Genomic DNA, 53931 nt, shown 5'->3' with positions numbered 1-53931 from the left:
GGCGCGAAGTTCGGGTGGAACCCCACCCCCTCGGTCCCGGCGACGCAGTGCGCGGGCCAGGAGTGCACGAAGTCGGGGTTGTCGGCGAAGTGGCCGCCGGGTGCGATGTGGTGGTCGCGGGTGGCCACCACATGCTGGTAGCCGGAGCCCGCCGCCTGCCCGATCAGCTCGGTGACGGCGGCGGCCACATCGGCACCGCCGGCCACCGCGAGACTGCCTCCCTCGCAGAAGTCGTTCTGCACGTCAACGACGATCAAGGCGCGGCGCATGTGGGTGTCCTTCGACTGTTGGGTGAACTTACGAGCCTAGAGACTTCGACGGCACCGCGGGAGGGCGCACCCGCATTAGCTACCCGAGCGCCCCTGGACATACTCCGTCGGAAGGACCGGTTCTCCCCGCGACAGCTGGGTCGCCGACAGCGGCAGGTTGGCCCGGGCGGCGGCATGCCGGTCCCGTACGACGTCCAGCGGCTCCCGCGCGACGACCTCGCCGCCCTTGACCAGCTCCACCAGCAGCTGCCGGTCCGCGAGGGCGGGCGGAACCGCCCCGGTGCCCACGACCTCGGCCTCCGCGACCCCCTCCGCGTCCAGCCGGCGCGCCGCCCACTTGCGCCCGCCGACCGAGCTCTTGCCCCCGGACGACTTCTTCGCGACCGGGATCAGCGGCGCCTTCGGATCGTCCGACTCGGCGCGCGCGACCAGCTTGTAGACCATCGAGGCGGTCGGATGCCCGGACCCGGTCACCAGCTGGGTGCCCACCCCGTACGCGTCCACCGGGGCCACGGCCAGCGAGGCGATGGCGTACTCGTCGAGGTCGGAGGTGACGATGATCCTGGTGCGGTTCGCGCCCAGCTCGTCCAGCTGCTGCCGCACCCGGTGCGCGACGAGGAGCAGGTCCCCGGAGTCGATGCGCACGGCCCCCAGCTCGGGCCCGGCGACCTCGACGGCCGTATGGACGGCCTCGGTGACGTCGTAGGTGTCGACGAGCAGAGTGGTGCCCCGACCCAGCGACTCCACCTGGGCCTGGAAGGCGTCCCGCTCGCGGTCGTGCAGCAGGGTGAAGGCGTGGGCGGAGGTGCCCACGGTGGGGATGCCGTAGCGGAAGCCGGCCGCGAGGTCGGAGGTGGTGGCGAAGCCGCCGACGTAGGCGGCCCGGGAGGCGGCCACGGCGGACAGCTCGTGGGTGCGGCGGGCACCCATCTCGATCAGCGGCCGGTCGCCGGCCGCCGAGGACATCCGGGAGGCGGCCGCGGCTATCGCGGAGTCGTGGTTGAGGATCGACAGGATGACGGTCTCCAGGAGCACGCACTCGGCGAAGGAGCCCTCCACCCGCATGATCGGCGAGCCGGGGAAGTACACCTCGCCCTCCGGGTAGCCCCAGATGTCGCCGCCGAAGCGATAGGAGGCGAGCCAGTCCAGGGTCTCCTCGTCCACGATGTTCCGCTCCCGGAGGAAGCCGAGGACGTCCGCGTCGAAGCGGAAGTTCTCCACCGCGTCCAGCACCCGGCCGGTGCCCGCGACGACGCCGTAGCGCCGCCCTTCCGGCAGCCGCCGGGTGAAGACCTCGAAGACGCTGCGCCGCCCGGCGGTACCCGCCTTCAGCGCGGCCTGCAGCATCGTCAGCTCGTACTGGTCCGTGAAGAGCGCCGTCGAGGGAACGTCCACCGGCAGCCCAAGGTCCGCTGTGTTCATGACGAGGATGGTACCCCCATTCGCGTCAGTGTGACGATTTGTGCGGTGCGTGGCAGCATGGGCCGTGTGACGTCACCCGCTCCCGTAGAGATCGAACGCACCGAGTCGGCGGAAGAGGTCTTCGCCGTCCCCGAGCCGGACGTCCCCTGGGTCACGATCGTCCACAACGACCCGGTCAACCTCATGAGCTACGTGACCTACGTCTTCCAGACGTACTTCGGCTACTCGAAGGACAAGGCCACGAAGCTCATGCTCGACGTCCACCACAAGGGCCGGGCGGTCGTCTCCAGCGGATCCCGCGAGGAGATGGAGCGCGATGTGCAGGCCATGCACGGCTACGGTCTGTGGGCCACGCTCCAGCAGGACCGCAAATGACCCGCCCCCGCCCGCAGGACCGGAAATAACCCGACCCGCCCGCAGGACCGGAAGTAGCGATAAGCCCTTGGGAGGTCTCCTCTGGATCAGCTCGGCGTCGCGGGGTCTGGCACGCACATCTGCCGCGTTGTCGTCCGTCGCCGACGCTCCGCGTCGACTCCCTCCTCCGCCTTGCAGCTGCACGCACCAGACCCCGCTCGGGTTGGCCAAGATGCACTCGGCGCTACTGCCAACCTGATCCAGAGGAAACCTCCCATGCCAGGAACCTTCGAACCGCTCCCCGGCGGCGGCGCGGCCGTCGCCCTCGACGACGTCGAGATCTCCATCATCCGCTCGCTGGCCGTCCAGCTCCTGGAACTCATCGGCCCGGGCCCCGCCGAGGACGCCCCCGACGACCCCCTCGCCGAGCTCTTCGCCGACGGTCCGAGCGAGCCGCCGTCCGACCCGGTGCTCAGGCGCCTGTTCCCGGACGCCTACAGCGACCCCGAGGGCACTCCCCAGGCCAAGGAGGCCGAGGAACAGCGGGCGTACTCCTCGGAGTTCCGCCGCTACACCGAGAACGACCTGCGGACCGGCAAGCGCGAGAACGCCCTCGCGGTGGTCCGCTCCCTGGACGCGCTGAACTCCGCGGGCGAGGGCGGGGCGGTCCTCAAGCTGTCGACCGGTGAGTCCCAGCAGTGGCTCGGCGCCCTCAACGACCTGCGGCTCGCGATCGGCTCCCGCCTCGACATCACCGACGAGGAGGACACCGACCTCCTCTACCGGCTCCCGGACGAGGACCCCCGTAAGCCGATGGTGATGGCGTACCTGTGGCTGGGCGGTCTCCAGGAGACCCTCGTGACCACCCTTATGCCATGAGATGTGACGGTTTCGTGCCCGCTTTTGAGGGTGATGTGTTCGCTCAGAGGACGCTCAAATCCGGATAACGATCACGTCACCGCGCTGACGGCTTTCGCGTACGCCGGGCGCCGTTTGTCCCCTTCTTCCTGTGACCTGCGCCATATGTCGCGCAGGTGATCAACGTTGCGGCCGTGATAAATCTTCACGACCGCCCGGCGAACACCACCCGTATGTTCCGCCGGGTGCGCCACCGAGTCGGCAACCGCCGGCCAGGCACCACTCCATCAATCCGGGGGGATCGAGATCCGGTCCGCGGCCGACGAAGGCCCGGGTCGGTATGGAGAAAGGCGCACCACAGACATGACCTCCGCTCAGGTCGACACAGGCACGGGCTCAGGCTCCAAGAAGACCTCCGAAGAGGGGTACGAGCGCGGACTCGGCAGCCGCCAGGTCCAGATGATCGCGATCGGCGGCGCCATCGGCGTCGGCCTCTTCCTCAACGCCGGGGCGAACATCGCCAAGGCCGGTCCGAGCCTCATCCTCATGTACGCCGTCGCCGGCGTGATCATCTTCTTCATCATGCGGGCACTCGGCGAGCTGCTGCTCTACCGCCCGGTCTCCGGTTCCTTCGCGGAGTACTCCCGCGAATTCCTCGGCCCGTTCTTCGGCTACTTCACCGGCTGGACGTACTGGCTGCTGTGGGTCGTCACCGGTATGGCCGAACTCACCGCCGCCGCGATCTACGTCAACTACTGGTTCCCGGCCGTCCCGCAGTGGACGACGGCCCTGGTCTTCCTGGTCGTCCTGTTCGTGGCGAACCTGATCTCGGTGAAGCTGTTCGGCGAGATCGAGTTCTGGTTCTCGATGATCAAGGTCACCGCCCTCATCGGCATGATCGTGATCGGTCTCGGTGTCCTCACCTTCGGCTTCAGCGCGGCCGGCGACACCGCCGCGGTCTCCAACCTCTGGGCCTTCGACGGCTTCTTCCCCAAGGGCATCGGCTCGTCCCTGATGACCCTGCAGGGCGTGATGTTCGCCTACCTCGCCGTCGAACTGGTCGGCGTGACCGCCGGTGAGTCCGAGAACCCCGAGAAGACCCTCCCCAAGGCGATCAACACCCTGCCCTGGCGCATCGGTCTCTTCTACGTCGGTGCCCTCACCGTCATCCTGTGCGTGGTGAAGTGGACCGAGTTCGCGGCCGGCGTCAGCCCCTTCGTGAAGGCCTTCGCCGTGATCGGCATCCCGGCGGGCGCGGGCATCGTGAACTTCGTCGTCCTCACCGCGGCGCTGTCCTCCTGCAACTCCGGCATGTACTCCACGGGCCGCATGCTGCGCACCCTGGCCGACAGCGGCGAGGCCCCGCAGGCCTTCAACAAGCTCTCCGTCACCCGCACCCCGGCGCTGGCCATCACGGTCTCCGTGCTCTTCATGGGCATCGGCGTGGTGCTGAACTACGTCGTACCGGAGAAGGCCTTCGGGTACGTCGTCTCCGTCGCGACCGCGGCCGGCATCTGGACCTGGCTGATGATCCTGGTCAGCCATGTGCGCTACCGCCGCGAGGTCGTGGCAGGCCGGCTGCCCGCCTCCTCCTTCCCGGCGCCGGGCGGCTCGGTCGGCAGCTGGATCGCCATCGTGTTCCTGCTCTTCGTGACCTGCCTGATCGCGTACGACGCCGACTCCCGCGTCTGCCTGTACGTGATGGCCGGATGGGCCGCCGCGCTGGGGATCGGCTGGGCCGTACTGAAGACCCGGAACCCGCAGATCACGGACCGGCGGGAGCCGGAGTTCGACAAGGTTTCCGGATAGAGAGTCCGGCATATGGGCTGCCCCGTACCACTCCTCGGTACCGGGCAGCCCTTCTGCTTATCCTGACCACCATGCTGACCATCACCCAGGCCCTCGTCGACCAGATCGTCGCGCACGCGCGCAAGGACCACCCCGACGAGGCGTGCGGAGTCGTCGCGGGACCGGCCGGGGCGGACCGCCCCGAGCGCTTCATCCCCATGCTCAACGCCGCCATGTCGCCCACGTTCTACGAGTTCGACTCCGGCGACCTGCTCAAGCTCTACCGCGAGATGGACGACCGCGACGAGGAGCCGGTGGTCATCTACCACTCCCACACCGCGACCGAGGCCTACCCGTCCCGCACGGACATCTCCTACGCCAACGAACCCGGCGCCCACTACGTCCTGGTCTCGACGGCGGACACCGACGGCCTCGGCGACTTCCAGTTCCGCTCCTACCGGATCGTCGAGGGGGAGGTAACCGAGGAGGAGGTCACGGTCGTCGAGGCCTACTGATCTCGCGATCCGGTCGGGAACCATCCAGTATGCGAGATCACACTCCGGGACCCGGACCGGGAATCGATACGATGAGCCCATGGTTCTGAACGACGTGAGCGAGAAGACGCCGGGCATCCTGCTCGTGGCGCGCCTGCACGTCGACCTGTGCAGGCTGAACAGCGCCATCTGTTGACCTTCCCTGCCGCCGTACGGCCGTGAGCCGCGGCGCGCGTTCGCCGTGCGCCCACCGACCAGACCACTTTCCGACAGGAGCCCGCACCATGGCCATCGAGGTCCGCATCCCGACCATCCTCCGCACCTACACCGACGGCCAGAAGGCGGTGCAGGGCAACGGGAACACCCTCGCCGAGCTCTTCTCCGACCTCGAGACCCGGCACGCGGGCGTCCAGGCCCGCATCGTGGACGGCGGCGAGCTGCGCCGCTTCGTCAACGTCTACCTGAACGACGAGGACGTCCGCTTCCTCGACGGCATCAACACCAAGCTCACCGACGGCGACAACGTCACGATCCTGCCGGCCGTGGCCGGCGGCATGGCCTGATCGTCGATGCGTTACGACTCCCCGCTGGCCGCGGTGGGCAACACCCCTCTGGTGCGCCTGCCGCGGCTCTCGCCGTCCGCCGACGTCCGCATCTGGGCCAAGCTCGAGGACCGCAACCCGACCGGCTCGGTCAAGGACCGCCCCGCCCTGCACATGATCGAGCAGGCGGAGAAGGACGGCCGCCTCACACCCGGCTGCACCATCCTGGAGCCCACCTCCGGCAACACCGGCATCTCCCTCGCGATGGCCGCCAAGCTCAAGGGCTACCGCATGGTGTGCGTGATGCCCGAGAACACCTCGCAGGAACGCCGCGAACTGCTCGCCATGTGGGGCGCCGAGATCATCCCGTCCCCGGCCGCGGGCGGCTCCAACACCGCCGTACGGGTCGCCAAGGAGCTGTCCGCCGAGCACCCCGACTGGGTGATGCTCTACCAGTACGGCAACCCCGACAACGCGGGCGCCCACTACGCGACCACCGGCCCGGAGATCCTCGCCGACCTCCCCTCGGTCACCCACTTCGTCGCGGGTCTCGGCACCACCGGCACCCTGATGGGCGTCGGCCGCTTCCTGCGCGAGCACCGGCCGGACGTGAAGATCGTCGCCGCCGAACCGCGCTACGACGACCTGGTGTACGGCCTGCGCAACCTCGACGAGGGCTTCGTACCCGAGCTGTACGACGCCTCCGTCCTCACCACCCGCTTCTCCGTCGGCTCGGCGGACGCGGTCACCCGCACCCGCGAGCTCCTCCAGCAGGAGGGCATCTTCGCGGGCGTCTCCACGGGCGCCGCCCTGCACGCGGCGATCGGCGTCGGCAACAAGGCCGTGAAGGCCGGCGAGAGCGCGGACATCGTCTTCGTCGTGGCCGACGGCGGCTGGAAGTACCTCTCGACGGGCGTCTACACGGCGGCCACGACGGAGGAAGCGATCGAGACACTGCAGGGGCAGCTCTGGGCGTGACGTTCTACGTCGCCAGGTGACGGACCTGGTCCCACAGGACCGGGTCCACCACCCCCACCTTCCGCCTGAAGTCCCCCACCGGCACCGCCCGCAGCTCGTCGGTCTCCAGGAAACTCGCCCGCCCCTGCGCGTCCCCGACGGCACCCGGCGGCAGCGGGATCACCCCGGACCGCTCGTCGTGGTACTTGCTGGTGATCTTCGCGACGGTCGCCCGCCTCCCGTGCACCGCGAGCACCAGACAGGGCCGGTCCTTGCCCCCGGGCCCGTCCTCGTACGGCACGCTCGCCCACCAGATCTCCGCGGGCCGCGGCCGCACCACGGTCCGCCCGGACGGACGGCCGACCCGGTCCGCGCGCCCCTTCGGCCGGCGCCCCCGGCCCCAGCCGTCCACGAGCGTGGCGACCAGCGCCAGCAGTACCACCGCCGCGAGCGCGAGCCACCAGGACGTGTCCATGAGGACGACGTTACCGGCGCGCGATCAGGCCCGCGCGCCCTCTGCGCAAGCCGTAAGCGCGGTCACACTCCCCACGCGCCGCGGGTCCAGCCGAACCGGTGACACCACAGGTGAGTTCGCCCACAACAGCCCTTGGCGGAGGAGCGACCGGAGGTTTTGCGCCTTACGCTCGACGGACCGCACGACCCCCGTCTCCATCCCGGAAAAGTTCCCGCCAGCGGAGGTTTCTGTTTTATGAAGCTCACCGTCGTCGGCTGCTCGGGGTCGTTCCCGTCCGCGGAATCGGCCTGCTCGAGCTACCTCGTCGAGGCCGACGGCTTCCGGCTGCTTCTCGACATGGGCAACGGTGCCCTTGGCGAGCTGCAGCGCCACTGCGGTCTCTACGACCTCGACGCGATCTTCCTCAGTCATCTGCACGCCGACCACTGCATCGACATGTGCGCGTACTTCGTCGCGCGCTACTACCGCCACGACGGCGGCCGCTGCGACCCCATCCCTGTCTACGGCCCCGAAGGCACCGAACACCGCCTCACCACGGCCTACGCCGACACCCCCACCGCCTCCTCCATGAGCGAGGTCTTCGACTTCCACACGGTCAAGCCGTCCACCTTCGACATCGGCCCGTTCACGGTCCACACGGAGCGAGTGGCGCACCCGGTGGAGGCGTACGGCATCCGCGTCGAACACGGCGGGAAGTCCCTGACGTACTCCGGCGACACGGGCCTCAGCCCCGCCCTGACCGAACTCGCCCGCGACACCGACCTGTTCCTGTGCGAGGCGGCCTTCACGCACGGCAAGGAGAACATTCCCGACCTGCACCTCAACGGCCGCGAGGCGGGTGAGACGGCGGCCCGCGCAGGCGCCCGCCGCCTGGTCCTCACCCACATCCCCCCGTGGACCGACCCCCAGGTCAACCTCGCCGACGCACGCACGGCCTTCGACGGCCCGGTGGAACTGGCGGCGCCGAGACTGTCGTACGAGATCTAGCGCCCTGTACGTGCCCGAAGGCCCCGGAACCTCGCAGGTTCCGGGGCCTTCATGCTGCGGGAGAGCCTTACTTCGCCTCCGCCTTCTGGAGTTCCGCGAGTTCCTCGTCGGACTCGCGGCCCGGCGTCGGGAGATTGAACTTGATGATCGCGAAGCGGAAGACGACGTAGTAGACCACCCCGAAGCACAGGCCCACCAGGACCAGGCCCCACGGATTGGTCGCGATACCGAGGTTCAGACCGAAGTCGATCGCGCCGGCAGAGAAACCGAAACCGTCCTTCATGCCGAGCGACCAGGTCAACGCCATGGAGACACCCGTGAGGACCGCGTGGATCGCGTACAGGACCGGCGCGATGAACATGAACGTGAACTCGATCGGCTCGGTCACACCCGTGAAGAACGAGGTCAGCGCGATCGAGAACATCATGCCGCCGATGACCTTGCGGCGCTCGGGGCGGGCGCAATGCACGATCGCCAGGCACGCGGCCGGCAGACCGAACATCATGATCGGGAAGAAGCCGGTCATGAACTGGCCGGCGGTCGGGTCACCGGCCAGGAAGCGCCCGATGTCACCGCTCTTGCCGTGGTAGTCGCCCGCCTGGAACCACGGGAACGAGTTCAGCAGGTGGTGCATACCGATCGGGATCAGCGCGCGGTTCGCGACACCGAAGATGCCGGCGCCGACGGCGCCCGAACCGACCAGCCACTCACCGAAGTTGTGCAGACCCGTGCCGAGGACCGGCCAGATGTAGCCGAAGACGATGCCGATGAGCAGGCCCGCGAAGGCCGACAGGATCGGCACCAGGCGGCGGCCGCCGAAGAAGCCCGCCCAGTCCGGCAGCTTGGTGCGGTAGAAGCGCTGGTAGAGCAGTGCGACCACGAGGCCCATCACCACACCGCCGAGGACCTTGGCGTCCACCGGCGCGTCGACCATGACGACCTTGCCGTCGACGGCCGTGGCCACCTTCGGCAGGTTCTTGTCCGTGAACGTGGCCAGCACGTTCTTGAACACCAGGTAGCCGACGACCGCGGCGAGCGCCGTCGAGCCGTCCGACTTCTTGGCGAAACCGATCGCGATGCCCACGGCGAACAGCAGCGCCATGTTGTCGAGAATCGCGTTGCCGCCCGCCGCCATGAACCCCGCTATCTTCGTGAAGAAGGTCGGGAAGGACGGGCGTCCGAGCATGTCGTCGTTGCCCAGGCGCACCAGGAGGGCGGCGGCGGGCAGGACGGCCACCGGCAGCATCAGGCTGCGGCCGATGCGCTGCAGCACCGCCATCACACCGGCGCCCTTCTTCTTCTCGGCCGCGGGAGCGGCGCTGGCCGTGGTCATGACTTCCTCCTGGGGATCCTCCCGGACGAGGGCCGGGGGAGGGCGGGGCGCCGCCCGGGGACAAGGGAGAGGGACGGCAGCGTCTATGGTCTACACCACTCAGTGGTGTAGACCTGTTCTAGCATGATGAAGGCCAGATAAGGAACCCGTTGTTCCCGTGACGGAACCATCACGCACCGTGCTCGACCGCGGGCATCGCGAATGGCCCCCGGGCGGCTGTCCGAGGGCCCACCCCTCACGGGTTGGCGGCCCCCTGTCGGGTGGTGTAGACCAGTTACGCTCACTAAGTTGGGCCAACTGTGCATGAGGAGACCGACATGGCCACCAAGGCTGAGAAGATCGTCGCCGGGCTCGGCGGTATCGACAACATCGAAGAGATCGAAGGCTGCATCACCCGCCTCCGCACCGAGGTCATCGACCCCGGCAAGGTCGACGAAGCCGCCCTCAAGGCCGCCGGCGCCCACGGCGTCGTCAAGATGGGCACCGCCATCCAGGTCGTCATCGGCACCGACGCCGACCCCATCGCCGCGGACATCGAGGACATGATGTGAGCGAAGGACATGCTGTGAGCGACTGAAACTCACTCGTGAGGGGCTCTTCCCGCCGGGGGAGGAGCCCCTTCCGCAGGTACGGCTAGGCTCAACGCCATGTCTCGAATCGACGGCCGCACCCCCGAACAACTCCGCCCGATCACCATCGAACGCGGCTGGAGCAAGCACGCCGAGGGCTCCGTCCTCGTCTCCTTCGGCGACACGAAGGTCTTCTGCACCGCCACCGTCAGCGAAGGCGTCCCCCGCTGGCGCAAGGGCAGCGGCGAAGGCTGGGTCACCGCCGAGTACTCCATGCTGCCCCGCGCCACCAACACCCGCGGCGACCGCGAGTCCGTCCGCGGCAGGATCGGCGGCCGTACGCACGAGATCAGCCGCCTCATCGGCCGCTCCCTGCGCGCGGTCATCGACTACAAGGCACTCGGCGAGAACACCATCGTCCTCGACTGCGACGTCCTCCAGGCCGACGGCGGCACCCGCACCGCCGCCATCACCGGCGCCTACGTCGCCCTGGCCGACGCCGTCGCCTGGGCCCAGGGCAAGAAGCTCGTCAAGGCCGGCCGCCAGCCGCTCACCGGAACCGTGAGCGCGGTCTCCGTCGGAATCGTCGGCGGAGTACCCCTCCTCGACCTCTGCTACGAGGAGGACGTCCGCGCCGACACCGACATGAACGTCGTCTGCACCGGCGACGGCCGCTTCGTCGAGGTCCAGGGCACCGCCGAGGCCGAACCCTTCGCCCGCGACGAGCTCAACTCCCTCCTCGACCTCGCCGTGTCGGGCTGCTCGGAACTCGCTGTCCTGCAGAGCAAGGCGCTTGATACGGTCCTCGAAAGGTAAAGGGACCGCCAAGAACGGTGGCCGACGCACGCAACCCGACCGGCCGCCCCGGCGTCTTCGGGAGTACGGGCGCCCGCTGTGCACAACGGGCGCCCGGCCAGTCAACGGGGGCCTCCTGAGGCCTGCCACAGGGAGGTAACAGATCCATGGCCGCGAGCCGACGCCGCCGTAGTCGCCGTATCACCATCGCCGCCGCGGTGGCCGCCGTAGGACTCACGGTCGGCCTCACCACCGGCTGCGACGCCGTCAGCAAGGCACTGGACTGCGTCCAGACCGCCGAGGCGGTCGCCGACAGCGTCACCGACCTCCAGCAGGCCGTGGAGAACGCGTCGAACGACCCCACCCGGATCGACGATGCGCTCACCTCCATCGACCAGAACCTCGACGAGATCGGCGACAAGACCGACAACGCCGACGTCAACCAGGCGGTCGACAACCTCAACGAGGCCGTCACCAACGTCCGTACGGCGGTCAAGAACGGCGACGAGACGCCGGACCTGAGCCCGATCACCGACGCGGCAGGCGAGTTGACGAAGGTCTGCACCCCCTGACACCGGCTGGATACTGGTGGGCATGACCCGCCTGATCCTCGCCACCCGCAACGCCGGGAAAATCACCGAACTCCACGCGATCCTCGCCGACGCAGGCCTGCCCTTCGACCTCGTCGGCGCGGACGCGTACCCCGAGATCCCCGACGTCAAGGAAACCGGCGTGACGTTCGCCGAGAACGCCTTGCTGAAGGCCCACGCCTTGGCCCAGGCAACGGGCCTGCCCGCGATCGCCGACGACTCGGGCCTCTGCGTAGACGTCCTCAACGGCGCCCCGGGAATCTTCTCGGCCCGCTGGTCGGGAACCCACGGCGACGACAAGGCCAACCTGACACTGCTGTTGGCCCAACTGTCGGACATCGCCGACGAACACCGCGGCGCCCACTTCGCCTGCGCGGCGGCCCTGGCACTGCCGGACGGCACGGAGAGGGTGGTCGAGGGCCAACTGGGCGGCATCCTCCGCCACACCCCTGTCGGCACGAACGGCTTCGGTTACGACCCGATCCTCCAGCCGGAGGGGGAGACGCGGACGTGCGCCGAGATGAGTGCGGACGAGAAGAACGCGATCAGCCATCGGGGGAAGGCGTTTCGGGCGCTGGTGCCGGTGGTGCGGGAGTTGTTGGGCTGACCAGTACGAACGGAGGGGCCATCCTGGACGGACGGCCCCTCACAGTGTGCGGCCGATGGGATTCGAACCCACATGGGCAAACGCCCCGAGGCACCTAAAACCTCTGCTTATACCATTCAGCAACGGCCGCCTGCCCGCCCATGCTACCGGGGACGAGCTGCCCGTCTATTCCCACCTCGGCACCAGGTACTGGTGATCGCGTGACAGTTGGGGCACAGTAACCGCAGGTTCTCGCGGCGGTCATCGCGCCAGTCCCCGTTGACGTGGTCAACTTCAAGCGTCATCGGCTTTCCGAGCCACTCGGGGCCGATTCCGCACTCCCAGCATTCTTCGGGGACGCCAACTTCGTGAAGTGCGCGCCGCAGCAGGTGAGTTCGGGTCCGGCGCTGGCCGTTGTGCTGGACGAGGATGTCCTCGGCGGGTTTGGGTGGGGTCGGCCCCGACCCTCCGCGCTGATGTGCCTGTCCCAGGAAGTGGGATGTGTCGAGGTCGTCTTCGGCGACCCACTGGCGCAGCAGCATGCGTGTCAGGCTGCTGTACGGGGCCATGCTCAGTGAGCGCAGAGCGCCAGCGATGGATGTCGCCCCCTCGACCGCCTGCCGCAATTCGTGGGTTGTCGGCCTCGTCGGCTCCTTGCCCCGGGTCCTGCGCGCCATGTGGGTGACGTCGATCCCGAAGTGGTCGAAGCGCCGGAAAAGATGGCGGCGGAGATTGGCGTACGGCCGTGTTCCAAAGTAGGCGATGACCTCGTCGATGTCGGAGCATTGTGCGGCTGCTTCTGCCAGTCGCTCGCGTGTGTATTGCACACCGCCGCTCATCGGGCATCCCCCCTGACGCGCCCCTTTCCGCGGCCTCGATAGCTGTCCGTGGTGGAGTGGCAGTTGGGACAGAGGAAGCGCAGGTTCTCGATCCGGTTATCGCGCCAGTTGCCGTCGATGTGGTCGACCTCCAGCGGGAGCGGACGACCCCGCCACATCGCTTCCGTACCGCAGAGCGCGCACCGCTCCTGCACCCCTACGGTCGTCATCGCCCATCGGAGTCGGTCACTCGGGATGCGCCGGGCTTCTGCCAGCGGCTGTTCGACGAGTACTCCCTCCGAAGTCCGTGGGCGCCGCGGTTTGCCTCGCTGCGTCGGCAACCGGAAGTGCGACGTGTCGATCCCGTACGCCTTGATCCGTCGACTGATGTGCGTATGGTGCCCGCCGACCACCTCCAGCCCGAGCTGACGCAGCACGTCGCACATGTTCGTGGAGGAAGCTACCGCCTGCTCCAGCACCTCCCGCGTCCACTTCACCCCCTCCCGCTCGAAGTGGGAGGCATCCACCCCCAGTTTCTTCATCCGGTCGAGGATGTAGCGGCGAGTCGAACTCCGCGGATCCACCCCCAACCTCCCAAGCGCCTCCGACAACGTCCGAGCCCCCCGAGCCGCCTCCTCCAGCCGCTCCTTGGTGTACGCACTGGCACCCACTGAACCCCTCCGTTCCCGACCGCATGTTCGCGGCCTCGTACGGAGTAACGAACCGCTTATCCGACAGTCACGCCCGAAACGTAAAGCGGCTCGCACCCGGCATTCCGGTGCGAGCCGCTTCGGCGAGGGAAATGCGGAGGCTCAGATACCCAGGTCCTTGATGATCTTCGCCACGTGGCCCGTCGCGCGGACGTTGTACAGGGCCCGTTCGACCTTGCCCTGCTCGTCCACGATGATCGTGGAGCGGATGACGCCCATGTAGGTCTTGCCGTAGTTCTTCTTCTCGCCGTAGGCGCCGTAGGCCTCGGTCACGGTCTTCTCCGGGTCGGCCAGGAGCGTGACCTTCAGGGATTCCTTGTCGCGGAACTTCGCCAGTTTCTCCGGGGCGTCCGGGGAGATGCCGAGGACGTCGTACCCCGCGCCGGCCAGCACCTCCAGGTTGTCGGTGAAGTCGCAGGCCTGCTTCGTGCAGCCCGGGGTCAGGGCCGCCGGGTAGAAGTAGACGATGACCTTGCGGCCCTTGTGGGCGGAGAGGGACACGTCGTTGCCGTCGGCGTCGGGCAGGGTGAAGGCGGGGGCCACGTCCCCGGGCTGGAGTCGCTCGCTCATTGGGTCAGCGTAACCGGGGGTCCTGACAGTGCGGTCGCGGTCGGAACTGACAGACTGTCCAGGACACGTAGCAGCGACCCCGGAGGCCCCACCGTGGCGGACACGTCGGACATCAGAACCCCGGCGCAGATCGAGGCGGACATCAAGCGCCGCCGCGAGTTGCTGGCCGATACCCTCGACGAGATCGGGGTGCGGGTGCACCCGAAGACGATCGTCGGCGACGCCAAGGCCAAAGTCGTCTCCAACATCGACCACACGCTCGGGCGGGCGTACGTCTCCGTCAACAAGGCCGTCACGGACGTGAAAGCCCAGTTCGTGGACGAGAAGGGCGCGCCCCGGCTGGAGCGCGTCGTGCCCGTCGCCCTCGTCGCTGTGGGACTCGTGGGGCTGCTCGCCCTGGGAACCCGGCGTCGCAAGGGCTGACCCGGCCGCGTACACGGGCGCCGAGGACAGGTAGGTTCAGTGGCGTGAGCGCGAAGAGAAACGACACCCCGCACGACAAGCTGCCCATCCGGATGCTGCACGACCGTGTACTGGTGCGGCAGGAGAACGGTGAGGGCGAGCGGCGGTCGGGCGGCGGCATCCTCATTCCCGCCACCGCGGCCGTCGGACGCCGGCTGGCCTGGGCCGAGGTGGTCGCCGTGGGGCAGAACGTACGGACCGTGGAGCCCGGTGACCGGGTGCTGTACGACCCCGAGGACCGGGCCGAGGTCGAGGTGCGCGGGACCGGTTACGTCCTGATGCGTGAGCGTGATCTGCACGCCGTGGCGGCCGACCGGTTCGAGGGTTCCGAGGACTCGACGGGCCTGTACCTGTAGACAGCAGTCCGAGAGGGGCCGGTGACCTTCGTCACCGGCCCCTTTCGCCCTGTCGCGGGGCGGTCAGTCCCGTCTGGACGTGGTCACCAGGCCCGCGCCCTCCGTCGTCGCCCCGCCGCTCGGTGTGTCTCCGGTGGTTCCCCCGGTCGTGTCACCGGTCGTGCCGCCGCCGTTAGTGCCGCCGCCGTTCGTGGTGCCCCCCGTGGTCCCGCCGGTCGTCGTGCCCCCGTCGGTCGTACCGCCGCCGGTGGTCGTGCCGCCGTCGGTCGTGCCGCCCGTCGTGGTGTCGCCGCCGGTCGTGGTCGCGCCGCCGTTGTCCTGGCCCTGGGTCTGGCCCTCGGTCTGGCCCGGGGTCTCCTCGCCGCCGGTGGTGTCGCCGGTGGCGCCGCCGTCGTCCTGGCCGCCCGTGGTCGGGTCGACCGGGGCCTGGCTGCTCGGGGCCTGGACCTCGGCGCCCGGCTGGAGCTCGAGGTCGAAGTCGGTGACCGGCTTCCCCTTGAGGGCGGCCTTGGTGTACTGCGCCCAGATCTCGGCGGGCGGCCCGCCGCCGTTGACGCGCTCCAGGCCCATCGTGTTGTAGAGCGACTTGTGGGCGGCGGTCACCGGGTCCTGGCCCATGACGGAGACGACCGTGGCGAGTTCGGGGGTGTAGCCGGCGAACCAGGCCGCGGTGTCCTCCTCGGCGGTGCCGGTCTTGCCGGCGGCGGGGCGGCCGGCGGCCTGGGCGGCGGTGGCGGTGCCGTTCTCGACGACGCTCTGCAGGATCGAGGTGGTGGTGTCGGCGGCCTCGCGGCTGACGGCCTGCTCGGTCTTCTTCTGGGGCAGCTCGACGGTCTCCGCGCCGTCCTTGGTGATCTTTTCGATCATCGTGTACGTGCCGTGCCGGCCGTGGTTGGCGAGGGTGGCGTAGGCCTCCGCCATGTCGAGGACGCTCGCGGTGTTCACGCCGAGAGCGATCGAGGGTGTCCCCGTCAGGTCCGGGGTGTCGGAGGGGATGCCCAGGTCGATCGCGGTCTGCTTGACCTTGTCGGCGCCGACGTCGACGGCCATCTGTGCGTACACCGAGTTGACGGACTTGTCGGTGGCCTCGCGGACGGTGATCTCGCCGTAGGAGCCCTGGTCCTCGTTCTCGGGGGCGTAGGTGCCGCCGTTCCAGCCGACGACCGGGCGTTTGTTGGTGCCGTCGTAGTAGGTGTTGGGGGTGATGGTCTGGCCGTCCTGCGTCTCGGAGTCGTTCTGGACGGCCGAGGCGAACACGATGGGCTTGAAGATGGAGCCGACCTGGAAGTCGCCGCGGGTCGCGCCGTTCGTGTACTGCTTGACGTAGTCGATGCCGCCGTACATCGCGACGACCTTGCCGGTCTTCGGGTCGACGGAGGCGCCGCCCGCGCGGACGTAGTTGTCGGCCTTGTTGTTCTTCTTGTCGAGCTTCTTCATCACCTGGTCGTTGACGGCCTTGACGAAGGCGTCCTGCTTGGGCTTTTGCAGGGTGGTGGTGATGCGGTAGCCGCCGGCCTCCAGCTGCTCCGCGGTGACGATCTTGTTGGTGGTGAGGTAGTCCTTGATCGCCTGCACGATGTATCCGCGCTGCCCGGACAGGCCGGTGGAGACGGTCTGCTCCTTCGGCATCGGGAACTTCAGACCGGTGCGGTCGGACTGGGCCAGCCAGCCCTTCTTGACCATGCCGTCCAGGACGTAGTTCCAGCGGGCCTCGGCCGCCGCCTTGTTCTCGGGGTGCGCGACGACGTCGTACTCGCTCGGCGCGTTGACCAGCGCGGCGAGGTAGGCAGCGTGGGCCGGGTCGAGGTCGTCGGCGTCGACGCCGTAGTAGGCCTGGGCGGCGGACTGGATGCCGTACGCGTTGCGGCCGAAGTAGCTGGTGTTGAGGTAGCCCTCGAGGATCTGGTCCTTGGACTGCGTGCGGTCCAGCTTGATCGAGATGAAGAACTCCCTGGCCTTGCGGGTGACCGTCTGTTCCTGGGCCAGGTAGTAGTTCTTCACGTACTGCTGGGTGATCGTCGAGCCGGACTGCTTGCCCTTGCCGGTGGCGGTGTTCCAGCCGGCGCGGAGCATGGCCTTGGGGTCGATCGCGGACTCGCTGTAGAAGTCGCGGTCCTCGGCGGCCAGTACGGCGTGCTGGGCGTCCTTGGAGATCTGTGCGAGGGAGACGTTCTCGCGGTTGACCTCGCCGTCGCGGGCGAGCTGGCTGCCGTCGGCGTAGAGGTAGACGTTGGACTGCTTGGTGGCGAGCGCGTTGGCCGGCGGGATCTTGACCATGGAGTAGCCGAGGAAGAACAGGCCGGCCAGGACGATCAGCCCGAGGACGAAGGTGCCCAGCACCATGCGCCAGGTCGGGATCACCCGTCGCCATCCGGTGCGCTTGGGCCGCTTGGCCTTCTTCTTCCCGCCGGGCTCTTCAGCCGCTTGTGGGTTGCTCGGTGCCCAGCCCTCGGTGGGCTGCTGCGGCTGGTCGCTCATGTCGTGCACGGACTCCTGTTTCGCCTCGTACGTTCCCGTACGCCCTCGTACGCCTTCTGCGTCCCCTCTTGAAGACTCTCGCACCGTGCGTTCCGTTCCCGGATATGGCGCGCGTCTCCCCGGGAAAAATGGGTGGCCCGCCTCGTCACCTGCGCACTAGGCTCCTGCGCTTTGGTGCCGGCGGGCCGAGGAGGGCTGTGGATGTGGGTTCCTGGCGGTTGTACGCGGCCGTCGCGGCGGGGGGATTCAGACGGTATGCGACATATCGCGCGGCCACGCTCGCAGGGGTGTTCACCAACACCGTCTTCGGTGTGATCCTCGTCTACACCTATCTCGCGCTGTGGGACGAGAAGCCCCATCTCGGGGGCTACGACCAGGCGCAGGCGGTCACCTACGTATGGCTGGGGCAGTGCCTGTACTCGACGCTGGCCATCCAGGGCGGCGGTGCCGAGAAGGACGTGATCGAGCGGATCCGCACGGGTGAGATCGCGGTCGATCTGTACCGGCCGGCCGATCTCCAACTGTGGTGGCTGGCGAGCGACTTGGGCCGGTCCCTGTTCCAGCTGGTGGGCCGCGGCGTGATCCCCTTCACCTTCGGCGCGCTGTTCTTCCCGATGGCGCTGCCCACCGACGTCATGTCCTGGGCGGCCCTGTTCGTGGCGCTGCTGCTCGCGATGGTCGTCAGCTTCGGGATCCGCTATCTGGCCGCCCTGAGCGTGTTCTGGCTCATGGACGGCATGGGCATCATGCAGGCGGTGATGATCACGGGCGTCTTCTGCTCGGGCATCGTGTTCCCCCTCAACGCCTTCCCCGGGGTGCTGGGCGACATCGTGCAGGCGCTGCCGTGGGCGGCGCAGCTCCAGGTGCCGGCGGACGTGCTGATGGGGGAGACGGATCCGCTCGGGGCGTACGCCTTCCAGGCGACGTGGGCGGTGGTGCTGCTGGCGGCCGGGCGGCTGCTGCAGTCGGCGGCGACGCGGCGGGTGGTGGTGCAGGGTGGCTGAGACGTCCCGTCTGGGTGAGGGTGTGCGGGCCTACTGGCTGATCGCGGGCATGTGGGTGCGGTCCGCCATGACCTACCGCACCTCCTTCGTCGTCACCATGTTCGGCAACCTGCTGATGACCTGCCTGGACTTCGTCGGGATCCTGCTGATGTTCTCGCAGGTCGACTCGCTGGGCGGCTGGGGCCTGCCCGAGATCGCCTTCCTCTACGGCCTCTCGGTGACCGCCTTCGGCATCGCCGACCTGGTGCTCGGCTCGATGGACGTGCTGGGCGGCCGGATCCGTGACGGCTCCTTCGACATCCTGCTGGTGCGGCCGGCACCGGTGCTCGCACAGATCGGGGCGGACCATTTCGCGGTGCGCCGCCTGGGCCGGATCATCCAGGGCACGGTGGTGCTGGTGTGGGCGCTGGCTTCGGTCGACGTCGACTGGAGCGTGGCGAAGGTGCTGCTGGTGCCGGTGATGCTGGTCAGCGGCGCGGTGATCTTCAGCGCGGTGTTCGTGGCGGGCGCGGCCTTCCAGATCTTCGCGCAGGACGCCTCCGAGGTGCAGAACGCGTTCACGTACGGCGGTACGACCCTGCTGCAGTACCCGCCGACGGTGTTCGGGAAGGACTTCGTGCGTGGGGTGACGTTCATGCTGCCCCTCGCCTTCGTCAACTGGGTGCCGGTCTCTTATGTGTTGGACCGTCCGTACCCGCTGGATCTGCCGCAGTGGGCGGTCTTCGCGTCGCCGCTGGTGGCGGTGGCGTGCTGTGCGCTGGCCGGGCTCGCGTGGCGGGCGGGGCTCGGGTCGTATCGGAGTACCGGGAGTTAGCGATGGACGCCTTCATTGAACTGGACCGCGTCGAGAAGGTCTTCGACGTGCGCAAGAAGACCGGCTTCCTGAAACGGGAGCGGCGCCAGGTGCGGGCGGTCGACTCGATCTCCTTCAGCGTGGCGCGCGGCGAGATGGTCGGGTACATCGGCCCGAACGGCGCCGGCAAGTCGACGACGATCAAGATGCTGACGGGCATCCTGACCCCGAGCGGTGGTCGGCTGCGGGTGGCGGGGATCGACCCGTCCCGGGAGAGGACGAAGCTCGCCCACCGCATCGGCGTGGTCTTCGGCCAGCGCACGACCCTGTGGTGGGATCTCCCGCTGATCGACTCCTACAAGCTGATGCACCGCATGTACCGCATCCCGGACGCCCGTTACCGCGAGAACCTCGACCGCTGTGTCGAACTCCTCGAACTGGCCGACCTGTTGGACGTCCCGGTACGACAGCTGTCGCTGGGCCAGCGGATGCGGGGTGACATCGCGGCGGCCCTGTTGCACGACCCCGAGGTGCTGTACCTGGACGAGCCGACCATCGGACTCGACGTCATCTCCAAGGCCAAGGTGCGCGGATTCCTGCGGGAGTTGAACACCGAGCGCGGCACGACGGTCCTGCTGACCACGCACGACCTCCAGGACATCGAGCAGCTCTGCTCGCGCGTGATGGTCATCGACCACGGGCGCCTGATGTACGACGGTCCCCTCGCCGGTCTCCACGAGGTGGGCGAGAGCGAGCGCACCCTAGTGGTGGACCTGGAGCGGGAGTTGCCGCCGATCGAGGCGCCGGGCGCGCGCGTGGTGAAGGTGGAGGGGCCGCGGCAGTGGCTGGCGTTCCCGGCGTCCGAGTCGGCGGCGCCGCTGGTGGCGCGGGTCGCGGCGGAGTATCCGCTGGTGGATCTGTCGGTGCGGGAGCCGGACATCGAGGCGGTGATCGCGAAAATGTATGCCGGAGAAGCGGAGAAAGCGGTGTCGTAGCCGTGGGGTGAGGTAACTCGTAGGCTGCTGTACATGACCGACGCTGTGTCTTCTGGGGGGACACCCCCCAGGCCCCCCGGCCCAGAGCTGCGTGCCTCCGACGCCGATCGTGAGCGAGTCGCCGAGGTCCTGCGGGACGCCCTCGCGGAGGGGCGGCTCGACATGGAGGAGTTCGAGGAACGGCTGGACGCGACGTACAAGGCGCGGACGTACGGCGAACTCGCGCCGATCACCCGGGATCTTCCGGTCGGCCAGGTGGCCGTTCCCAAGGTCGACATGCTGAAGCGGCCTGAGCCGGACGGGAGTTGGGCGTCCCGGATCGTCGGCGGTGAGGGCTCGTCCACGTGGGCCGTCGCCGTGATGTCCGGGTTCCAGCGCAGGGGGCGGTGGACCGTGCCCCGGCGGTTCAACTGCTTCGCCTTCTGGGGCGGTGGTGAGCTCGATCTGCGGGAGGCGAACTTCGCCGACGGCGAGGTCGAGATCAACTGTGTCGCGATCATGGGCGGGGTACAGGTGATCGTGCCGCCCGGGGTCGAGGTCGTGGTGCGGGGGATCGGGATCATGGGCGGGTTCGACCACCGCGAGCAGGGTGTCCCGGGGGAGCCGGGGGCGCCTCGGGTGGTCGTGACCGGGTTCGCGTTCTGGGGCGGGGTCGGGGTCGAACGGAAGCCGACGAGGGCCGAGCGGCAGCGGCTCCGTGAGGAGCGGCGGCAGCAGCGGCTGGATCGCCGGGAGGCTGCTCGGGAGCTGAGGGAGTCGGTCCGGGATGTCCGCGACGCGCATCGGCGGATGATCGGGGGACACCACGACATGATGCGGGGCCGGCGCCGACGGGGTGAGGACTGAGCTGTCGGTGGGCGGGTGCGGGTGAGTTGTGGCTGGTCGCGCCCCGCGGCGGAGCCGCTGATGTCACAGCCCCGCGCCCCTGAGTGGGTGCAGTCGAAGCATGCCTGGCTGCACCCAGCCGTTTGGGGGCGCGGGGAACTGCGCGACCAGCCCCCACCGGCCCGCAGTCACAAACGTGCCGCCGTCGATCCCTTCAGGTACTCCAGGTCGAAGGCATCCGCCATCCGCTCGTACCCCTTGTCGTTCGGGTGGAGCCGGTCCCCCGAGTCGTACATCGCGCGGAGCCTGCGGGGGTCGTAGGGATCCCTCAGTGCCTTGTCGAAGTCGACCACCGCGTCGTAGACCCTGCCCGAACGGATCTCCGCGTTGATGGTCTGGCGGACGCCCTCGCGGGCCTCCGTCCAGGTCGTGCGCCTGCCGACGGGCATGAGGGTCGCGCCGACGACCTTGATGCCGCGGGCGTGGGCCTGGCGGACCAGGTCGCGCAGGCCGGTGAGGACCTTCTGGGGGTCGGCGGTGCCGGGGGTGCGGAGGAGGTCGTTGATGCCGAGGTCGATGACCACGATCTTGACGTTGGGGCGGTCCAGCACGTCCCGCCGGAAGCGGCGGATGCCCGCCTGGTTCTCCAGGGGACGGCCACGGGCGTCCGAGAGGACCCGGTTGCCGCCGATCCCCGCGTTGACGACGCTGTAGCGGGGCAGGTCCCGGCCGGCGGCGAGCGCGGTGCGCAGGCGCCGGTTCAGGTAGTCGGGCCAGCGGGCGTTCGCGTCGGCGGTGGAGTTCTTGCCGTCGGTCAGCGAGTCGCCGAAGGCGACCACCGTGCCGTCGGCCTCGCCGCTGAGCACGTCCAGCGCGGTGAGATACCGCCAGCGGTCGACCTGTTCGGTGTACGCCGTCCCGGTCTCGTCCTCGGTGAGGTCGCCCTCGCCGGCGTACGACGTCTGCCGTGCCGTCGGGTGGTAGGTGACCGGCCCGGACAGGCTGGGGGAGTAGGTGGTGACGAGGACGTCGCTGTCCGCCGGGACGGCCAGGGCGGCGGCGTCGCTGAGTACTTGCCGGCCTGCCGCGATGACGACGGTGGTGTTGCCGGCGAACGTGAGCGGCCGCATGGTTCCGGCGCGCGCGGCGGCGGTCTTCGTGCCGGCGGCGAGGGCGATCGAGGCGTGTGTGATGGTCAGCGTGGTCCGGCCGTAGAGATTGGACAGCGTGACGCGGGCACTCGTACCGCCGACGGCGGCGTGGACGACGTTGCGGACGGAGCGGCCGGTCATGCCTTCGGCCTGGGTGCCGGGCTCGGCGCCGACCGGGGAGGCGGACCAGGTGCCGACCCAGACTCCGGCGGAGGCGGGTGCGGCGGAGGGGCGTGCGGGTCGGGAGCCGGACAGTGAGGTGCGGTCCCTGGTGCCGGTGTCGGCCGCCACTCCGACGTAGATGGCGGTGGACATGGCCACGATCACGGCGATGATCGCGGCAAGCAGGGCGTAACCATGACGCCGAGTCATGTGGTGCTGTTCTCCTAGGGCGATGGGAGCCCGGGGCTCCGATCTGATCACCTCATGATGAGGCATGAACCCGGGGGCGAGTGACGAGACCCCCTCCGGTTCGCTCGTCCGGAATGACGCTGGGAACTCTTGTTCCGTTCCGGGAGTAGCTCAGGAAGGGACAATGTGTGAGGGATCACCGAACGGGTGGAGCGGATGGAACGCACGAAACCGCAGGAAACGGGACCTTCTGACGTGGAGCAGCATGCCCGGCCGGACGGGGCCGTGAACCGTGCCGTCCCCGCTTCGGCCGTACGTGCGATGAACACCTTCAGCGAGGCGGACCTGGAGAAACAGCGCGGGGTGCGGCGGATGAAGCTCACCGCGGCCGGGCTGCTGCTGTTCGTGGCGGTGGTGTACGTCCTCGCCACGTGGGCGCACAACTCCGGGGCCGGTCCCTGGGCCGGCTACGTCGCCGCGGCCGCCGAGGCCGGCATGGTGGGCGCGCTCGCCGACTGGTTCGCGGTCACCGCCCTCTTCCGCCACCCGCTCGGCCTGCCCATCCCGCACACGGCGATCATCCCCACCAAGAAGGACCAGTTGGGGGTGTCGCTGGGAGAGTTCGTCGGCGAGAACTTCCTCTCGGAGGATGTCGTACGACAGCGGCTGCGTGCCGTGGGGATCGGCAGCCGGCTGGGGGCATGGCTGGCCGAGCCCGAGCACGCCGACCGGGTCACCGCGGAGCTGTCGGCCGCGCTCAGGGGCGCCCTGACCGTCCTGCGGGACTCCGACGTCCAGGCCGTGGTCGGGGAGGCGATCACCCGGCGGGCCGACGCCCAGGAGATCGCGCCCGGCATCGGGAAGATGCTGGACAAGGTCGTCGCCGACGGGGGGCACCGGCGGGTCGTCGACCTGGTGGTGGCCCGGGCCCACGACTGGCTCGTGCTCCATGACGAGCAGGTCATGGACGCGGTGCAGGGGGGCGCGCCCGGCTGGACCCCGCGTTTCGTCGACAAGAAGGTCGGCGAGCGGGTCTACAAGGAGCTGCTGCGCTTCGTCACCGAGATGCGGGACATGCCGTCCCATCCGGCGCGGGGCGCGCTGGACCGGTTCCTGACGGACTTCGCCTCCGACCTCCAGTCCGACACGGACACACGCGCGCGTGTCGAGCGGCTCAAGGGCGAGGTGCTGGGGCGCGGTGAGGTCCAGGACCTCATCGCGTCCGCCTGGACCGCCGTACGGTCGATGATCGTCGCCGCCGCCGAGGACGAGCGCAGTGAGCTGCGGCTGCGGGTGCGGGCGTCGCTGCTGTCGCTGGGGCAGCGGATGGCCGTCGACCCGAAGGTGCAGTCGAAGGTCGACGGGTGGGTGGAGGGGGCCGCGGTGTACGTGGTCACCACCTACCGGCGGGAGATCACCTCCCTGATCACGGACACGGTGGCCGGGTGGGACGCCGAGCACACGACGCGGAAGATCGAGGCGCATATCGGCCGTGACCTGCAGTTCATTCGGATCAACGGCACGGTGGTGGGGTCGCTCGCGGGGTTGTTGATCTATACGGTGTCGCGGGCGCTGGGGGCGTAGGCGGGGTGGTGGGGGGCACCCGGGTGGGGTTCGCCCGAGGATTGCCCGACGATCGCCCGAGGGGCGCCCGGGGGTCGCTCGAGGATCGCTCGATGGGGAGGGAGCCTTTCCGTGACCACAGTCCAAGCCGATACCGGCCGTACCGTGACGACGAACATCCCCGCCCGGCTCGACCGGCTTCCCTGGTCGCGCTGGCACTGGACGATCGTCATCGGACTCGGCACCGTGTGGATCCTCGACGGCCTGGAGGTCACGGTCGTCGGCAACATCGCGAGCCGGCTCTCGGAGCCCGGGAGCGGCCTGTCCATCTCCTCCGGGCAGGTCACCGGGATCGCGGCGGCGCTGTATGTGGCCGGGGCGTGCTTGGGGGCGCTGTTCTGGGGGCGGTTGACGGACAAATGGGGCCGCAAGAAGCTCTTCATGATCACGCTGGCCGTGTATCTCGCCGCTACGGCGCTCACGTCGGTCGCCTTCGAGTCGTGGTGGTTCTTCCTGTTCCGCTTTCTGACCGGGTTCGGGATCGGCGGGGAGTACGCGGCGATCAACTCCGCGATCGACGAGCTGATTCCGGCGCAGTACCGGGGCCGGGTCGACCTGATGATCAACGGGAGTTTCTGGCTGGGAGCGGTGGGTGGTTCGCTGCTGTCGATCGTCGCGCTGAACACGGACATCTTCGCGAAGGACGTGGGGTGGCGGCTGACGTTCGCGTTGGGGGCGGTGCTGGCGTTCGTGATCCTTCTCGTACGGCGGCATGTGCCGGAGAGTCCGCGGTGGTTGCTGATCCATGGGCGGGACGAGGAGGCCGAGCGGATCGTCACGTCGATCGAGGAGCGGGTGGCGGCGGAGAGGGGCGGCGAGTCGCTGCCGCGGGCCGAGGGTGAGATCACGATCCACCAGCGGCGGAGTGTGACGTTCGTCGAGATCGCGCGGACGGTGTTCTCGGACTACCGGCGTCGGTCCGTGCTGGGGTTCTCGCTGTTCATCGGCCAGGCGTTCTTGTACAACGCGATCACGTTCGGGTTCGGGGCGATCCTCACGACGTTCTTCGACGTGCCGACGGGGGACACCGGGTACTACTTCGCGGTCATCGCGATCGGTAACTTCTGTGGGCCGCTGTTGCTGGGGAAGCTGTTCGACACGGTGGGGCGGCGGGTGATGATCTCGTCGACGTATCTGCTGTCGGGGCTGCTGCTGTTCGGGACTGCGTGGTTGTTCGACCAGGGGTCGTTGAGCGCGGGCACGTTGACGGCGTGCTGGTGTGCGGTGCTGTTCTTCGCGTCGGCGGGGGCGTCGAGCGCGTACCTCACGGTGTCCGAGGTGTTCCCGATGGAGACGCGGGCGATGTCGATCGCGTTCTTCTACGCGCTGGGCACGGCGGCGGGTGGCATCAGCGGACCGCTGCTGTTCGCCGACCTCACGAACACGGGCAAGGTCGGCGACACGGTGCTGGCCTTCCAGATCGGGGCGGGTCTGATGTGCGCGGCGGGTCTGGTGGCGGCGTTCCTGGCGGTGCGGGCGGAGCGGCGGTCGCTGGAGGACATCGCGAAGCCGTTGACTGCGTCGGCGTGAGCGGGTGCGGCTGGGTGGGGGCGGGCGTTTTTGCGCAGTTCCCCGCGCCCCTTTTGTGCCTGCGGCGGCCTGTTTCTGTTCGGTGGGGGCTTGTGTAGCGCGTGGGGTCTGGTGGGTGGGTCGGGGCCGGGGGGGGGGGTATCCGTCCTCGGTCCGGCGGTTGCTGTTGCCTCAGCTGTACTGGATAACGGACGCCGGCCGCTGCGGGCGGACACCCCCCACCCCGGCCCCTTGCCGCCGTACGCGGCTTGCGGCCCGTCGTGGCGCGCGGTGCGGCAAACGGTCCGTTGTGGCGGGGGTGACTGCAACTCCCTAGGGGCGCGGGGAACTGCGCGACCAGCCCCCACCGGCCCGCACCCGCCCGACCACCGCACCCGGCACCCCCGTGGGCGCCCAGCTCAAGCCCAGCGCTAGCTGCCCGCGGGGAACTGCGCGACAAGCCCCCACCGGCCCGCACCCGCCCGACCACCGCACCCGGCACCCCCGTAGGCGCCCAGCTCAAGCCCAGCGCTAGCTGCCCGCGGGGAACTGCGCGACCAGCCCCCACCGGCCAGCACCCGCCCGACCACCGACCCGGCACCCCCTACTCCGCACCCCCACGCCGCACCCGATCCCGCCGCCGCAGCAAAAGCAGTCCCCCCGCCACCGCAGTGATCCCCGCGGCCGCGGACCACCCCGCGATGTCACTGGAACCGGTGGCCGCAAGGTCATCGCCCGCGGCCGGGGACGCCGTACCCCCCGTCTGGGGCCGTGTGCCGGAGTCAGGAGAAGCGCTCGCACTGGTCGCCGGAACAGGAGAAGCCCCCGTATCCGAAACCCGGTCCCGCGTGAACGCCAGTGTGCCGAAGCCAAGTTGGTCGTAGCCCCCGCTGTTGGGGCCGTAGTCCCCGCCCCCACCCTCCGGCGCGGACCTCGCCGCGATGCGGGTGACGTACGACGCCGAAAACCCCCGCCGCTTCGTGTAGTGGTTCGCGATCATCGCCCAGATGGGGCGGGTCATCGCGGGGTCGACGTCGGCCGCCGCCGACGCCGTCTCCCGACCGGACCACCCCCCGATCGCCCCCTTCGCCCGGGTGTTCGCCGTGTAGGAGACGTCCCCTCCCATGCCCCACTTCGCCACATACTGGGCGCCCTTGAGGAACCGGCTGTCGTCGTAGCCGTACAGGTCGTACCCCTGGTTCCACGCCATCTCGCAGAACGTGCCCATCAGGCCGACCCCGAGAAGCGCGTGCCCCTGGTCCCGGCCCGCCTCCAACCACTCGGCGAGGCCGTCGTCGTACACGACGGGGATGGCGTGCTTGACGGAACCGAGGCCCTCGCCGTTCTTGAAGTAGTCGATCGCGCGGGCGACTTGGGATCTGTCGTCGCAGAAGATGCCCGTGGCCAGGACGCAGGCCATGGCGCACAGGTCCCAGTTGGTCCAGTAGTTGGTGATGACGGCACCGTTGTGCCGGACCAGGAAGTCGTCGCTGAGCGGGGCGAAGACCTTGCTGAGCATCTCCTGGAACCGGGAGAGGTCGAAGTCCGGGTGGTCCCGGACGAGTTCGGCGGCGTTGGCGAACTGGTAGCCGTAGAGCCCGGCGGCGAGGAATCGGTCCGCGCTGCCTTCGAGCGACGTCAGCTTCGCCGACCAGGCGTTGAGGATCGCCACGGCCGTGTCGGCGTACGTGCTGTCGCCGCTGACGTGGTGGCGGAGGCCGTTCTGGTAGGCGGCGTGGATGTCGTTGTAGAGCGTCGCGTAGTTCTGGGGGCTGCCCGCGCCCCGGTACACCGTCGCCTGCGGGTTGGGGGTCCAGCCGCTCTGCGCATGGCGGTTGGCGGTCAGCTTGGCGAAACCGGCCGTGTAGGGCGCGGCGCCCGCCTTCACCTTCGCGGCCATGCGGGCGAGGTCGGCCTGCGTGTGCAGCAGACCCGGGTGCGCGAAGGCGGAGTCGGCGGCGGTGGCGGGCACGGCTGTCGCGGCGGTCACCGCGACCCCCGCGGCTCCCGCCGCCTTGAGCATGCTGCGACGGCTGATCTGTGAAGTCACGAACGTCATTCCTCGCGTGCCGGTGGCTGGGGACGCTCAGGAGACGCGAGGGTGGAAGGGCGATAACAGAAAGAGGCCCGCAGGCCGCCGATTACAGCGAAGGAGCCGTTCCCATGACCATCCGCAGGATCATGCCCGACATCCATGTCGAGTCCGGTGAGGCCCTGAGGGCCAACCGCACCTTCTACGGCCTGCTCGGCTTCGAGGAGGTCATGGACATGGGGTGGGTCGTGACGCTGGCGTCGCCCGCCAACCCGACCGCCCAGATCAGCTTCCTCACCGAGGAGCGCACCGCCCCCGTCGTCCCCGACCTGAGCGTGGAGGTCGAGGACGTCGACGCCGTGTACGCGCAGGTCGTGGCGTCGGGCGCCGAGGTCGTACGGGAACTGCGGGACGAGGAGTGGGGCGTACGGCGCTTCTTCGTCCGGGATCCGAACGGCCAGGTGGTCAATGTGCTGACCCATCGGGAGGGAGGAGGTCGGTGACCTCTCAGGCGTTGCGGTCCGCCACCGCCCACGACGCCAGGGCCACCGCTCCCGCCACGCCGAACACCGCCGGCCACGCGCCCACCTTCTTGGCCAGCGGGTGGGACCCGGCGAAGGCTGCGACATACGCGGCCGTCAGCGCTCCGGCGGCCTTCCCGCCGGCCCGCTCCCGCCACTGCCGGGCCGCCGCGGCCCCGGCGACGGCCAGCACCGCCCCGCCCAGCTGCCGCTTCTTCGTCCAGCGGGCCACGCCGTACCCGCCGACGATCCCGCCCGCCGCGACCACCGCACTCGGAACCTTCGGAATCTTCGCCATGTCTGCCTCCTGAACGATCACGATCGACACCGCCGATGAGGCCGAGGCTAACTCCGGGCCGCGCCCGGAATTCGGACCTGAGTCGGGGCTTGTCAAGTTTCCTGGCTCCGAGCTATATAAGAAGGCGTAGGGCATCGCACCGCAGAGTCTGTGGAAAGGAGATGGACTGTGATGCTCATGCGTACCGACCCCTTCCGTGAGTTCGACCGGCTCGCGCAGCAGGTTTTCGGTTCCACCGCCCGTCCCGCCGCGATGGCGATGGACGCGTACCGGTCCGGGGACGAATTCGTCGTCCACTTCGACCTTCCCGGTGTCGACCCCGAGACGATCGAACTGGATGTCGAACGCAACGTCCTGAACGTCCGCGCCGAGCGCCGCGTCCCCGCCCCCGAGGGCGCGGAGATGATCGTCGCCGAGCGCCCCACGGGCTCCTTCACCCGTCAGCTCTTCCTCGGCGACACCCTCGACACGGAACGCATCGACGCCTCGTACGACACCGGCGTCCTCACCCTGCGCATCCCGGTGGCCGAGCAGGCCAAGCCGCGCCGTATCCAGATCACGGGCGGCGACAGCGACCGCAAGCAGATCAGCGGCTGATCCCCGCCCTCGCAACAGAGAGCGGCTGACCCCCCCAGCCCTCGCAACAGACAGCGGCGCCCCGCGGGCCGGTGTGTCCGTCCGCGGGGCGCCCGGCGCGACAACCCCCAGGAGACCCGTACATGAGCGCGAACCGACCCAGCTGGACCGACCTCGCCGAGGCGGTGCAGGACGCCGGACAGTACGTGAGCACAGCGGAGGCGGAACACGTCCTGCGCGTCGTCCTGTCCGCCCTCGGCGACCACGTCACCGGCGAGGAACGCGTCGACCTCGCCCGGGCCCTGCCCGAGGAGGCGGCCAGGATCATCGCCTCCCGCATCCCGCTCAACAGACCTTTGTCGGCACCGCAGTTCGTGGACACGGTGGCCGCCCGTATCGAGGGCGCGACCCCGGCGACGGCCCGCTGGCACGTCAGCTCGGTCCTGAGCGTGCTGCCGGAACTGGTGGGCGATGAGCTCGTGGACCGTGTCCTGGCCCAACTGCCCTCCGGCTACGCCCTGTTGTTCGGCAAGGCGGAACTGGCCCCCGCAGCGGCCTGACGTCCTGCCCGCCGTGCCTAGAGGGCTTCGCCCTTCCGTGTCTCGGCCCGCAGCCGCAGCTCCGTCACATACGCGGCGGAGACGGCACAGCCGATGGCGGCGAGGGCGAGGCCCACGGCGGCGGGGGTGACGTAAGCGGGGATCACGTCGGCGGTGTAGCTGCCGCCGCCCGTCATCTCGCAGTCGAAGGAGAGGGGGAGGTAGCTCACCGAGTAGTCGATGACATGGACGGCCCGGTCGTCCGTACGGCACGGCATGATCGGTGACGAGTTCGCTCCGCCGTCCTCCGCCTCCAGGACCGCGCCGACGACGTACAGCAGACCCCACGCGTAGACGGCGGCCCCCATGGCTCCCGCCAGAGCGGCGAGCCCGCGGAGCGCGGTGGGGAGTTGCGCACGACGGGCGAGACAGTCGGCGATCCGGCCGCCGCCGTAGCCGAGGAGCCCGAAGGCGGTGACCACGAGCACCAGGATGAGCAGCGGAACCAGCAAGAACACTCTGGACTCCTGACGACTCGTTTCCGGCTGACCACTCGTTCTTGGGTCCGCAGAGTCCAGCAGTACAGAAGGGGAACGGCTGTGGTGGAGCCCACAGTTCCGGCAACAGGGCTGTCACAGCCGGGACGTGGAAAACGGCTGGCGCACGGCGCGTGGGCGGGCGAGTCTTCCCTCACGAACGCAACCCAGGTGAGGCGGAGGGAAGTTGCAGCACCGGACCACGTACCTCACCGTCGGCGACGGCACCCGCATCTTCTACCGTGACCGTCCCAGCCCCAGTACCAGTCCCCGTCCCGGCCCGCCCGTGCTGCTCCTGCACGGACTCGCGGGTCATCTGGGCGAATGGGACGACCTGGCGGGGCGGCTGGAGGCGTCCGGGCACCGCGTGGTGTCGTACGACGCCCGTGGCCACGGTGAGAGCACCCGTCGCCCGGCGTCGGTGAGCCGGGCCGCCCATGTCGAGGACGCCGTGACCCTGCTGCGGGAACTGGATCTCGCCCCAGCGATCATCGTCGGCCAGTCCCTGGGCGGCCTTACGGCGATGCTGCTCGCGGCGGACCATCCCGGACTGGTCCACTCCCTGGTCCTGGTCGAGGCGGGTCCGGCGGGCCGGAGCCCGGAGCTGCCCGGTGAGATCGCGGGCTGGCTGGACAGCTGGCCCCTTCCCTTCGCGTCCCTGGCGGAGGCGACGGCCTTCCTCGGCCACGAGGCATGGGCCCGCGGGCTCGAGGAGCGGGCGGACGGCCTTCGTCCACGCTTCGACCGTGACACGCTGGTCCGGACGATGACGGAACTGTCCGCCGAGGGCTACTGGCCGCAGTGGTCGCGGATCCGCTGCCCCACACTCCTCGTGCGCGGCGCGTCCGGCACCATGAAGCCCGCGGAGGCGGCCGAGATGCTGGCCCGTCGCCCGGACACCCGTACGGCCGTCGTCCCGGGCGCCGCCCACGACGTACACCTGGACCGGCCGGAACCGCTCCACCGGGAGATCGAGAAGTTCCTGGCCGAACGAGCCGACGAGCCGAACGAGCCGACGAGCCGGCGAGCCGGCGAGTCGCTGAGTCGCTGAGGAGAAGCCCGTGAGGTACGTCTTCCTGGAGACCCAGAGGCTTCGGCTGCGGGCGTTCACCGAGGCCGACGTCGGGCATCTCGTCGCCCTGGACGGCGACCCGGAGGTGATGCGCTTCCTTACGGGCGGCGCGCCCACGCCCCCCGAGACGATCCGCACCCGCACCCTGCCCCGCCTCCTCCGCGACCACCCCGGCCTCGGCACCCGCGGCTACTGGGCGGCCGAGGAGAAGTCCACCGGCACCTTCCTCGGCTGGTTCGAGTTCCGCCCCCTCGACGACGACAGCCCGGCCGTCGTAGAACTCGGCTACCGCCTCAACAAGGCGGCGTGGGGCCGCGGTTACGCCACCGAGGGCTCCCGCGCCCTCATCGACAAGGGCTTCACCGACCTCGGCGTCGAACGCGTCACCGCCAACACCATGACCGTCAACAAGGGCTCGCGCCGCGTGATGGAGAAGTCCGGCCTGACCTTCCTGCGCACCTTCTTCGGAGACTGGCCGGAGGCGATCGAGGGCTCCGAGCAGGGAGAGGTGGAGTACGAACTCCTGCGCACCGACTGGGAACAACGCCGACGCGAGCACTGGCACTCATGAACACCGGCCGCCCGCTCCTCTACGTCGACGTCGACGGCCCCCTCAACCCGTACGCCGCCAAGCCCGAACGCCGCCCCGAGGGCTACACCACCCACCGCATGAAGCCCGAGGGCTGGCTGGCCCAGCACCCCGGCCTCCCCCCGTCCCGCGTCAGGCCCCTTCGGGTCTGGCTCAACCCCGCCCACGGCCAAGCACTGTTGAACCTGGCGGACCGCTACGACCTGGTCTGGGCGACCACTTGGCGCAACGAGGCGAACACCTTCATCGCCCCCGTCCTCGGCCTCCCACCCCTCCCCGTCGTCGACTGGCCCACGACATTTGCCCCCGGCCCGAACGGCACCTTCTGGAAGACCCGCCACCTCGTCACCCACGCCGAGGGCCGCCCCTTCGCCTGGCTGGACGACGAACTCGATGACAGGGACCGCGAGTTCGTGGCGGCCCATCACGACGGCCCGGCTCTGCTGCGGTGGGTGGACCCCCGGGTGGGTCTGCGGGACACGGACTTCGAGGCGGTGGCGGACTTCGCGCGAACTCTCTGATGGATCGACCCTGACGCCTTCAGCGAACCCCGTTCTGGCGCCCGGACACACCCCCGCCGCCCCGCTCGCACGAGATCGGCTTCTACGGCGGGGTGGCCCGCAAGCTCACGTGAACCGTTACAGCCTTACTGGTGGTACGGCTGCTGCGGGGCCTGTCCGCCCCGCATCTGGCCCCCGGTCCCGCCACCGGCGGCGGCCTGCGTCTGCAGCTGCTCCGCCTCCGCCGCGCTCAGCTTGCTCTCCGCACCGCAGAACGTGCACTGCGTCGCGTACTTCGTGGAGATCGGGAACAGCGGCACGAAGAACAGCGTGAACTTCGTGACGCGCTTGCGCAGGGTGTGCGCGGCCGGGTTCCCGCAGCGCCCGCACACCAGGGTGAGTATCGCGAGCTGGTACAGGTATCCCTTGGTGCCAAAGAGGATGAGCATGATGTCGTCGCCTTCCAGGATCGGTGCTTGAGAGGCAGTATCCCCGTGACCGGTGTCGGACCGGGTGCCCGCCGGTGCCGCTCGGTATGAGCGTGCCCTCGGTCCGGCCCCACGGCCCCACAGCCGCACGGCCGCACGGCCGCAACCGTCCGTCGGTGACCGGTCACCAGGGCCCCCGGCCGGTGCCGCCACCGCTGCCGACGCGGCCGGCCGCGCGGGCCGAGGCCCACCAGCCGGCCACGACCAGCGGGAGCACGGCCAGCAGAGGCAGCAGCGGGAAGTGGCCATCGGTGCCGTCGGAGGAGAAGGCGTCACGGACGGCCGCGTTCGCCGGCGAGGCGGAGACCACCAGCAGCAGCACCGAACCGATGACCAGCGTTCCGGTCGCGGCCGCCGTCGTGCGCACCAGCGGCGGACTACCGGCCGCTCCGAGCGCACTGCCCGTCAACGCGCAGACCAGGCCGGTGGTCAGACCGTTGCCGAGCACCAGGGGCAGGTTCTGTGGCACCGGGCAGATCAGCAGGGAGACCGCTGCCGCGAGTGTCATGAGCAACAGACCTACGACCAGGGGGATGACGAGCGCGGCGTATTGGGGCCGGCGGGTGCCGGTTGCGGCGGCGAGGCAGGCACGGGCCGCCGGTGGTTCCGCGGCCAGCTGGGTGCGGGTGAGCCAGGCCAGGGCGGGCACCAGCACGGCGGCGTTCCAGCCGAGCTGACTGCCGAGCCGGGACTGACCGTCCAGTGAGATCGCCACCAGTCCGACGTAGCACAGCACGGGCGGGAGCCAGCGCTGCGAGCGGAGGAGGAGGGCGCCGTAGTAGCGGAGCAGCGCGGTCACGGTCGGCCTCCGCTCGGGTGGATGGTGTGGGCCCGGGTCGCCGGGATGCCGTAGGACTGAAGCGGTGCTCTCACCGTGGTTCCCCGCTCGGGTGGGGGGTGTGGGCCCAAGCCGCCGAGGCGCCGTCGCGCTGAAGCAGCGCCCTCACCGCTGTCCCCCGCTCACGCCACGCACATGGGCCCCCGGCTCGGCGAGCAGCGCGCGCAGCACCGCGTCCGAGTGGGCCTCGTCCGTCTCCAGCCGAACGCTCCCGTCCCCGAGCGTGCTGACCGCCCGTACGCCGGGCAGCGCGGACAGCTCCGCCACCCCGCCCGTCAGGCCCGCGCAGTCGATCCGTACCGGTGCGGCGGCGACCTGCCGCGTCACGGCCACCGTGCCCCCACCGACGACCCACCGCAGATCGGTGCGCTCCGCGAGCCGTTCCGGATCATGATCGACGAAGACGACGGTCGTGCCCTCGGCCACCCGCCGCTCCACCTCCTCGTCCAGGGCGACCCGCGAATCGGCGTCCAGTCCCGTCCACGCCTCGTCCAGCACCAGCAGCTCGGGCTCGGCGAGGAGCGCCTGTACGACCGCCACCTTCTGGGACGTCCCCTTCGACAGCTTGGCCAACGGCCGCCCCGCGTACTCCTCGGCCCCGAACCGGGCCAGCAGCCGCGCCCCGCGCCGCTCCGCCTCCGCGCCCGGCAGACCGTGTACCCGCCCCACGAGCCGCAGATACTCCGACGCGCTGAAGGGCAGCGCGGGCGGGAACCGCTCCGGCACATACGCGGTACGCACCGGACGCCCGAGCACCCGCCCCCGGCCCGGCCGAGCCGACCCGGCGACCACCCGCAACAACGTCGACTTCCCGCACCCGTTGGCACCCTGGACCCGGATCAGCCGACCGGCCGGCAGGTCCAGATCCACCGCACGCACCACCCACGGCCCCCGCCACCCGTAGCGCAGCCCGACCCCCTCAAGTCTCACCCGGCCAGGATAGGAGGCAGCGGCGGGCGGGAGGCAGGGAAGCGCGACGACGGTCCGTTCGGCCGCTGATTCTCTGCTACGGCATGTCGAATGCGCCGTTCCTCGATCGACGTGAGAGTGAAGAAGGCACATCCAGGACCACATCCAGGACTACAGGAGCCCTCCGTCATGACCGTAACCGCGGATCTGGCCATCTCCCTCGACGGCTGCATCGCCGGCACCGACGTCACCCTCGACAACCCCGGCGGCACCGGCGCCGAACCCCTCTTCGAGTGGATCCACAACCTGGCGAGCTGGCGCGAACGCCAGGGCATGACCGGCGGCGAGGACAACCGCGACTCCGAGCTGATGCGCGAGTGGTTCGACGCGACCGGAGCGGTGGTGATGGGCCGCATGATGTACGACACGGGCGCGGACTTCTGGGGCGACAACCCGCCGTTCCGAACCCCGGTCTTCGTCCTGACCCACCGCCCGCACCCGCCCCTGGTCAAGCAGGGCGGCACCACCTTCACCTTCGTCACGGACGGCATCCACAGCGCCCTCGCCCAGGCGCGGGCGGCGGCCGGTCGACGGAACGTCGACATCGCGGGCGGCGCGAGGACGGTACGCCAGTACCTGAGGGAGGGCCTCATCGACGAGCTCCAACTGCATGTGGTGCCTGCGTTGTTGGGGGACGGGTTGCGGTTGTTCGAGGGAGTGGGGGCGGGGCGCCTCGAGCAGGTCAGAGTGGTGGACACTCCGCTGGCCACGCACCTGAAGTACCGCGTCGGGAAATGACCTTGTTTGGCCCGGGTCTCGATTCAGGGCTCCAGACGGCTCAGCGCCTCCATGGCCTCGCGTTCGATGCGTGAGAGCTCGTGGAGGGCGGTGCCCGCCCGTACGAGGTACTGCTCATCGCCCGACTCACCGGCTCGGGTGATCAGAGCGGCGACCTCCGTCCACAGCGCGGCGGCCTCGCTGTACAGCCGGTGACCGGTCCGCAACTGTGGACTGGGCTCCAGCACTTGGGAGCACTCGGCGAGGAAGTCCCGGTAGAGATTGCGGAACAGGGCACCGCCGGTACCGCCCTTTTCCATCAGAAGGGCGGCCTGCGGCAGGTCCCGCCGCGGGTCGTCGGTCCGCCGCAGCCAGGTGGGTACGAGCTTGCCGCTCTTCTCGATGCCACGGTGACCCAGGTTGGCGATGGGCGGGTTGAGAAAGGCGTCGGCGCAGGCGGTGATGGCGGGAACGATCCTCGTGTGAGCAGCGGGCAGGTCCTGGGGAACGGTGAGGGTGAAGGACCGGTGCCTGGCGGTCATGGGCCCACGCGCGGCCCGAGCCTGAGCAAGACCGCCCAGGCTGGTGGACACCGCTCCGCCCTGCTGCTCGGTGTCCACCAGGTAGGCGACCTGGTCGTCGTAGCCGTACATCGCGACGACATGACCACCGAAGTGCACCTTCGACCCGAAGTAGTCCAGGTGATAACTGTCGAGCTGCAGCCCCACGGGCCGGCCGCCATCGATGACCTCCACGACGTTCGCCCACGCCTTCCGGGGCGAGGCGGTCTCCTGCACCACGAGATCCATCTCGAGCGTCTCGGCCAGATTCCTGGTGAGCTCGAACGGCTTGACCCGCCCCCCGAGAAAGGGGAACCCCATGCTCTTGCTGTCCCAGTAAACGAAGGAGAGCCCGCGGCCCAGGCCGAAGAGCATGGGTTCGGAGAGGTCGAGTCCTTGGTGGCGCAGGAGTACGCCGAGGGTTGTGGTCTCGCAGTGCTGTGTGGCGCGGACGTCGATGCCGTTCACGGTGGTCACGCGATGCTCTCCTGGTCGGGGTGATCGGCCCGGTCATCATCGCTGCGATGACGCCGTCTGCCGCTCACCGCTCATCGGTCTCCCGCTTCAGCCGTTCCGTGAGAGCGATGCCTTCCCGCACAGCCGTGTCGAAGTCAGGCTCCTGGCGGAGACGGATCCTGCCTCGGTAGTCGACGATCACCATCGCGACCGCGCTCAGATCCGTCTCCGACGACGCCTCCAGCGCACGTTGGAGGTCCGCCTCGAAGGACACCGCGTCGTCGGGGAAATCCCGGCCAGACCGGAGGGCGGCACGGACATCACCGATGGTCCGCAACGGCGGCGACGCGGGCACGGGTTTCCTCGTGTGCGGTCCGCTCATGGTCGCCTGCTCCTAGAAGTCCTCGGGACGACGTACTCCAGACAGGAAGCTGCCCCACGCCCCCACTGACAGGATGAGGTACGGGCGTTCAGGCGCTTTGGAATCCCGTACGAGAACCCCGGGCTGTACGAAGGCGGCCTCCACGCACTCGGTTCCGCTGCCTCCGCTGTAGGAGGACTTGAACCACTCGTGCGTCGGTGCCTTCGTCATCAAAGCTCCTTGCTTATACGGCGAATGACCGCCGCAGAGGACTCAAGGTCGAGCGCCTGGGCGCTGAGGTACTCGAACGCCAACCTATAACGCTCCAGTTCGGGCCGCTTCTCCATGAAGAGACCGCCGCCGAGCAAGTCCACGTACACCACGTCCAGTTCGGAAGACGGACCTCGCAGGACCGCGAAACTGCCTACGGTGGCCGCGTGTGCGCCAGATGAAAAGGGGAGCACCTGGATGGTGACGTGCGGTCGTTGAGACATGGCGAGTAGATGCTGGAGCTGGTCCTGCATGACCTCGCGGCCGCCCACCCTGCGCCGCAGCGCCGCCTCGTCGATCACGCACCAGAGCAGCGGGGGCTCATCGCGTTCGAGAAGCTCTTGCCTCTTCATCCGGATGTCGACCATGTGCTGAACTTCGCGCTCGGGGCACTGCACCTCTGAGGCTCGGTGGACGGCTTCCGCGTAGGCGCGGGTCTGAAGAAGACCGGGGACATACATACAGGCGTAGTGGTCTTCGCGTACGACTTCGTCCTCAAGCGTGAGCATGAGGTTCATCGACTCGGGGATGGGGTCGGCGAGCGACCTCCACCAGCCCTGGATCTTGGCGCCTTTCGCGAGCTCTACGAGGGCGAGGCGCTCCTCGTCCGAGGCACCGTACTCACGGCAGAGAGCATCAACGGCCGGCCACTTGACCGTGCCTTCCTTCGTTTCGTATCGGCTCAGGGTCGCCTTCGAGATGCCGACGCGGGTGCCTGCCTCTTCGAGGGTCAACCCCTTTCGCTCGCGGAGACGACGGAGGTCGGCGCCGAGTTGGCGCCTTCGTGTCGTGGGTCCAACTGCCATTCCTACGGCCCTTCGTGTCGATCTAGCAGATCGTCCTGGTTGTCCCAACTGGACGGCAAGGTGGCGCGCGCCGGGGGCGCTCGCTGGGCACCCACACCACCAGAGGCAGGAAATGAGAGTTCCATTTTGAGAGTTCCAATGCAACTCTCTCTATGTGGGTGGATGCACCCGGCAACTCGGCTCGAAGGTAGAGGTGTTGATGGATGGACTGCATCGCTGGTGTCTCTAGGAAGCCCTGGAGCCTTCCCTTCACGGCGGAACCGCAGGAGGTCCCGGCGCTCCGGCGGATGATGCGGCTTCACTTGGGGCTGTGGGGGCTTCACGGTGTCATCGATGCCGCTCAGCTCTGCGTCAGCGAGCTCGTGTCGAACGTCATCAATCACGTGGGCACCGGTACGCCCGCCACCCTCGTCGTGTCCATGATTGGAACCCGCGTACGGATCGAGGTCCACGATTCCGATACCCGCGCTCTGCCGGTGTTCCTCGATGCCGGACTGGACGCCGAGTCCGGCAGAGGAATGGCGCTGGTCACTGCTGTCACCGACCGTTGGGGCGTTCAGCTTCAGGCCGACCGGAAGGTGACGTGGTGTGAACTGCCGACGGGGTTGCCTTCAGCCGAAGGGCACTCTGGGGGCGCTCGGGTGAATCGAGTGGAGGCCCTGTTCAGAGGCTACGGCTGCGAGCCGGAGCGCTTGCGGCCCGCGGGAGCTGGGGCGGTGGCGGTGGTCGAGGAAGTGGCGATCGACGTCATTGTCGACGTTCTGCACTGGCTGAGGGTGCACGGACGCGACTCCGATGAGGCACTCGATCGCGCGCAGATCCTCTTCGAGGCGGAGGCCGAGTAGCTGACCGTGCTGCCCGTGGATTGCCGTCGCCTGCGTAATGCGATGGCAATCCACCGACAGGAGCGCTCGCGAGCGAGGGGGTGTGGGCTGAAGCTCAGGAGATAAGCGCAGGGCAATCCATGCAGCGCAAGCCTTGTGGAGTGCCGCTCAAGGCCGTGGTGCTCGCCTCGAACTCAGAGAATCCGCCGCTGTCATTTCGGTACACGATGCCAATGCCATGCTCAGCAAGTAGGTCACGGAGATCTTCGCGGGGGAGCGTCGGCGTGAGCACCATCAGGTGGAGGGGCTGCTGGTGAGCCAGGCGTCTCAAATAGCGGCGCGCCTGGAGGAGTTGAGCGAGAGCCTGCTTGATCGACTCGTTTGCTGCGCTGCCCGTAGCCTCGTACAGCGTGTTGTTCGTCTGGTTGTAAAGGTCGAATACAAGTTGAGATGTCGAGTTCCGCATCGACAGCTCTAATTGAACGATAGTATCTCCAGCCGCGGTTTGACGATCCTCGAAAGCGTCTGCCAGATCGTCACGGACCGCCAGGCCTACCTGGTTGGCGTCCGTTGGTTGCGGTGCGCGCCTCTGGCGTCGGTACGCCCTGGCTATGCGGCCTGCGGTCCGATGGAATCGAAATCTGGAAACGGGTGCTGGTTGGAGGGTGTCGGAAGCCTCCCGGATGCAGGGGCCAATTGGACGCAGCCGGAAGACTATGACGTTGCGGTCCATTCCCAGTTCGTCTTTGGCTTCCCGTATCTCGAACGGATTGCGTTCGTCAACCTTGAACTTACCTATATACTTATGTGTTCGAGTGTCGCTCCCTGGCACCTTTCCCACGGCAATGAATAAATGCAGGGTCCGACCCTTTTTGGCGTGCTCCAGGATTGCGGCATTTCCGCCACTGAGGCTTTGATCGCCTCGCTTACCCGCTCCGGTATAGGTGAATATAGGGCCTATGTCATCGTCTTCGGCGAGCCATCCATCGCTATATCCGTAACGCTCGCCAATCTTGCTGTCGGAGAATAAGAGAACATTTCTTTTCTCTTTCGCTGGACAGATTCCAGCGTAGCCACTGCCGCCAAGCACGGGGTGGATGTCGGCGCGGGTGAGGACGGCACCGGGTTGAAACCCGGGTGTGGGTGTAGTCATAGGTCGAGGTTAATAGCTTCTGCACTCACGGAGTGTGGGAAGTGATGGAGGCCGCTGGGAAGGATGTTGTGGTCGCGCTGGGTCCAAGCGAGGATGGCCTGATGAGTGATGCGACGGGGACGGTCATCTCGGGTGTTATCGCTTTCGCGGCTGCGGTCATCGGAGCGGTGATCGCTGGCAGGTACGCTAAGCATGGAGCAGAAGCGGGCGGACGCAAGGCAGTTGAGGCAGCACTCACGCAGGTGCATGGTCAGGCTGCAGCGGAGCACTGGCAGTGGGTACGTAGTCAGCGACATCAGTCCTTTGCCGCCCTCCTTGCGGCTTATGCCGCTCTAGATGAGGTACTTACCCGTATTGCACCTGAGGTGCAAAATGGGGCCGGGTTTGATGAAGCGGCAAGGCGGGAGGTGAGGGAGCAGACGCTCGAATTGCAGGCTAAAACCAGTCAATTAGCCCTATGGGGACCAAGCGAGGCTTATGCATTGGCCTATGCGATCACGGGCAAGTCGGTGGCGGCTGTGCATGCCTTGCTGCATATCGAGAGTGTCAGTTCCCGAAGTTCTAGCGCCGATTGGTCCAGTTTTGGGCAAGCTAGGGACGGGATGGTGCAAGCGCACGCAACCTTCCTCCAGCGGGCTGGCGAGATCATTCGTGACCCACGGCAGCCGATCAGCTAGCGCTGCGCCCGCACTCTCATGGCAATCGGACCATCCGCGTCCCATCCCCGGTCCCGGCCCACCTACCATCTCCTGCCATGAACGAACCGGATCAGGTCCTGGGCTGGCTTCAGGACTGGTACGCCGCGCAGTGCAACGACGACTGGGAGCACGAGTGGGGCGTGAAGATCGCCACGCTCGACAACCCCGGCTGGACAGTCACCATCGACCTGGAGGAGACGGACCTGGAAGAACACACCTACCCCCGCCAGGGCGTCAACCGCAGCCCGCACGACTGGGTCTGGGCGTGGACATCCGAGAAGATCTTCCACGCCAGGTGTGGGCCGGCCAACCTCACCGAGGCCCTCACGCTGTTCCGCGCCTGGGCGATCTCGAACACTCCCTGAGCAGTCGCACGGCCGTAGGACACCGATCCGGTGAACCTGTGCTCCCTGTCTGCTAACCCGCAGCGATGGCAGAGTACGACCAGACGTCCGCAGGCAGTTCATGATGCAGCTGCCACGTGATGGCCATGGGCTTGCTGCCCTCGTGCCGGAGGTAGGTGGCCGGGCCGAGCAGCATCCACGGCTGGGCTTTGCCGATGTCAGTGTCCTTGTAGCGCCGCATGAACAGCAGTACGTGACTGCCGCGTTGGACGTGTTCTTGGTAGCGCAGACCGGTAGGAGAGGTCTCTGCCGTGGTGCTCTGTGACTCCCAGTGGAAGAGGGAAGGGCTCAGTGCGTAGTCCTTGTACCTGACGGTCGGAGAGAAGTCCTTCTCGTTCTTCTCGAGAGTGATCAACAGCGCGTCCGTCTGGTTCGGCTGGTCCCACAGAACGCCCTGCGCGAAGGAACCAGGCATTTGCCCCTTGAGTCGAGCGACGCCAAGCGCGGCCAGGATCTCCGAGCGGTTGTAAGCACTGTGGATCTTCAGAGGGATGTGCGCGTGTGGGCCCGCCAAAGGGATGGGGAAGTGGTCGGCCTGGCCCATCACATAGTCAAGTACCTGCCGCAGTTCGCTACGGAGGGCTCGCTGCTGGCGGAGTGATTCAAGTCCTTGCGCGTAGGAGCTGAAACCACCGGCCTTGTCCCAGAGATTGAAGAAGAGCATGCGCGCGTATGTCTTGTCTCTCGGATTCAGAGCCTCGTAAGTCGGAGCGTCATCGCTCAGCAGGCGGGTATACGCCTCAGCGCGTTCGAGGTCGTCGACGTGCAGGAAGGCATGCACGCGCTTCAAAAGGTCTTCCTCGCCAGCCTGTTCAGGTAGCTCGGCCAGACCGGCGCGCCGCAGGACGGACGTCCATGAGTTGCTCGACTTGTACAGCTCCTTGATTTCGCGGCGGCTCTCCCTGAGGTAGTCGGCGAGGAGCGGTGTGCGGAAGGCCCTGACCTCCTTGGCGAGAGTCTGAACGGTTGCCTTGATCTGGGCGCGAATGTTGTCCAGCACAATGTCCTTGGACTTACCTTCAAGGATGATCTGGCAGCCGGACGGCAGTAGAGGGAAGTCATGCTCGGCGTGCTCAAGAAGTCGGTTGCGTGACAGGTTTGTCATCGCACGGAATTGCTCCTCGAAACGGAACTCTGCACGGTGCTGTCCGATGAAATCGAGGACCGTGAGCACCGGCTTGTCCGGCGTGCGGCGTAGGCCTCGACCGAGTTGTTGGAGGAAGACGGTGGCGCTGTTCGTGGGACGGAGGAGCAGGAGCGTATCGACGTCGGGGATGTCCAAGCCCTCGTTGAACAGGTCTACGGAGAAGATGACCTGGACCCCTCCTGTCTTGAGCTCAGACAGGATCCGGTCGCGGACTTCAGGCTTCGACTCACTGTCCAAGGCCGCAGCCTTGTATCCGGCTTCTTGGAAGCATTTCGCCATGAAGTGAGCGTGCTTCCGGGTGACGCAGAATCCGAGGGCCCGCATACTTGTCGGGTCGGACACCTTGTCCCGCAGTTGCTTGATGACGATACGAGCCCGAGCGTGGTCCGCGGAGAACAAGTCGCCGAGTTGGCTCTGGTCGTACGTCCCCGAACGCCAGTTGAGGCGTGTGAGGTCTGTGCCATCGGGCACGCCGAAGTAGTGGAATGGGCACAGAAGGTCGTTATCGAGCGCCTCCCACAGGCGCATCTCGGCAGCGATCCTGCCCTCGAAGAACTCGTCCTGCACATTGAGCCCGTCGGCACGCTCAGGAGTAGCGGTCAGGCCGAGGAGCTGCTTCGGCTTGAAGTGGCTGAGGACGCGACGATATGTCGTAGCCGTAGCGTGATGGAACTCGTCGACGACGATGATGTCGAAGTGCTCCGGAGCGAACTGGTCGAGTCGCTGGTCGGTCAGCGATTGGACGCTGGCGAAGACATGCTGCCAGTCGCGCGGTAGCTCACCGCTGAAGAGGGGTTCGCCGAATGACGCATCATCGAGGACTTCGCGATACATACGCAGCGACTGCTTCAGGATCTCTTTGCGGTGTGCCACGAAGAGCAGACTCGGGTACTGCTTGCCGCCCCACTCTCTGTGCAGATTGCGGTAGTCAAGGGCGGCCATGACGGTCTTGCCCGTGCCAGTCGCAGCCACCAGCAGGTTGTGAGGGTGCCCGCGGACCTCACGCTCGACGCGCAGGCGCTCCAACATGTCGGCCTGGTGTGGGTACGGCCGAACTTCGAGGCCTGAGAGGCTGATCTTTGAGTCCTGGTGAGACGTCGAGCTACCGGCCACGCCCAGAGCCTCGTCCAACTTCAGGGCGTCGCGAGTTGGATCGTAGGTCTCAAAAGCGATGTCGTTCCAGTAGGAGTCAAAGCTGGCCTCGAACTTGTTCAACACAGCCGGTGTCGCCACGGACGACAGGCGTACGTTCCACTCCAAGCCGTCGAGAAGTGCGGCCTTGGAGAGGTTGGAGCTCCCTACATACGCGGTATCGAATCCGCTATTGCGACGGAACAGCCAGGCCTTGGCGTGCAGGCGAGTCGAGCGGGTCTCGTAGTTGACCTTTACTTCTGCGCCGAAGTCTCGGACCAGTCGGTCGAGGGCATGCCGGTCGGTTGCGCCCATGTATGTCGTGGTGATGACGCGAATGGGTACGCCACGACGGGCGGCTTCTCGGAGAGAGCTCTCCAGGACACGGATGCCATACCACTTTACGAAGGCACACAGAAGGTCGATGCGGTCGGCCGTGGCTAGCTCTGCGCGCAGTTCGGCGCCGAGGTTGGGATCGTCCGGGGCGTTGGTGATCAGTGCGGTTTCAGAGAGGGGCGTGAGCGGGCGGATGGCGTAGACGCCGGGGGCTTCCTGCTCCGCGAGGGCGAGCAACTGCCGGGGGCCATCGACGATGCTGCTGTTGCCCTCTCCTTCATCCAGTCCAGGCGCGCTACTGGTCAGCGATTGCATGATCTGGTTCGCGACGGCCACCTGCTCGTTCTGTGGCAGTTGAGCCAACCGACGGCCGATGGTTTCGCCAATGTGCCTAGCCAGCACGTGCGGGGTGGACTCTGGGCTGACCTCCGCGTCGATGGCCTTCCAGCCCGCAGCCTCGAGTCCCTGTATCTGGTCGTGCAGCTCCTGAGTGACAAGCCGTTCGTGGACGCCAGCCTTGAGGTCACTCGATTCCGCCACGACCGCTCCTTCGTTCCCTCATGCCGATGTGGATCTGTTCTAACAGCAGTCACTGACAATCGAAGCGCTTGTGTCGAAACTTGATCGATTTCAGGCCGTTGCCCTTGGCTGAGGCGGGCAAGTCGGCCTGGGATGGGGACAGCCCGTGACGTACGGCGGCTGGGAGAGTCGGGCTGGGCGGTTCCTGGTGAGGCAGACCATGGCGGCATACGAACTGCAGTGGGAGGTACCACGCGCTGTCGTCGTCGGAGTCCGCGCGAATCCCAAGGGTGGGCTCCAGCGAGGCCGTTTCGAGTTGGCGTTCGCGGTTGGGTCGTGGATCGCGTTGGTGGCGTCAGTGCCGACGCATGCCGAGCCGTTTGCGGCACAGGTGGGTAGCTGTTAGATCGGGGCTACAACCTGAAAACTCTGCCATCCGGCTCCAGCCTGAGGGCCTGTCCTGTGGATCTTTCCGGGCCCGGCGCTCCTGGCACGGCTGCACTGGGCCGCACCCATGTTGGCCGGACGGTCACGCGAGCGATGGCCACCGATCGGCGGCCCACTCCCGCCATCCTGACCATCCAGCAGGCGGACCTCCCACCTCATGTTCCTCTAGTTCCGTGGCGTCGGGCTCCTCGAACAGCGTCCTCCAGTGCACGAGGTCCGTCTCGCTCATCGCGAAGGTCTGATCAGGGGTGGTCGACTGGCGATGGGCGATCCGAGCGCGTTGGGTCTCATGGTCCACCGGCACGTACACGAGTTGACAGGATGCGCCCACAGACGTCACCAGCCAGCGGATCGCGGACCTCTCGTCACGCGACCAGCATCCGAAATCCAAGACCACGTTCGTTCCCAGCTTCAGCGCCTCCAGACCGAGCCAGAGCAGCCGTCCTTCCAGCACATCGCGCTTCCCGGCCGGCTGCGGATCGCCGAACAGCGGGATCATCCACTCATCCGGCGTCAGCCGCAGCGCTCTGTGCTCCATGGCCAGCTGCCGCGCTCTCGTGGTCTTTCCGGCGCCGGGCAGACCGACGGTCAGGAACAACGTCGTCACGCCCAGATATTGTCACGAAGGCCAAGTGATCATGGCTTGAGTCAAAGCCGGATCGAAGTCACGGACACGGCCGCGAGGCCGGTGCCGCTGAGCGGGCTCACTCGGTGCGTCGCTTAGGACAGCCACACGCCTATTGCGGCGATCGCGAGACCCACCGCCACGAAGAGCCCTGTCGTGGCGAACAGCACGCCCCGCAGGCTCCGTGCGCCGGGCCGCTGTGCGCCATGCCATGCGGTGAGGCCCGCGACCGCACCCGCGAGGACGAAGGCACCCCCGGCGATCAGGATCAACGCCGCGAAGAAGCTCCTCCAGCCGGAGGTGTGGTCCAGATTGTTGTGCGCGACCCCCGCGAGGATCATGTCCCCGAGCTCACCGTGCACCGTTCACTCCCTCTCGTTGTCGATGTCCTTGGTCAGACCCGGACATCCGACTTGCGTTGCCGTCGGGCCGCCCGCTTCTTTGCAGTGTCGTGCTTCCGCGGACTGCCTCAAGGGGCGCTCCCTGCGGACGCGTCGCCTGCGGCGATCTGCCTGCTGCCCGACCCTTGACCCAGTCCGCTCCAGCATGGGGGAGAAGCGAGCGGGCGGGCCCGGAGGGATGGGTGGCCCTTCTGGCTTGTACTGCGCAGAATCAAGACGGTCGCGACAACCCCGGTGACGGTGATCGCGCACCCGGCGATCAGTATCAGGTAGCCGAGAAATTGAGCCTTTTTCAACCTCGCCAGCGCCCTGGCGAGGTTGAAAAAGGCTCACAGTACGGAAGGCATGCCGGAAAGCCCCAACAAATTTTTGTTGGGGCTTTCCGGGCCTCAGGCGGTTTTCCGGATCAACGTACGGCTGAAATTTCCCCTGCTCCCGATGTGACGCTCACCGAGGCGGGGGCGCCGAACACATAGAAGAGCGCCGCTGCAACCAACACCGCTATGACGGTGACGACGATCCGTCGGCCAGAAAGCAACCAGGTAAGAATTCCTACCCCTATTATAACGACCCAGAAAACCATGCCCGGCCTCTTTTCTTAGCTCAAATATCCCAGGTGTAGAGGTAATTGCCGTCTGCGTGCTCGTAGAGGTGAATCTGTGGGAACTTCTGCTGTGTGGCGCTGATATGGTAGGGCGAGTACTTGAATTGGCCCCTACGCCAGATCTTCAAGCCCCCGCGCGAACTACCGTGCCACGAGTACAAAGACGGCCCCTTCGTCCCAGTCAGGTCCGCCCCCTCCCAGGACCAGCCGAGTAGCTCGGCCCAATCGTAGACCTTGTGGGTGACTGTCGGCTCCGCCTCGTAACTGGTGATCGCCCCGCCGCGGTAGCAGTAGTGTTCTGCGAGGGTGTAGTACCAGAGTGTGTTGTGACTGACGTTCTTCAACCTGACTGTCGCATTGTGGCTTGTGCACTGCGCGGGAGGGCCGGCGGTATCTGGCGTATTCATCGAGCCGTCGTTAGGCGTGACAGTCTCAACCTGCATCACCTCGGCGGCCCCAGGAGCCGCTGCCGCCTGATCCGCCGCTGAAACCTCCGGCTGCGTTTCCGGGTCAACCTCGGCGTCGGTGTTAGACGTACCAACCGCGAGCGACTCTTCCACGGGATATGCAACCCATGACCCGCCCGTCAAGAGCGCGTCGATGTTGGCTTCGGTCTCACCGTTCGCCTTGGCGGCATTCATGAACTTTATCGTCTCGTCCCAGACGGGCGCGTCCGTAAGTGAAACGGGTGCCGCCTGGTGCGCCGACAGAAGCGCCTGCATGTGGACGTGGCGGATCTCCTGCTGAATATCGGTCGCACTGGCCGTGCTGATTAGGTTCGCTGAAATCGCTACCGTCAGTATGGCAGTGCATGCCAGGTATTTAGCCTTGCGCATTTACCCCCCAGGGAATATGTGGCTTTTTAATCGCCGAGCGGAATCGAATAGTAGCCACAGTTGACTCTGGCGTGACAGATATTTTGAGGTAGATCTGAGGTTCGTTGCTCGACTTTTGCTGTTTAATGGCGACCTTTACCTGACTGTGGTCGATATTTGCCTCAGTGCCAGACTTGATTGCTTGACTTCGTGAGCATCATGGAAGCGCAGATTTCGAGGCCCTCGCGTTTACCGGCCCTCGGCGAGAGCACCGAAGCTGTGCAATCGACCGGCCTCACCGGGTGATCGCGGAGTGCCCAAACATGTGCGGTCGGGCTGCGAACCCCCACCGCCGTTCTCGCGCTCTCGGTCAGGTGCTGCCGTCGGGCACCGGGGTGTCCGTGCTGAAAGCGGGGGACAGTCAGAGAGACGGGTGAGCCTTCGTGCTGGGCAGTGAGCCCTTTGCAACTTCCCATGAAGGGCGGGCAGTTGGGCTGACAGATAGCTGAAGCCCCTGGTAGATGGGTTTTCAACCAAGAGAACCGTCTCCACCAGAGGATTCGCATGCCTGTCTACCCGTCCGGTGTCGACGTGTCCAGCTCTGCTCTGCGCTTCCTCGCCGCCCGTCTGAGGGAACATCGCCGTGCTCTCGGAACCCGATGGCGCCGCCTGAACGCAGGCCGACAGGCCGTGCTCACCCTCGCCCACCTGCGCAACGGCCAGCCCTACGCCCAACTCGGGGCCGGATTCGGGAGCGGCACCACCACGGCCTACCGGTACATCACCGAGGCCGTCAACCTCTTGGCTGCCCTCGCTCCCACCCTCAGCGAAGCCGTACGAGCGGCGTCGACGAAGGCGTACATGATCCTGGACGGGACGCTCCTGCCGATCGACCGAATCGCTGCCGACCGCCCGTTCTACTCGGGCAAACACAAGAAGCACGGCATGAACTTCGGCGTCCACACGGCCGTGAGGGCAATGCCGCTGAGGGTGCTCACTCGTCCTACTCGTCCTTCATCAAGTCCTCGGTGTGGGAGTTATGTTCAGAAGAGCCAGACGCCGAGAGCTACCCCGGCCAGGCCCACGGCCAGGAAAATAGCGGCCAGGATGGTGAGCGGAAGCAGTTGTGCACGGCGGCGCGACGGTTCCAGTCCGCGCCAGGTGCTGAACGCCGCGTATGCCCCGATGAGGGCGATGGCACAGCCGATGACCACCGCGAGGAACCCGAAGAAGCCGGTCCAGGTGAGGGGATGGTCCGGATTGGGGGTGAACACAGCCGCGAGGGCCACGTCGCTGAGAGATGTCACTCGTCCTACTCGTCCTTCTCATGCTTCATCAGGTCCTGGATGTCGGACTCGATACCGGACCCAGCGGCGTAGACGCCGGTGTTGAGGCTGGTGCCCACGGTGTTCCTGAAGGCCCCGTCCGCCAGCTTCCCCTGGTCGCTGAGGTGCTCTCCGCCGAGGCTGCCGTGTTCCTCCAGGGCATGGTTGACCCCGTGGTTCTGGACGTTTCCGGCGGCACCCGCGACTGCGTTGGCCAGCGCGTCCTGGCCCATAGTCGAAGCGTCCTGGCCGTTCTTGACGTCGGCTGTCAGACCACCGGCGACGTTACCGGCCGCGCCGTTGACGGCCGTACCCAGTAGGCCCTCCCCTTGCAGGAGCTTTCCGGCCGTCCCCGTGAGGCGGGCGCCCACCATGCCGGCTCCCGCGGTGAACCCGGCGGTCCCGCCCGCGAGCCACGCGCCGTTCCTGAGATCGTCCCCGACGGTCACCGGCTGCCCATGAACGGCCTGGTTCAGCATCATGCTTCCCGAGTCCGCAGCGAAGTTGGTCACGAAGCTCTCCAGCCCCGTCTTGGCGAATTTCGCGCTGACCCTGGCCGCGGTCGCGAGGCCCCGCTCCAAGGCAGCTACGGTCTCGGCGCTGAGCCCCGTGAATCTCTCAAGGAGACCGCCCACTTTCTCCGCCGCCGCCGAGAACAGACGCACCAACTCCACGACCTTGGCCACCCGCTCCGCCACCGCCGTGTTCGCGACCAGGTCCGAGATGAACCCGGTGAAGAACGACAACGCGACCCCGGCGATCTCCATCTCGGCGATCTCGACGCAGATGTCGATGATCTCCTTGTTGATTCCGTCGATCTCGTCGGCGTAGGACCGCAGGCCGTCGGCGACGTGGTGGAAGTTGTCTGCGATCTCCCGGATGACCTGCTTCTGCTCGCCCCAGTGTTTCTCGAAGGCGTCCCGTGCGTCCCCGTGCCAGCCATGCCGGTCGACCCCCGCGATCGCGGAGTCCACGGCCCGTATGACGTCCGTCAGTTCGGTGCCCATGGTGTCCCAGGAACGGGCAATGGAGCGGAGCGTGTCGCCGTCGCCGCCCGGGAGTTCCACGCCGGCCGCCTGGAGGATCTCCAGGACCTTGCCGTCGATCCAGCTGTTGACGCTCACGGACGGCCACCCGAGGTGCCCGCCGCGACATGCAGATAACCGAGGGCGGTCTGGTCCGAGTTCGCGTACTGGGTGACGTTCAGCCGCAGTCGGTCGGCGTCGCTCCTCAGGACGTCCGGCAGGTGGCCGAGCGCCTTCACCGTGTTGTCCAGCAACTGCCGGTACTTGTCCGCCGCCCCGTCGCAGATCCCGAGCAGCCCGAACGCCTCACCGATTTCGGCCGCGCTCCCCGAGAACGCCGTGATCGGCCCGGCGAGCCCCGCCGCTTCCCGGTCGAACCTGCCCGCCAACTCCGTCAGTGTCTCGGGGTCCACCCCGAACTGCCCGCCCATCCCACTCCCCGTTCGAAAACCGTCGCAGCGGCCAGCATCCCTGGGCGGGAGCCCTCCGGAGAAGGAACTTTTACGTTTGCGAAGCGAAGGGTGGCGCACACTTTGCGCCGCTCTGGTCTGCGCAATGCCTACGGTGGCGGTGGTTCCAGGGTTGGCGGTCTCGCTCACTGCATAGTTGACGTTGGGCCGCCCGCTTCTTTGCAGTGTCGTGCTTCCGCGGACTGCCTCAAGGGCGCTTCGCGTCGCCTTCGGCGATCGGCCTGCGGCCGACCCTTGACCCAGTCCGCTCCAGCACGGGGGAGAAGCGAGCGGGCGGCCCGGAAGGGCGGGTGGCCCAGGTGGGTTGGGGGTAAGTCAGCGTCCCTGCGAGGGGAGTTGGATTTGCGCGGTCCCGTCTCGGTGGCACGCCCGGTTTGCTCAGCGGCTTGCGGCCGGTGGGAGCGCGGGTGTGTCTCGGGTGCGCAATAAACACGCATAAACAACAGAAGGGGGCCGAGTTGAGTTCCTCGGCCCCTCACCGCGTCACTCCCCGTGGCACTCCCCATAAACCCGCCCCGACTCGCACCAGCACCCCGTCCCCCGCTGCGGCGGCCACTCCACTGCACGCCCACGCGCCGCCAGCGTTGTCGCGTACTGCGGGAGCAGGGAGACCTCCGCCGGGCTCATGCCCTCCGATGCCGCGAAGGCCTCGTACGACGGGACCGTTCCCGTCACGATGCCGAGGTTCGGTGTGCCGGAGGCGGAGAGTTCGCGCAGGGAGGCCTCTATCGTCGCGAGGTGCTCCTCGTGGGAGGGGTACTCCGCGGAGAGGGAAGGGTAGGCGTCCACCAGTTCCGTGAGTTCGGTGGCGGGCCAGTGCAGGACCGCCACCGGGAACGGGCGGGACAGCGCCTCCCTGAACGTGCCGAGTTCCGCGCGCAGGCGGGAGATCTCCGCCTCCAGTTCCGCCGGGTTCTCCGAGCCGAGCGACCAGACGCGCTTCGGGTCGTGCAGCTCGTCCAGGGAGACCGGGGAGGAGTGGAGGGTGTCCGCCAGGACGTCCCAGTCGTCGTGCGCCAGGCCCAGCATGCGGCGGACTCGGTGGCGGCCGAAGAGGAGGGGGTGTGTGGAGTACGGGGGTTCCGGTACGTCCGTCAGGAGCACCCTGACCCCCTCCGTGAACGTTTCCTGCGCCTGCTCCAGCTCGTCGTGGGACTCCAGGGCCTCCGCGACGATCACCCAGGGGGCCGGGTCCCGCGGTGACGCCACGCGGACGCCCTCGATGATCGCGCGGGCCTCGGCCTCATGGCCGTACTCCCAGAGGTTCGCGGCCTTCAGGGCACGGACGAGAAACGGGTTCTCCAGGCCCTCCTGCGTGGCCAGCAGGCGGTCGTAGAGGGAGGACGCGGCGGGGCGGTCGCCGGCCAGTTCCAGATGGGCCGCGGCCTGCAGGAGCAGGGCTTCGGCGTCCTCGGGATACCGGTCGGCGGTCCGCTCCAGGCGCGCCGCTTCGGCGTTGTGGTCGACGTTCTCGGCAGGCGTGTCGGGGCGCATGGGGGACACCGTACTGCCGATCAGTGACAAAGAAGAGGGAGGTGCAGGCCAGGGCCCGGTTAAGGGGAGGAGAGCCCGGGGCCCGGCCGCACCCCCCCGTCTCAGATCGTCACGCCGTCGATCTGCAGCGTCTGCACGGCCTTCGCCGCGAAGGGCACCGCCACCGACTTTCCGCTCAGGAACGTGTTGGAGTACGACACGTACTTGTCGCCGCCCGTCGTCACCGTGTTCCAGCGCGGGACCAGGCCGCCGGAGCCGCCCGTGACCGTCGTGAACCTGGACAGGTCGAAGGTCAGGGTCTGGGCGGAGGTGGAGGTGTTCAGGGCCACGATGACCAGGCGCTTGGCCGAGGAGTCGTAGGCCGCGACGGCGTTGCTCACGCCCGTGTCGATGATCTTCATGCCGGGGCGGATGTGCCGGGCGAACTGGGCCATGACGTAGTACTTCGTCTGGACCGCGGCCGGCTGCAGCGTAGAGGCGTCGTACGCGATCATCGCCCAGCCCGTCGACGGGTCCATGACCTGCCAGTAGACCCAGGCCGTGGGGTGCAGCCAGCGGAAGTCGTAGAGGAGGTTGAAGGCCATGGTGTAGCCGGTGCCGTCGCTGTCGCCGGTCTCGGAGTTCCACAGCTTCTTGCCGGCCGTGGTCACGACGTCCGTGTACAGGAGGTCCCTACGGCCGTTCGAGCCCTGGTAGCCGTGCACGTTGACCTGGTTGACGTACCCCTTCGTCGTCGAGCTGAAGGAGTTCCAGGTGGTGCGGGCGAGGTCGTAGCTCGTCTCGTCGGAGGCCGAGATCTTCACGCCGGTCAGGCCGCGGTTGTTCAACTCGCTGCGCAGGTACGGCAGTACGGCCGACTGGACCGTCGCGTCCATGTGGCAGCCCTCCTGTGTGCCGGTCGCCGTCCACCAGGACGAGGAGGGCTCGTTGAAGGCGTCGACCGTCGAGAAGTTCACGCCCCAGTTGTTCCTGGCGTACAACGCCGTGGCCGCCAGATGGGAGGCGTGCTGGCGGTAGTTCCAGGACTGGAGGTTGTTGCCGCCGTCGGAGGCGCCGGAGGGGTTGTGGTTCAGGCACATCCACCACATGGGGGAGTTCGCGAAGAGCTCCGAGGTCGCACCTCGCGCCGTCGCCTTCACCAGCATCGCCCGCTGGTTCGCGTCCGCGGTCCAGTCCCACGCCGAGGACGTCGGGTCCTCGTTGTTCCAGTCCTGCCAGAAGCCCTCGATCTGCTTGAAGGCGGGGATGTTCGGCGAGGCGGTCATCGACGTGCCGCCCACGGAGTTCCAGCTGGAGGCGCCCAGGTTGTAGCGGGCGATGTTGAGGCCGAGGCCGGGGAGCGAAGTGCCGTTGTAGGACGTCGACTTGGTGGTGAAGAAGATGTCGGCGAAGTCGTCACGGGCGCCGAACACGTTGGCCCACCAGGCCAGGGAGGTGCCCCAGCCCTCCCAGGTGCCGTACGACGTCCCCGGACTGACCGCGATCGTCGCGTCCGCACGAGCGGTACCGGTGGCCAGCGCGCTGCCGAGGAGGGTGCCTCCTGCGGCTGTCAGCAGCGTTCTGCGTCGGATCATGGCTACTCCGAACTTCCGAACTCCGATGGATCGACGCGGCCGTGTGACGCGCGTCGTGGCCTTGCCCCGTTCATGCCACGACGAAGCATCGGGTGTGGCCAGTGGGGTTGTCGAGAGTTCTGACAGCCCTTCCTAAAACCTGTGGAGGAAGTTCGGTATGCCGGACGCGTCGACGGCTTCGCCCGCTCTACGAGGGGTTCGGCACTGGTGAGTTGAAGGCCCCGCCCTTATCGTGCGGGCGGCCCCGTCCGAGGAGGCGTTCCGAGGAAGCATTCCGAGGAGGCGTGACGTATGCGGCAGCGCATCATGCACCACGGAACCCGGCGCCGGCGCGAGCGTCGCCGCCGCGCGGTGTGGACCGGCGGCGAACTCCTGGTCACCGTGGGCGTCGTCCTGCTGCTGCTCGTCGTGCACCAGCTGTGGTGGACCAACAGGGAGGCCAAGGAGGGCGCTCGGCACGGGGTCGAGGCGCTGGAGCGGGAGTGGGGACAGGGCGGGGGAGCCGATTCCGGTACGGCGGCCGACTCCGGCTCCGGGGCCCCGTCCGCGTCCTCTTCCACGGCTTCTACGGCGTCCCCGGGCTCCCGCGCCGAGCGGGATCTCCGCGCCGCCACCCTGACACCGGGCCGCTCCCAGGCGTACGCCATCCTCACCGTGCCCCGTCTCCACCTCCGCGTCCCCGTCGCCGAGGGCGTCGGCAAGCGGAGCGTGCTCAACAAGGGGTACGTCGGGCACTACCCCGGCACCGGACAGCCGGGCCGGGCCGGGAACTTCGCGCTCGCCGGGCACCGCAACACCCACGGCGAGCCCTTCCGGTACATCAACCGCCTCGTGCCCGGGGACACGGTCCGGGTGGAGACGCGGAGCGCGGTCTACACGTACGCCGTGGACAGGACCCTCCGCCAGACCTCGGCCCGCGACTCGGGAGTGCTCCGCCCGGTCCCGCGCTCGACGGTCCACCCCACCTACGGCTACACCGCGCCCGGTTACTACCTCACCCTCACCACCTGCACCCCGGAGTACACGTCCCGGTACCGGCTGGTGGTGTGGGGCAAGCTGGTGTCGATGCGGCCGCGTTGAGGGGGCTCACTGCTCCCGCAGTGCCACCACGCTCGCCGCCGCCACCAGTGCCAGGGCTGCCGACACC

The 53931-nt window shown here is 67.9% G+C and carries 61 protein-coding genes, 1 tRNA gene and 2 pseudogenes (2 of these 64 only partly in view); 33 read left to right on the top strand and 31 right to left on the bottom strand.

Annotated features, from left to right (window positions below; all coding sequences use genetic code 11):
* A protein-coding gene (locus ACIBJB_RS42675; protein ID WP_398939445.1) for an isochorismatase family protein crosses the window boundary here: on the bottom strand, positions 1 to 269 show its 5' portion. Its footprint begins 319 nt before the window's first position; 269 of the gene's 588 nt are visible here — the first part of the coding sequence; the start codon lies at positions 267 to 269; its stop codon lies beyond the left edge, outside the window.
* 75 nt (positions 270 to 344) lie between these two features.
* Positions 345 to 1691, bottom strand: a complete 1347-nt coding sequence (locus ACIBJB_RS42670; RefSeq protein WP_398939444.1) for a nicotinate phosphoribosyltransferase — start codon at positions 1689 to 1691, stop codon at positions 345 to 347.
* 57 nt (positions 1692 to 1748) lie between these two features.
* Here ACIBJB_RS42670 and clpS point away from each other — a divergent pair, with 57 nt between their 5' ends.
* The 7 genes from clpS (at position 1749) to ACIBJB_RS42635 (ending at position 6705) form a co-directional block, all read left to right on the top strand.
* Entirely contained in the window at positions 1749 to 2066 is a 318-nt protein-coding gene (gene clpS / locus ACIBJB_RS42665; RefSeq protein WP_007382360.1) for an ATP-dependent Clp protease adapter ClpS, read from the top strand.
* 255 nt (positions 2067 to 2321) lie between these two features.
* Positions 2322 to 2924, top strand: a complete 603-nt coding sequence (locus ACIBJB_RS42660) for a DUF2017 domain-containing protein (protein WP_398939443.1) — start codon at positions 2322 to 2324, stop codon at positions 2922 to 2924.
* 342 nt (positions 2925 to 3266) lie between these two features.
* Entirely contained in the window at positions 3267 to 4712 is a 1446-nt protein-coding gene (locus ACIBJB_RS42655) for an amino acid permease (RefSeq protein WP_398939442.1), read from the top strand.
* A 71-nt stretch (positions 4713 to 4783) separates the two neighbouring features.
* Positions 4784 to 5206: a Mov34/MPN/PAD-1 family protein gene (locus ACIBJB_RS42650; protein WP_398939440.1), complete on the top strand. Its 423-nt coding sequence runs from the start codon at positions 4784 to 4786 to the stop codon at positions 5204 to 5206.
* 79 nt (positions 5207 to 5285) lie between these two features.
* Complete coding sequence (locus ACIBJB_RS42645) at positions 5286 to 5381, top strand: putative leader peptide (protein ID WP_020940333.1); 96 nt, start codon at positions 5286 to 5288, stop codon at positions 5379 to 5381.
* Positions 5382 to 5469: 88 nt separating this feature from the next.
* Positions 5470 to 5748, top strand: a complete 279-nt coding sequence (locus ACIBJB_RS42640) for a MoaD/ThiS family protein (RefSeq protein ID WP_398939437.1) — start codon at positions 5470 to 5472, stop codon at positions 5746 to 5748.
* Positions 5749 to 5754: 6 nt separating this feature from the next.
* Positions 5755 to 6705, top strand: a complete 951-nt coding sequence (locus ACIBJB_RS42635) for a PLP-dependent cysteine synthase family protein (protein WP_398939435.1) — start codon at positions 5755 to 5757, stop codon at positions 6703 to 6705.
* Positions 6706 to 6709: 4 nt separating this feature from the next.
* On the opposite strand, the gene ACIBJB_RS42630 is transcribed toward ACIBJB_RS42635, so the two are convergent.
* Positions 6710 to 7159: a type II toxin-antitoxin system PemK/MazF family toxin gene (locus ACIBJB_RS42630; RefSeq protein WP_398939433.1), complete on the bottom strand. Its 450-nt coding sequence runs from the start codon at positions 7157 to 7159 to the stop codon at positions 6710 to 6712.
* Positions 7160 to 7393: 234 nt separating this feature from the next.
* On the opposite strand from ACIBJB_RS42630, the gene ACIBJB_RS42625 reads away from it, so the two are divergent.
* The gene (locus ACIBJB_RS42625) at positions 7394 to 8146 is read left to right on the top strand and encodes an MBL fold metallo-hydrolase (RefSeq protein ID WP_398939432.1); all 753 of its coding nucleotides are present in this window, start codon (positions 7394 to 7396) and stop codon (positions 8144 to 8146) included.
* A 67-nt stretch (positions 8147 to 8213) separates the two neighbouring features.
* Here the strand turns inward: ACIBJB_RS42625 and ACIBJB_RS42620 are convergent, their stop codons facing one another.
* A complete protein-coding gene (locus tag ACIBJB_RS42620) occupies positions 8214 to 9479 on the bottom strand; it encodes a PTS transporter subunit EIIC (protein WP_398939430.1) in 1266 nt (421 codons plus the stop codon).
* 317 nt (positions 9480 to 9796) lie between these two features.
* On the opposite strand from ACIBJB_RS42620, the gene ACIBJB_RS42615 reads away from it, so the two are divergent.
* From ACIBJB_RS42615 to rdgB, 4 genes are all read left to right on the top strand, one after another.
* Positions 9797 to 10030, top strand: a complete 234-nt coding sequence (locus ACIBJB_RS42615) for a glucose PTS transporter subunit EIIB (protein WP_398939428.1) — start codon at positions 9797 to 9799, stop codon at positions 10028 to 10030.
* Between the two features lie 96 nt (positions 10031 to 10126).
* Positions 10127 to 10864 (top strand): ribonuclease PH, encoded by a 738-nt coding sequence (gene rph, locus ACIBJB_RS42610; protein WP_398939426.1) that lies wholly within the window; start codon positions 10127 to 10129, stop codon positions 10862 to 10864.
* A 146-nt stretch (positions 10865 to 11010) separates the two neighbouring features.
* Positions 11011 to 11415: a hypothetical protein gene (locus tag ACIBJB_RS42605; RefSeq protein WP_398939425.1), complete on the top strand. Its 405-nt coding sequence runs from the start codon at positions 11011 to 11013 to the stop codon at positions 11413 to 11415.
* Between the two features lie 22 nt (positions 11416 to 11437).
* Positions 11438 to 12040, top strand: coding sequence for an RdgB/HAM1 family non-canonical purine NTP pyrophosphatase (gene rdgB, locus ACIBJB_RS42600; protein WP_398939424.1), 603 nt, complete (start codon positions 11438 to 11440; stop codon positions 12038 to 12040).
* A 47-nt stretch (positions 12041 to 12087) separates the two neighbouring features.
* Here the strand turns inward: rdgB and ACIBJB_RS42595 are convergent.
* The 4 genes from ACIBJB_RS42595 to bcp all read right to left on the bottom strand — a co-directional run bounded on the left by ACIBJB_RS42595 (position 12088) and on the right by bcp (position 14117).
* A tRNA-Leu gene (locus ACIBJB_RS42595) sits at positions 12088 to 12170 on the bottom strand.
* A gap of 13 nt (positions 12171 to 12183) precedes the next feature.
* Positions 12184 to 12858 (bottom strand): HNH endonuclease, encoded by a 675-nt coding sequence (locus ACIBJB_RS42590; protein WP_398939422.1) that lies wholly within the window; start codon positions 12856 to 12858, stop codon positions 12184 to 12186.
* Complete coding sequence (locus ACIBJB_RS42585; protein WP_398939420.1) at positions 12855 to 13508, bottom strand: HNH endonuclease signature motif containing protein; 654 nt, start codon at positions 13506 to 13508, stop codon at positions 12855 to 12857. Before ACIBJB_RS42585 ends, ACIBJB_RS42590 begins: the two co-directional genes overlap by 4 nt.
* 141 nt (positions 13509 to 13649) lie before the next feature.
* A complete protein-coding gene (gene bcp, locus ACIBJB_RS42580; protein WP_398939418.1) occupies positions 13650 to 14117 on the bottom strand; it encodes a thioredoxin-dependent thiol peroxidase in 468 nt (155 codons plus the stop codon).
* Positions 14118 to 14210: 93 nt separating this feature from the next.
* On the opposite strand from bcp, the gene ACIBJB_RS42575 reads away from it, so the two are divergent.
* Both ACIBJB_RS42575 and ACIBJB_RS42570 read left to right on the top strand, forming a co-directional pair.
* Positions 14211 to 14540: a DUF3618 domain-containing protein gene (locus ACIBJB_RS42575; RefSeq protein ID WP_398939414.1), complete on the top strand. Its 330-nt coding sequence runs from the start codon at positions 14211 to 14213 to the stop codon at positions 14538 to 14540.
* Positions 14541 to 14584: 44 nt separating this feature from the next.
* Positions 14585 to 14935, top strand: coding sequence for a co-chaperone GroES (locus ACIBJB_RS42570; RefSeq protein WP_123761009.1), 351 nt, complete (start codon positions 14585 to 14587; stop codon positions 14933 to 14935).
* Between the two features lie 63 nt (positions 14936 to 14998).
* On the opposite strand, the gene ACIBJB_RS42565 is transcribed toward ACIBJB_RS42570, so the two are convergent.
* The gene (locus ACIBJB_RS42565) at positions 14999 to 17413 is read right to left on the bottom strand and encodes a transglycosylase domain-containing protein (RefSeq protein ID WP_398939412.1); all 2415 of its coding nucleotides are present in this window, start codon (positions 17411 to 17413) and stop codon (positions 14999 to 15001) included.
* Positions 17414 to 17616: 203 nt separating this feature from the next.
* On the opposite strand from ACIBJB_RS42565, the gene ACIBJB_RS42560 reads away from it, so the two are divergent.
* From ACIBJB_RS42560 to ACIBJB_RS42545, 4 genes are read left to right on the top strand one after another with little or no spacing between them, the layout of a single operon-like run.
* Complete coding sequence (locus ACIBJB_RS42560; RefSeq protein WP_398939481.1) at positions 17617 to 18417, top strand: ABC transporter permease; 801 nt, start codon at positions 17617 to 17619, stop codon at positions 18415 to 18417.
* A complete protein-coding gene (locus ACIBJB_RS42555; RefSeq protein ID WP_398939411.1) occupies positions 18410 to 19231 on the top strand; it encodes an ABC transporter permease in 822 nt (273 codons plus the stop codon). Before ACIBJB_RS42560 ends, ACIBJB_RS42555 begins: the two co-directional genes overlap by 8 nt.
* A 2-nt stretch (positions 19232 to 19233) precedes the next feature.
* Positions 19234 to 20205, top strand: coding sequence for an ATP-binding cassette domain-containing protein (locus tag ACIBJB_RS42550; protein WP_398939410.1), 972 nt, complete (start codon positions 19234 to 19236; stop codon positions 20203 to 20205).
* A 33-nt stretch (positions 20206 to 20238) separates the two neighbouring features.
* Positions 20239 to 21051, top strand: coding sequence for a DUF1707 domain-containing protein (locus ACIBJB_RS42545; protein ID WP_398939409.1), 813 nt, complete (start codon positions 20239 to 20241; stop codon positions 21049 to 21051).
* Positions 21052 to 21218: 167 nt separating this feature from the next.
* Here the strand turns inward: ACIBJB_RS42545 and ACIBJB_RS42540 are convergent, their stop codons facing one another.
* Positions 21219 to 22553, bottom strand: coding sequence for an SGNH/GDSL hydrolase family protein (locus ACIBJB_RS42540; RefSeq protein WP_398939408.1), 1335 nt, complete (start codon positions 22551 to 22553; stop codon positions 21219 to 21221).
* A gap of 195 nt (positions 22554 to 22748) precedes the next feature.
* On the opposite strand from ACIBJB_RS42540, the gene ACIBJB_RS42535 reads away from it, so the two are divergent.
* Together ACIBJB_RS42535 and ACIBJB_RS42530 are read left to right on the top strand one after the other, a co-directional pair.
* A complete protein-coding gene (locus ACIBJB_RS42535; protein WP_398939407.1) occupies positions 22749 to 24116 on the top strand; it encodes a DUF445 domain-containing protein in 1368 nt (455 codons plus the stop codon).
* A 111-nt stretch (positions 24117 to 24227) separates the two neighbouring features.
* On the top strand, positions 24228 to 25685 hold the full coding sequence (locus ACIBJB_RS42530; protein WP_398939406.1) for an MFS transporter: 1458 nt from the start codon (positions 24228 to 24230) through the stop codon (positions 25683 to 25685).
* Positions 25686 to 26268: 583 nt separating this feature from the next.
* On the opposite strand, the gene ACIBJB_RS42525 is transcribed toward ACIBJB_RS42530, so the two are convergent.
* A complete protein-coding gene (locus ACIBJB_RS42525) occupies positions 26269 to 27714 on the bottom strand; it encodes an alginate lyase family protein (protein WP_398939405.1) in 1446 nt (481 codons plus the stop codon).
* A gap of 113 nt (positions 27715 to 27827) precedes the next feature.
* Between ACIBJB_RS42525 and ACIBJB_RS42520 the strand changes: the two genes are divergently transcribed.
* Positions 27828 to 28199, top strand: coding sequence for a VOC family protein (locus ACIBJB_RS42520; protein WP_398939404.1), 372 nt, complete (start codon positions 27828 to 27830; stop codon positions 28197 to 28199).
* Between the two features lie 4 nt (positions 28200 to 28203).
* Here ACIBJB_RS42520 and ACIBJB_RS42515 read toward each other — a convergent pair whose 3' ends face one another.
* On the bottom strand, positions 28204 to 28506 hold the full coding sequence (locus ACIBJB_RS42515; protein ID WP_398939479.1) for a hypothetical protein: 303 nt from the start codon (positions 28504 to 28506) through the stop codon (positions 28204 to 28206).
* Positions 28507 to 28686: 180 nt separating this feature from the next.
* Between ACIBJB_RS42515 and ACIBJB_RS42510 the strand changes: the two genes are divergently transcribed.
* Positions 28687 to 29112 carry an Hsp20/alpha crystallin family protein gene (locus tag ACIBJB_RS42510; RefSeq protein ID WP_398939403.1) on the top strand — a complete coding sequence of 142 codons (426 nt, stop codon included), beginning with the start codon at positions 28687 to 28689 and terminating at the stop codon, positions 29110 to 29112.
* 122 nt (positions 29113 to 29234) lie between these two features.
* The gene (locus tag ACIBJB_RS42505) at positions 29235 to 29651 is read left to right on the top strand and encodes a DUF2267 domain-containing protein (RefSeq protein ID WP_398939402.1); all 417 of its coding nucleotides are present in this window, start codon (positions 29235 to 29237) and stop codon (positions 29649 to 29651) included.
* A gap of 17 nt (positions 29652 to 29668) precedes the next feature.
* On the opposite strand, the gene ACIBJB_RS42500 is transcribed toward ACIBJB_RS42505, so the two are convergent.
* Positions 29669 to 30148 (bottom strand): hypothetical protein, encoded by a 480-nt coding sequence (locus ACIBJB_RS42500; protein ID WP_398939400.1) that lies wholly within the window; start codon positions 30146 to 30148, stop codon positions 29669 to 29671.
* Between the two features lie 205 nt (positions 30149 to 30353).
* On the opposite strand from ACIBJB_RS42500, the gene ACIBJB_RS42495 reads away from it, so the two are divergent.
* The 4 genes and pseudogenes from ACIBJB_RS42495 to ACIBJB_RS42480 form a co-directional block, all read left to right on the top strand.
* Positions 30354 to 31217, top strand: a complete 864-nt coding sequence (locus tag ACIBJB_RS42495; RefSeq protein ID WP_398939398.1) for an alpha/beta fold hydrolase — start codon at positions 30354 to 30356, stop codon at positions 31215 to 31217.
* 10 nt (positions 31218 to 31227) lie between these two features.
* On the top strand, positions 31228 to 31809 hold the full coding sequence (locus ACIBJB_RS42490; RefSeq protein ID WP_398939396.1) for a GNAT family N-acetyltransferase: 582 nt from the start codon (positions 31228 to 31230) through the stop codon (positions 31807 to 31809).
* Positions 31806 to 32348: an HAD domain-containing protein gene (locus ACIBJB_RS42485; RefSeq protein WP_398939394.1), complete on the top strand. Its 543-nt coding sequence runs from the start codon at positions 31806 to 31808 to the stop codon at positions 32346 to 32348. The genes ACIBJB_RS42490 and ACIBJB_RS42485 overlap by 4 nt, the downstream gene beginning before the upstream one ends.
* A gap of 17 nt (positions 32349 to 32365) precedes the next feature.
* A pseudogene (locus ACIBJB_RS42480) lies at positions 32366 to 32461 on the top strand (SAM-dependent methyltransferase); the annotation flags it as partial.
* Positions 32462 to 32473: 12 nt separating this feature from the next.
* Here ACIBJB_RS42480 and ACIBJB_RS42475 read toward each other — a convergent pair.
* The 3 genes from ACIBJB_RS42475 to ACIBJB_RS42465 form a co-directional block, all read right to left on the bottom strand.
* Positions 32474 to 32776 (bottom strand): zinc-ribbon domain-containing protein, encoded by a 303-nt coding sequence (locus ACIBJB_RS42475; RefSeq protein ID WP_398939392.1) that lies wholly within the window; start codon positions 32774 to 32776, stop codon positions 32474 to 32476.
* 163 nt (positions 32777 to 32939) lie between these two features.
* Positions 32940 to 33614: a hypothetical protein gene (locus ACIBJB_RS42470; protein ID WP_398939390.1), complete on the bottom strand. Its 675-nt coding sequence runs from the start codon at positions 33612 to 33614 to the stop codon at positions 32940 to 32942.
* 144 nt (positions 33615 to 33758) lie between these two features.
* The gene (locus ACIBJB_RS42465) at positions 33759 to 34583 is read right to left on the bottom strand and encodes an ATP-binding cassette domain-containing protein (RefSeq protein WP_398939388.1); all 825 of its coding nucleotides are present in this window, start codon (positions 34581 to 34583) and stop codon (positions 33759 to 33761) included.
* A gap of 168 nt (positions 34584 to 34751) precedes the next feature.
* Between ACIBJB_RS42465 and ACIBJB_RS42460 the strand changes: the two genes are divergently transcribed.
* Positions 34752 to 35360 (top strand): dihydrofolate reductase family protein, encoded by a 609-nt coding sequence (locus ACIBJB_RS42460; RefSeq protein ID WP_398939386.1) that lies wholly within the window; start codon positions 34752 to 34754, stop codon positions 35358 to 35360.
* A gap of 23 nt (positions 35361 to 35383) precedes the next feature.
* Here ACIBJB_RS42460 and ACIBJB_RS42455 read toward each other — a convergent pair whose 3' ends face one another.
* The 4 genes from ACIBJB_RS42455 to ACIBJB_RS42440 all read right to left on the bottom strand — a co-directional run bounded on the left by ACIBJB_RS42455 (position 35384) and on the right by ACIBJB_RS42440 (position 37792).
* Positions 35384 to 36376 carry a BtrH N-terminal domain-containing protein gene (locus ACIBJB_RS42455; RefSeq protein ID WP_398939384.1) on the bottom strand — a complete coding sequence of 331 codons (993 nt, stop codon included), beginning with the start codon at positions 36374 to 36376 and terminating at the stop codon, positions 35384 to 35386.
* 64 nt (positions 36377 to 36440) lie between these two features.
* Positions 36441 to 36737 (bottom strand): hypothetical protein, encoded by a 297-nt coding sequence (locus tag ACIBJB_RS42450; RefSeq protein ID WP_398939382.1) that lies wholly within the window; start codon positions 36735 to 36737, stop codon positions 36441 to 36443.
* A gap of 12 nt (positions 36738 to 36749) precedes the next feature.
* Complete coding sequence (locus ACIBJB_RS42445) at positions 36750 to 36947, bottom strand: DUF397 domain-containing protein (protein WP_398939381.1); 198 nt, start codon at positions 36945 to 36947, stop codon at positions 36750 to 36752.
* Positions 36947 to 37792, bottom strand: coding sequence for a helix-turn-helix domain-containing protein (locus ACIBJB_RS42440; RefSeq protein ID WP_398939380.1), 846 nt, complete (start codon positions 37790 to 37792; stop codon positions 36947 to 36949). Before ACIBJB_RS42440 ends, ACIBJB_RS42445 begins: the two co-directional genes overlap by 1 nt.
* Before the next feature lie 203 nt (positions 37793 to 37995).
* Here ACIBJB_RS42440 and ACIBJB_RS42435 point away from each other — a divergent pair, with 203 nt between their 5' ends.
* Positions 37996 to 38637: an ATP-binding protein gene (locus ACIBJB_RS42435; protein WP_398939379.1), complete on the top strand. Its 642-nt coding sequence runs from the start codon at positions 37996 to 37998 to the stop codon at positions 38635 to 38637.
* A gap of 94 nt (positions 38638 to 38731) precedes the next feature.
* On the opposite strand, the gene ACIBJB_RS42430 is transcribed toward ACIBJB_RS42435, so the two are convergent.
* Complete coding sequence (locus ACIBJB_RS42430; protein ID WP_398939378.1) at positions 38732 to 39769, bottom strand: hypothetical protein; 1038 nt, start codon at positions 39767 to 39769, stop codon at positions 38732 to 38734.
* A gap of 41 nt (positions 39770 to 39810) precedes the next feature.
* Between ACIBJB_RS42430 and ACIBJB_RS42425 the strand changes: the two genes are divergently transcribed.
* Together ACIBJB_RS42425 and ACIBJB_RS42420 are read left to right on the top strand one after the other, a co-directional pair.
* Positions 39811 to 40446 carry a hypothetical protein gene (locus ACIBJB_RS42425; RefSeq protein WP_398939377.1) on the top strand — a complete coding sequence of 212 codons (636 nt, stop codon included), beginning with the start codon at positions 39811 to 39813 and terminating at the stop codon, positions 40444 to 40446.
* Positions 40447 to 40523: 77 nt separating this feature from the next.
* The gene (locus tag ACIBJB_RS42420; protein ID WP_398939376.1) at positions 40524 to 40832 is read left to right on the top strand and encodes an immunity 53 family protein; all 309 of its coding nucleotides are present in this window, start codon (positions 40524 to 40526) and stop codon (positions 40830 to 40832) included.
* 52 nt (positions 40833 to 40884) lie between these two features.
* On the opposite strand, the gene ACIBJB_RS42415 is transcribed toward ACIBJB_RS42420, so the two are convergent.
* The 4 genes from ACIBJB_RS42415 to ACIBJB_RS42400 all read right to left on the bottom strand — a co-directional run bounded on the left by ACIBJB_RS42415 (position 40885) and on the right by ACIBJB_RS42400 (position 46917).
* Entirely contained in the window at positions 40885 to 44025 is a 3141-nt protein-coding gene (locus ACIBJB_RS42415; RefSeq protein ID WP_398939374.1) for a DUF3427 domain-containing protein, read from the bottom strand.
* 508 nt (positions 44026 to 44533) lie between these two features.
* Complete coding sequence (locus ACIBJB_RS42410) at positions 44534 to 45058, bottom strand: AAA family ATPase (protein ID WP_398939372.1); 525 nt, start codon at positions 45056 to 45058, stop codon at positions 44534 to 44536.
* 113 nt (positions 45059 to 45171) lie between these two features.
* Entirely contained in the window at positions 45172 to 45438 is a 267-nt protein-coding gene (locus ACIBJB_RS42405) for a hypothetical protein (protein ID WP_398939370.1), read from the bottom strand.
* 642 nt (positions 45439 to 46080) lie between these two features.
* Entirely contained in the window at positions 46081 to 46917 is an 837-nt protein-coding gene (locus ACIBJB_RS42400; RefSeq protein ID WP_398939368.1) for a hypothetical protein, read from the bottom strand.
* A 543-nt stretch (positions 46918 to 47460) separates the two neighbouring features.
* On the opposite strand from ACIBJB_RS42400, the pseudogene ACIBJB_RS42395 reads away from it, so the two are divergent.
* Positions 47461 to 47856, top strand: a pseudogene (locus ACIBJB_RS42395) (transposase family protein); the annotation flags it as partial.
* Between the two features lie 83 nt (positions 47857 to 47939).
* Here ACIBJB_RS42395 and ACIBJB_RS42390 read toward each other — a convergent pair.
* The 5 genes from ACIBJB_RS42390 to ACIBJB_RS42370 all read right to left on the bottom strand — a co-directional run bounded on the left by ACIBJB_RS42390 (position 47940) and on the right by ACIBJB_RS42370 (position 52784).
* Positions 47940 to 48203, bottom strand: a complete 264-nt coding sequence (locus tag ACIBJB_RS42390) for a hypothetical protein (RefSeq protein WP_398939366.1) — start codon at positions 48201 to 48203, stop codon at positions 47940 to 47942.
* Positions 48204 to 48208: 5 nt separating this feature from the next.
* Entirely contained in the window at positions 48209 to 49345 is a 1137-nt protein-coding gene (locus ACIBJB_RS42385) for a WXG100 family type VII secretion target (protein ID WP_398939364.1), read from the bottom strand.
* A complete protein-coding gene (locus ACIBJB_RS42380; protein ID WP_398939362.1) occupies positions 49342 to 49677 on the bottom strand; it encodes a WXG100 family type VII secretion target in 336 nt (111 codons plus the stop codon). Before ACIBJB_RS42380 ends, ACIBJB_RS42385 begins: the two co-directional genes overlap by 4 nt.
* Before the next feature lie 522 nt (positions 49678 to 50199).
* Complete coding sequence (locus ACIBJB_RS42375) at positions 50200 to 51210, bottom strand: hypothetical protein (protein ID WP_398939361.1); 1011 nt, start codon at positions 51208 to 51210, stop codon at positions 50200 to 50202.
* Positions 51211 to 51311: 101 nt separating this feature from the next.
* Positions 51312 to 52784, bottom strand: a complete 1473-nt coding sequence (locus ACIBJB_RS42370; protein WP_398939359.1) for a beta-1,6-galactanase — start codon at positions 52782 to 52784, stop codon at positions 51312 to 51314.
* Positions 52785 to 53075: 291 nt separating this feature from the next.
* Between ACIBJB_RS42370 and ACIBJB_RS42365 the strand changes: the two genes are divergently transcribed.
* On the top strand, positions 53076 to 53864 hold the full coding sequence (locus ACIBJB_RS42365; protein WP_398939356.1) for a class E sortase: 789 nt from the start codon (positions 53076 to 53078) through the stop codon (positions 53862 to 53864).
* A 6-nt stretch (positions 53865 to 53870) separates the two neighbouring features.
* Here ACIBJB_RS42365 and ACIBJB_RS42360 read toward each other — a convergent pair whose 3' ends face one another.
* Positions 53871 to 53931, bottom strand: the 3' end of a protein-coding gene (locus ACIBJB_RS42360; RefSeq protein ID WP_398939354.1) for an MFS transporter. Its footprint extends 1343 nt past the window's final position; 61 of the gene's 1404 nt are visible here — the last part of the coding sequence; its start codon lies beyond the right edge, outside the window; it ends in the stop codon at positions 53871 to 53873.

Source organism: Streptomyces sp. NPDC050759 (assembly GCF_044456945.1).
Taxonomy (GTDB): Bacteria; Actinomycetota; Actinomycetes; order Streptomycetales; family Streptomycetaceae; genus Streptomyces.
The sequence above is the reverse complement of the archived record's forward strand: the minus strand, read 5'-3'. Positions and strand labels throughout refer to the sequence as shown.

Excerpts from the sequence above, each read along its gene's own strand:
- ACIBJB_RS42565 (WP_398939412.1), bottom strand. The coding sequence starts at position 17,413 with ATGAGCGACCAGCCGCAGCAGCCCACCGAGGGCTGGGCACCGAGCAAC.
- ACIBJB_RS42380 (WP_398939362.1), bottom strand. The coding sequence starts at position 49,677 with ATGGGCGGGCAGTTCGGGGTGGACCCCGAGACACTGACGGAGTTGGCG.
- ACIBJB_RS42505 (WP_398939402.1), top strand. The coding sequence starts at position 29,235 with ATGAGCGCGAACCGACCCAGCTGGACCGACCTCGCCGAGGCGGTGCAG.
- ACIBJB_RS42545 (WP_398939409.1), top strand. The coding sequence starts at position 20,239 with ATGACCGACGCTGTGTCTTCTGGGGGGACACCCCCCAGGCCCCCCGGC.
- ACIBJB_RS42660 (WP_398939443.1), top strand. The coding sequence starts at position 2,322 with ATGCCAGGAACCTTCGAACCGCTCCCCGGCGGCGGCGCGGCCGTCGCC.
- ACIBJB_RS42440 (WP_398939380.1), bottom strand. The coding sequence starts at position 37,792 with ATGGCAGTTGGACCCACGACACGAAGGCGCCAACTCGGCGCCGACCTC.
- ACIBJB_RS42625 (WP_398939432.1), top strand. The coding sequence starts at position 7,394 with ATGAAGCTCACCGTCGTCGGCTGCTCGGGGTCGTTCCCGTCCGCGGAA.
- rph (WP_398939426.1), top strand. The coding sequence starts at position 10,127 with ATGTCTCGAATCGACGGCCGCACCCCCGAACAACTCCGCCCGATCACC.
- ACIBJB_RS42615 (WP_398939428.1), top strand. The coding sequence starts at position 9,797 with ATGGCCACCAAGGCTGAGAAGATCGTCGCCGGGCTCGGCGGTATCGAC.
- ACIBJB_RS42430 (WP_398939378.1), bottom strand. The coding sequence starts at position 39,769 with ATGACTACACCCACACCCGGGTTTCAACCCGGTGCCGTCCTCACCCGC.
- clpS (WP_007382360.1), top strand. The coding sequence starts at position 1,749 with ATGGGCCGTGTGACGTCACCCGCTCCCGTAGAGATCGAACGCACCGAG.
- ACIBJB_RS42635 (WP_398939435.1), top strand. The coding sequence starts at position 5,755 with ATGCGTTACGACTCCCCGCTGGCCGCGGTGGGCAACACCCCTCTGGTG.
- ACIBJB_RS42510 (WP_398939403.1), top strand. The coding sequence starts at position 28,687 with ATGCTCATGCGTACCGACCCCTTCCGTGAGTTCGACCGGCTCGCGCAG.
- ACIBJB_RS42420 (WP_398939376.1), top strand. The coding sequence starts at position 40,524 with ATGAACGAACCGGATCAGGTCCTGGGCTGGCTTCAGGACTGGTACGCC.
- ACIBJB_RS42655 (WP_398939442.1), top strand. The coding sequence starts at position 3,267 with ATGACCTCCGCTCAGGTCGACACAGGCACGGGCTCAGGCTCCAAGAAG.
- ACIBJB_RS42435 (WP_398939379.1), top strand. The coding sequence starts at position 37,996 with ATGGACTGCATCGCTGGTGTCTCTAGGAAGCCCTGGAGCCTTCCCTTC.
- ACIBJB_RS42485 (WP_398939394.1), top strand. The coding sequence starts at position 31,806 with ATGAACACCGGCCGCCCGCTCCTCTACGTCGACGTCGACGGCCCCCTC.
- ACIBJB_RS42645 (WP_020940333.1), top strand. The coding sequence starts at position 5,286 with ATGGTTCTGAACGACGTGAGCGAGAAGACGCCGGGCATCCTGCTCGTG.
- ACIBJB_RS42535 (WP_398939407.1), top strand. The coding sequence starts at position 22,749 with ATGGAACGCACGAAACCGCAGGAAACGGGACCTTCTGACGTGGAGCAG.
- ACIBJB_RS42550 (WP_398939410.1), top strand. The coding sequence starts at position 19,234 with ATGGACGCCTTCATTGAACTGGACCGCGTCGAGAAGGTCTTCGACGTG.
- ACIBJB_RS42475 (WP_398939392.1), bottom strand. The coding sequence starts at position 32,776 with ATGCTCATCCTCTTTGGCACCAAGGGATACCTGTACCAGCTCGCGATA.
- bcp (WP_398939418.1), bottom strand. The coding sequence starts at position 14,117 with ATGAGCGAGCGACTCCAGCCCGGGGACGTGGCCCCCGCCTTCACCCTG.
- ACIBJB_RS42400 (WP_398939368.1), bottom strand. The coding sequence starts at position 46,917 with ATGCGCAAGGCTAAATACCTGGCATGCACTGCCATACTGACGGTAGCG.
- ACIBJB_RS42445 (WP_398939381.1), bottom strand. The coding sequence starts at position 36,947 with ATGACGAAGGCACCGACGCACGAGTGGTTCAAGTCCTCCTACAGCGGA.
- rdgB (WP_398939424.1), top strand. The coding sequence starts at position 11,438 with ATGACCCGCCTGATCCTCGCCACCCGCAACGCCGGGAAAATCACCGAA.
- ACIBJB_RS42640 (WP_398939437.1), top strand. The coding sequence starts at position 5,470 with ATGGCCATCGAGGTCCGCATCCCGACCATCCTCCGCACCTACACCGAC.
- ACIBJB_RS42650 (WP_398939440.1), top strand. The coding sequence starts at position 4,784 with ATGCTGACCATCACCCAGGCCCTCGTCGACCAGATCGTCGCGCACGCG.
- ACIBJB_RS42450 (WP_398939382.1), bottom strand. The coding sequence starts at position 36,737 with ATGAGCGGACCGCACACGAGGAAACCCGTGCCCGCGTCGCCGCCGTTG.
- ACIBJB_RS42460 (WP_398939386.1), top strand. The coding sequence starts at position 34,752 with ATGACCGTAACCGCGGATCTGGCCATCTCCCTCGACGGCTGCATCGCC.
- ACIBJB_RS42540 (WP_398939408.1), bottom strand. The coding sequence starts at position 22,553 with ATGACTCGGCGTCATGGTTACGCCCTGCTTGCCGCGATCATCGCCGTG.
- ACIBJB_RS42590 (WP_398939422.1), bottom strand. The coding sequence starts at position 12,858 with ATGAGCGGCGGTGTGCAATACACACGCGAGCGACTGGCAGAAGCAGCC.
- ACIBJB_RS42370 (WP_398939359.1), bottom strand. The coding sequence starts at position 52,784 with ATGATCCGACGCAGAACGCTGCTGACAGCCGCAGGAGGCACCCTCCTC.
- ACIBJB_RS42375 (WP_398939361.1), bottom strand. The coding sequence starts at position 51,210 with ATGCGCCCCGACACGCCTGCCGAGAACGTCGACCACAACGCCGAAGCG.
- ACIBJB_RS42520 (WP_398939404.1), top strand. The coding sequence starts at position 27,828 with ATGACCATCCGCAGGATCATGCCCGACATCCATGTCGAGTCCGGTGAG.
- ACIBJB_RS42605 (WP_398939425.1), top strand. The coding sequence starts at position 11,011 with ATGGCCGCGAGCCGACGCCGCCGTAGTCGCCGTATCACCATCGCCGCC.
- ACIBJB_RS42365 (WP_398939356.1), top strand. The coding sequence starts at position 53,076 with ATGCGGCAGCGCATCATGCACCACGGAACCCGGCGCCGGCGCGAGCGT.
- ACIBJB_RS42620 (WP_398939430.1), bottom strand. The coding sequence starts at position 9,479 with ATGACCACGGCCAGCGCCGCTCCCGCGGCCGAGAAGAAGAAGGGCGCC.
- ACIBJB_RS42630 (WP_398939433.1), bottom strand. The coding sequence starts at position 7,159 with ATGGACACGTCCTGGTGGCTCGCGCTCGCGGCGGTGGTACTGCTGGCG.
- ACIBJB_RS42670 (WP_398939444.1), bottom strand. The coding sequence starts at position 1,691 with ATGAACACAGCGGACCTTGGGCTGCCGGTGGACGTTCCCTCGACGGCG.